At 71.6% G+C, this 57,671-nt stretch carries 39 protein-coding genes (1 of these 39 running past the window's edge); 15 read left to right on the top strand and 24 right to left on the bottom strand.

Annotated elements, in window-relative coordinates; all coding sequences use genetic code 11:
- Positions 1-390, bottom strand: partial view of a hypothetical protein gene (locus tag AB0M76_RS37815; RefSeq protein WP_365957266.1) — the 5' portion only. The gene continues 24 nt to the left of window position 1, outside the view; the window shows 390 of its 414 coding nt (coding positions 1-390); it begins with the start codon at positions 388-390; the stop codon falls past the left edge of the window.
- Positions 387-1,532: a molybdopterin-dependent oxidoreductase gene (locus AB0M76_RS37810; protein ID WP_365957265.1), complete on the bottom strand. Its 1,146-nt coding sequence runs from the start codon at positions 1,530-1,532 to the stop codon at positions 387-389. Before AB0M76_RS37810 ends, AB0M76_RS37815 begins: the two co-directional genes overlap by 4 nt.
- Positions 1,533-1,646: 114 nt before the next feature.
- Between AB0M76_RS37810 and AB0M76_RS37805 the strand changes: the two genes are divergently transcribed.
- Positions 1,647-3,086 carry a glycosyltransferase family 87 protein gene (locus AB0M76_RS37805; RefSeq protein ID WP_365957264.1) on the top strand — a complete coding sequence of 480 codons (1,440 nt, stop codon included), beginning with the start codon at positions 1,647-1,649 and terminating at the stop codon, positions 3,084-3,086.
- Between the two features lie 77 nt (positions 3,087-3,163).
- Here AB0M76_RS37805 and AB0M76_RS37800 read toward each other — a convergent pair whose 3' ends face one another.
- The 12 genes from AB0M76_RS37800 to eccD form a co-directional block, all read right to left on the bottom strand.
- The gene (locus AB0M76_RS37800; RefSeq protein WP_365957263.1) at positions 3,164-3,343 is read right to left on the bottom strand and encodes a hypothetical protein; all 180 of its coding nucleotides are present in this window, start codon (positions 3,341-3,343) and stop codon (positions 3,164-3,166) included.
- 156 nt (positions 3,344-3,499) lie between these two features.
- A complete protein-coding gene (locus tag AB0M76_RS37795) occupies positions 3,500-4,954 on the bottom strand; it encodes a hypothetical protein (protein ID WP_365957262.1) in 1,455 nt (484 codons plus the stop codon).
- Positions 4,951-7,938, bottom strand: coding sequence for a hypothetical protein (locus AB0M76_RS37790; protein WP_365957261.1), 2,988 nt, complete (start codon positions 7,936-7,938; stop codon positions 4,951-4,953). Before AB0M76_RS37790 ends, AB0M76_RS37795 begins: the two co-directional genes overlap by 4 nt.
- Positions 7,935-16,331 carry a toxin glutamine deamidase domain-containing protein gene (locus AB0M76_RS37785; RefSeq protein WP_365957260.1) on the bottom strand — a complete coding sequence of 2,799 codons (8,397 nt, stop codon included), beginning with the start codon at positions 16,329-16,331 and terminating at the stop codon, positions 7,935-7,937. The genes AB0M76_RS37790 and AB0M76_RS37785 overlap by 4 nt, the downstream gene beginning before the upstream one ends.
- Before the next feature lie 6 nt (positions 16,332-16,337).
- Complete coding sequence (locus AB0M76_RS37780) at positions 16,338-16,658, bottom strand: hypothetical protein (RefSeq protein ID WP_365957259.1); 321 nt, start codon at positions 16,656-16,658, stop codon at positions 16,338-16,340.
- On the bottom strand, positions 16,655-17,119 hold the full coding sequence (locus AB0M76_RS37775; RefSeq protein WP_365957258.1) for a YbaB/EbfC family nucleoid-associated protein: 465 nt from the start codon (positions 17,117-17,119) through the stop codon (positions 16,655-16,657). Before AB0M76_RS37775 ends, AB0M76_RS37780 begins: the two co-directional genes overlap by 4 nt.
- A gap of 72 nt (positions 17,120-17,191) precedes the next feature.
- The gene (locus AB0M76_RS37770; protein ID WP_365957257.1) at positions 17,192-20,101 is read right to left on the bottom strand and encodes an AAWKG family protein; all 2,910 of its coding nucleotides are present in this window, start codon (positions 20,099-20,101) and stop codon (positions 17,192-17,194) included.
- A gap of 51 nt (positions 20,102-20,152) precedes the next feature.
- Positions 20,153-20,641: a type VII secretion system-associated protein gene (locus AB0M76_RS37765; protein WP_365957256.1), complete on the bottom strand. Its 489-nt coding sequence runs from the start codon at positions 20,639-20,641 to the stop codon at positions 20,153-20,155.
- A gap of 104 nt (positions 20,642-20,745) precedes the next feature.
- Entirely contained in the window at positions 20,746-21,066 is a 321-nt protein-coding gene (locus AB0M76_RS37760; RefSeq protein WP_365957255.1) for a WXG100 family type VII secretion target, read from the bottom strand.
- A gap of 55 nt (positions 21,067-21,121) precedes the next feature.
- Positions 21,122-21,472: a hypothetical protein gene (locus AB0M76_RS37755; protein ID WP_365957254.1), complete on the bottom strand. Its 351-nt coding sequence runs from the start codon at positions 21,470-21,472 to the stop codon at positions 21,122-21,124.
- Between the two features lie 136 nt (positions 21,473-21,608).
- Entirely contained in the window at positions 21,609-23,099 is a 1,491-nt protein-coding gene (eccB, locus tag AB0M76_RS37750; protein ID WP_365957253.1) for a type VII secretion protein EccB, read from the bottom strand.
- 26 nt (positions 23,100-23,125) lie between these two features.
- Positions 23,126-24,529 carry a type VII secretion integral membrane protein EccD gene (eccD, locus tag AB0M76_RS37745; RefSeq protein WP_365957252.1) on the bottom strand — a complete coding sequence of 468 codons (1,404 nt, stop codon included), beginning with the start codon at positions 24,527-24,529 and terminating at the stop codon, positions 23,126-23,128.
- A 282-nt stretch (positions 24,530-24,811) separates the two neighbouring features.
- Between eccD and eccCa the strand changes: the two genes are divergently transcribed.
- Complete coding sequence (eccCa, locus tag AB0M76_RS37740) at positions 24,812-28,774, top strand: type VII secretion protein EccCa (protein WP_365957251.1); 3,963 nt, start codon at positions 24,812-24,814, stop codon at positions 28,772-28,774.
- A 41-nt stretch (positions 28,775-28,815) separates the two neighbouring features.
- Here the strand turns inward: eccCa and AB0M76_RS37735 are convergent, their stop codons facing one another.
- From AB0M76_RS37735 to AB0M76_RS37725, 3 genes are all read right to left on the bottom strand, one after another.
- Complete coding sequence (locus tag AB0M76_RS37735; protein ID WP_365957250.1) at positions 28,816-29,970, bottom strand: S8 family serine peptidase; 1,155 nt, start codon at positions 29,968-29,970, stop codon at positions 28,816-28,818.
- Positions 29,971-30,062: 92 nt separating this feature from the next.
- Entirely contained in the window at positions 30,063-33,386 is a 3,324-nt protein-coding gene (locus AB0M76_RS37730; RefSeq protein ID WP_365957249.1) for an AAA family ATPase, read from the bottom strand.
- Positions 33,387-33,768: 382 nt separating this feature from the next.
- The gene (locus AB0M76_RS37725) at positions 33,769-34,413 is read right to left on the bottom strand and encodes a LysE family translocator (protein WP_365957248.1); all 645 of its coding nucleotides are present in this window, start codon (positions 34,411-34,413) and stop codon (positions 33,769-33,771) included.
- A 301-nt stretch (positions 34,414-34,714) separates the two neighbouring features.
- On the opposite strand from AB0M76_RS37725, the gene AB0M76_RS37720 reads away from it, so the two are divergent.
- From AB0M76_RS37720 to AB0M76_RS37710, 3 genes are all read left to right on the top strand, one after another.
- Positions 34,715-35,008, top strand: coding sequence for a hypothetical protein (locus AB0M76_RS37720; protein WP_365957247.1), 294 nt, complete (start codon positions 34,715-34,717; stop codon positions 35,006-35,008).
- 317 nt (positions 35,009-35,325) lie between these two features.
- Entirely contained in the window at positions 35,326-35,700 is a 375-nt protein-coding gene (locus AB0M76_RS37715; RefSeq protein ID WP_365957246.1) for a DUF3592 domain-containing protein, read from the top strand.
- Between the two features lie 501 nt (positions 35,701-36,201).
- Positions 36,202-38,184 carry an amino acid transporter gene (locus AB0M76_RS37710; protein WP_365957245.1) on the top strand — a complete coding sequence of 661 codons (1,983 nt, stop codon included), beginning with the start codon at positions 36,202-36,204 and terminating at the stop codon, positions 38,182-38,184.
- A gap of 251 nt (positions 38,185-38,435) precedes the next feature.
- On the opposite strand, the gene AB0M76_RS37705 is transcribed toward AB0M76_RS37710, so the two are convergent.
- A complete protein-coding gene (locus AB0M76_RS37705) occupies positions 38,436-39,401 on the bottom strand; it encodes a pirin family protein (protein WP_365957244.1) in 966 nt (321 codons plus the stop codon).
- 106 nt (positions 39,402-39,507) lie between these two features.
- Between AB0M76_RS37705 and AB0M76_RS37700 the strand changes: the two genes are divergently transcribed.
- From AB0M76_RS37700 to AB0M76_RS37675, 6 genes are all read left to right on the top strand, one after another.
- Entirely contained in the window at positions 39,508-39,858 is a 351-nt protein-coding gene (locus tag AB0M76_RS37700; RefSeq protein WP_365957243.1) for a tetratricopeptide repeat protein, read from the top strand.
- A 73-nt stretch (positions 39,859-39,931) separates the two neighbouring features.
- Positions 39,932-41,128, top strand: coding sequence for a methyltransferase (locus AB0M76_RS37695; RefSeq protein WP_365957242.1), 1,197 nt, complete (start codon positions 39,932-39,934; stop codon positions 41,126-41,128).
- A gap of 52 nt (positions 41,129-41,180) precedes the next feature.
- Positions 41,181-42,029, top strand: coding sequence for a MerR family transcriptional regulator (locus AB0M76_RS37690; protein WP_365957241.1), 849 nt, complete (start codon positions 41,181-41,183; stop codon positions 42,027-42,029).
- A 200-nt stretch (positions 42,030-42,229) separates the two neighbouring features.
- Complete coding sequence (locus tag AB0M76_RS37685) at positions 42,230-42,787, top strand: DUF6230 family protein (protein ID WP_266999760.1); 558 nt, start codon at positions 42,230-42,232, stop codon at positions 42,785-42,787.
- The gene (locus tag AB0M76_RS37680) at positions 42,778-43,236 is read left to right on the top strand and encodes a DUF6114 domain-containing protein (RefSeq protein WP_365957240.1); all 459 of its coding nucleotides are present in this window, start codon (positions 42,778-42,780) and stop codon (positions 43,234-43,236) included. The genes AB0M76_RS37685 and AB0M76_RS37680 overlap by 10 nt, the downstream gene beginning before the upstream one ends.
- Positions 43,233-43,883, top strand: a complete 651-nt coding sequence (locus tag AB0M76_RS37675) for a hypothetical protein (protein WP_365957239.1) — start codon at positions 43,233-43,235, stop codon at positions 43,881-43,883. The genes AB0M76_RS37680 and AB0M76_RS37675 overlap by 4 nt, the downstream gene beginning before the upstream one ends.
- Before the next feature lie 91 nt (positions 43,884-43,974).
- Here AB0M76_RS37675 and AB0M76_RS37670 read toward each other — a convergent pair whose 3' ends face one another.
- Positions 43,975-46,731 (bottom strand): penicillin acylase family protein, encoded by a 2,757-nt coding sequence (locus AB0M76_RS37670; RefSeq protein ID WP_365957238.1) that lies wholly within the window; start codon positions 46,729-46,731, stop codon positions 43,975-43,977.
- Between the two features lie 188 nt (positions 46,732-46,919).
- On the opposite strand from AB0M76_RS37670, the gene AB0M76_RS37665 reads away from it, so the two are divergent.
- On the top strand, positions 46,920-47,237 hold the full coding sequence (locus tag AB0M76_RS37665) for a DUF2087 domain-containing protein (RefSeq protein WP_365957237.1): 318 nt from the start codon (positions 46,920-46,922) through the stop codon (positions 47,235-47,237).
- Here AB0M76_RS37665 and AB0M76_RS37660 read toward each other — a convergent pair.
- The 5 genes from AB0M76_RS37660 to AB0M76_RS37640 all read right to left on the bottom strand — a co-directional run bounded on the left by AB0M76_RS37660 (position 47,209) and on the right by AB0M76_RS37640 (position 53,366).
- On the bottom strand, positions 47,209-48,639 hold the full coding sequence (locus tag AB0M76_RS37660) for an NAD(P)/FAD-dependent oxidoreductase (protein ID WP_365957236.1): 1,431 nt from the start codon (positions 48,637-48,639) through the stop codon (positions 47,209-47,211). The two genes, AB0M76_RS37665 and AB0M76_RS37660, sit on opposite strands and share 29 nt — an antisense overlap.
- Before the next feature lie 146 nt (positions 48,640-48,785).
- Entirely contained in the window at positions 48,786-49,211 is a 426-nt protein-coding gene (locus AB0M76_RS37655; protein WP_365957235.1) for a thioredoxin domain-containing protein, read from the bottom strand.
- A gap of 113 nt (positions 49,212-49,324) precedes the next feature.
- Positions 49,325-50,764 (bottom strand): aldehyde dehydrogenase family protein, encoded by a 1,440-nt coding sequence (locus tag AB0M76_RS37650; protein WP_365957234.1) that lies wholly within the window; start codon positions 50,762-50,764, stop codon positions 49,325-49,327.
- 163 nt (positions 50,765-50,927) lie between these two features.
- Positions 50,928-52,145, bottom strand: a complete 1,218-nt coding sequence (locus tag AB0M76_RS37645; RefSeq protein WP_365957233.1) for a thiolase family protein — start codon at positions 52,143-52,145, stop codon at positions 50,928-50,930.
- A 207-nt stretch (positions 52,146-52,352) separates the two neighbouring features.
- On the bottom strand, positions 52,353-53,366 hold the full coding sequence (locus AB0M76_RS37640) for a LacI family DNA-binding transcriptional regulator (RefSeq protein ID WP_365957232.1): 1,014 nt from the start codon (positions 53,364-53,366) through the stop codon (positions 52,353-52,355).
- Between the two features lie 362 nt (positions 53,367-53,728).
- Here AB0M76_RS37640 and AB0M76_RS37635 point away from each other — a divergent pair, with 362 nt between their 5' ends.
- The 3 genes from AB0M76_RS37635 to AB0M76_RS37625 all read left to right on the top strand — a co-directional run bounded on the left by AB0M76_RS37635 (position 53,729) and on the right by AB0M76_RS37625 (position 57,343).
- Positions 53,729-55,003: an MFS transporter gene (locus AB0M76_RS37635; protein WP_365957231.1), complete on the top strand. Its 1,275-nt coding sequence runs from the start codon at positions 53,729-53,731 to the stop codon at positions 55,001-55,003.
- Between the two features lie 134 nt (positions 55,004-55,137).
- Positions 55,138-55,842 (top strand): alpha/beta hydrolase, encoded by a 705-nt coding sequence (locus AB0M76_RS37630; protein WP_365957230.1) that lies wholly within the window; start codon positions 55,138-55,140, stop codon positions 55,840-55,842.
- Positions 55,843-55,900: 58 nt separating this feature from the next.
- Positions 55,901-57,343: an amidase gene (locus AB0M76_RS37625; protein WP_365957229.1), complete on the top strand. Its 1,443-nt coding sequence runs from the start codon at positions 55,901-55,903 to the stop codon at positions 57,341-57,343.
- Positions 57,344-57,671: the final 328 nt, after the last annotated feature.

Below are 57,671 nucleotides of genomic sequence, written 5' to 3'. Positions count from 1 at the left end.
CACCCGGCGCAGCACGGTACGCACACCGACGTGCGCGAGGGTGAACAGCGCGATGGCGGCCATGGCGAGCAGCCAGTTGCGCAGGTAGTCGAGCGGCAGGACGGTGGGGTTGGCCACGCCCCCCGGACGCAGGAGCGGGGGAAGGGCGATCGCGGTCAGGGAGCCCGCGACGATCAGGGCTCCACGCACCACCCCGTGCAGGCGCAAGCCCGCCACCGCGACGAGGGCGGCGATCGCCATCACGATGGGCGCGACAAACCCGTCGTGCACCACGACCGCTCCCCCGAGCCACACGGCGATCGGCCACGGCTCGGGCTGCTGGAGCAGCAGCCACCCGCCCCAGGCCGCGCACACCAGCCCGAATCCGCCCATCACGTATCGGAAGTTCATGACGCGACCTCCAGTCGGCCGACCCACTTGGTCTGGAGGACACCGGGCCGGTTCGGGGCGATGATCCGCGCCGGGTAGCCGTGGTCCAGGGACAACACCTCGCCGTTCAGACGCAGTGCGAGCAGCGTGAGCGGATCCTGCGCGTAGAGACGACCCATCTCCATCACCCGGTAGGCGCCCGCCACTTCGAGGGACACCACTCGGGCCCGCGCACCCGGGCCGCCGCCCGCCCGCTCCAGGAGGTCCCTTACCCGTACCCCTGTCCAGTGCGCGGACTTGCTCCAGCCCTCCACGCAGGCGATGGGCAGGGTGACCTCGTACTGCGGCATGGCGCGCAGCTCCTCCAACGTGAGGGCGTACGGGCGCGGCCCGTCCACTGTCAACCGCCAGTCGGCCAGCGAGGCCTCGGTGACACGCGCCGCGGCGGCCGTCCGGTTCACTGGTAGCCCTTGGGCCCCGTGGGCGGGGCTGCGCGGGCCGAACAGTTCCAGCGAGCCGAGCGTGGTGACGGACTGTCCGACTGTGGTGAGCGTGACTGCTCCGACCGCGGCTGTGACGCCGAGGAGGAGCTGCCGGCGGTCGGGCCCGTCGGCCTCGGGCAGCGCCAGGGTGCCGGGGGAACGGCGCGTGAAGTGGTCCCGGATCTTCGGCCATTGCACTGCGACGTGCAGGATCAGCGAGCCCAGCAGGAGCCAGGCGACCGCGTAGTGCACGGGAACGAAGTTGAAGGGCCAGGGATACCACTGGAAGGTGTTCAGCAGCCCGGTGAACAGCTCGAACAGTCCGGCCGCGACCAGGACCGCCACCGAGATCCGCTCCAGGGCGTGGAGGACCGATCGCACCGGAGGCCAGGCGAACAGCCGCGGGTAGACCGCCCACACCTTCGCCAGCAGCAGCGGGATCGCGGCGATCCCGGATGCCACGTGCAGCCCCTGGGTGAGCCGGTAGCCCCAAGAGGGGCGGCTCGGGAGCCAGTCGGCCAGCCACCCCGGCGGGTGCTGGAGGCAGTGGCTCAGGACACCGGTCGCGAAGCAGACGGCCATGGCCAGGCCGAGCCAGCGGCCGATCGCGGTCGCGGTACGGGCATCGTGCAGGCGCGCCTTGAAGGTGAGGGGCGGCCCGGAGGGCAAGGTGAAACGCATGCCCCCATCACACCCCCGACGAGGCCTGCGCAGGCTGCCGGAACACCTTACGGAACACGGACATCCGAGACGGCACGGCCCACGGGAGAGCCGATCCCTGGAACGATTCCGCAGGTGAAACCCCCTACCGCTTTCACTCCTCGCACCGCGCTTCTGACCACCGCCCTCGCCCTTGCCGCACTCACGGCGCTCCTCGCCCACACCATCTTGTACGGGGGCTACTTCAGCGACCCCGTCCGGCTGTTCTGGTGGTACGCGGCCTGCTGGGTGCTCTTCACCGCCGCGCTGCTCGCGCTGCGCCGCGTCCCGGCCCGCCGCGTCGCGTGGCTGATCGTGGCGGGGGCCGTCGCGGTCACGGTGACCGGGCTGATGGGGCCGCCGCGGACCAGCACCGACTCCTACCGCTACGCCTGGGACGGCCGGGTCCAGTCCGCCGGCACCTCCCCGTACGACCACGCCCCACAGGACCCGGCACTCGCCCGGCTCCGCGACCCCTGGCTCTTCCCCACCGGCGCCGCCTGCACGGGCCCCGGCCTCGCCCCGATCCCCCACACCGGCAGCACGCCCCACTGCACCCGCCTCAACAGGCCCGCCGTCCACACCATCTACCCGCCCGTCGCCGAGGCGTACTTCCTGGCCGTCGACCAGCTCTCCCCTGCCAACGCCCGGCACAAGCCGCTCCAGATCGGCGCCGCCCTGCTCTCCCTCGGCGTCACCGGCGCGCTCCTCCTGACACTGCGACGGCGCGGCGGCGACCTCCGCAAGGCCGCGTACTGGGCCTGGTGCCCGGCCATCCCCATCGAAGCGGTCAACAACGCCCACGCCGACGTCCTGGGCGTCCTCCTCGCGGTCACCGGCCTCGGACTCGTCGCCTCACGGGCACTGACCCGGCGGGCAGCGGGCGGAGTGCTGATCGGCGCCGCCATCGCCACGAAGCTGATGCCGGCCGTCGTCCTCCCCGGCGCGCTGTCCGGGGTCCGGCGCGTCCGCGACGCGGCAGTGATCCTGCTGCCCGCCGCTGCCTTCGTCGCACTCGCCTACCTCCCGTACGTCCTCCTTTCGCACGGCTCGGTCTTCGGCTACCTCGGCGGCTACGTCGAGGAGGAGGGCTACGACGACGCCTCGGCCGGGTCCCGCTACTCGCTCCTGCGCCTGGTCCTGCCAGACACCTGGGCATTCCCCGTACTGCTCGTCATCGTCGCGGCCGTGTCCCTGTACGTGATGTGGCGCGGAGACCCGCGACGCCCCTGGAGCGGCGCCCTCCTGGTCACCGGCTGGTCATTCGTACTGCTCACCCCCGGCTACTCCTGGTACGCCCTGCTCCTGATCGCCCTCGTCGCCCTGGACGGACGCTGGGAATGGCTCGGCATCCCGCTCGCGGGCGCCGCCGTCTACGTCCTCGCCCCGACGCTCGACTTCCAGCCGTCGCTGAGCAACATCGCGTACGGGGCCGCGGCTGCCCTCGTCCTCGTGATGACCTGGGTCCGGCGACGAGCCAGGGTGAGGGGAGCCGAGGCCCCGGCCACGGCGTCACGGCATCCGCACCCGGCTTGAATCCCCCGCCCGGCCTGGGAACCCGGGAACGGTTCAACGCAGCGCGGATGCTGCGCATGGCCGCGGTCGGCGTTGGGTCACCACTCGGTGATGAGCGGCGCCTCCGGTTCGTGCTGCCGCCAGGCGTCGCTGAGGCGGACGACGCGGGCGGGGGCGGCGATGCCGCGCACGGTTGCGATCTTGCCGTCCGTGATGTCGAACGTCACCGCGCCGACGACCTTGCCGCCGGGCACGAAGAGGAGGGCGGGGCGCCGCAAACGCGCCGCCGGTGCCTGGCTGCCCGAACCGCTCCTCCGCGAGCTGGTGCAGCCGCAGCCGCTGTGCCTCCCCGGGCCGGGGGCCGGGCCCGGGGCCCCCGCCGTGCCCGTTCGGGGCGGGGCGGGGCGGGGCGGGGTGCGCCGCTATGGCCGACGTCAGTTGCCCTTGCAGTCGACCTTCATCTGGGCGGCGGCCACGTGACGGTTCTCGTTGCCGCTGCCCCAGTCGATGCCGCGGTTGTCCACCGAGACCGTGATCTCGGGGGACGAGATGGCGAAGGAGCCGCCGTTGACCCACCTTCCCGTGTTCGATGCCTGGTCGATCGAGAAGTCGCCGAGCCTGCCGTTCGCGCCGCGGACCGTGTAGCGGGCAGGGTTCCCACCGACCATGGTCTTGTCCCCGGAGGACGGGATGTACGTGTAGACGGTGCAACTCCCCGATTTCACCGCGCCGGTGGAGAACTCCCACTTCGCGTCAATGCCGCTGTTCGCCTTGGTTGAGGAACCGCTCATGGGCATGGCGAGGAAGTCACCGTCACAACCATCGCTCTTCCAGCCGCTGGTGCCATAACGCCAGCCCTTGGCACCGTCCTTGTACTGGCCGCTGACGCTGAATCCGCCGCTGCCGCAACCGGGGCCGACCAGCTTGCTGAAGACGGGGACGCTGGCGGCCGGGGCCGGTTTCGCGGGGGCGACGGGGGCGACGGGCTTGGTGCCGGTGCCGATGCCGGCGGGATTGGAGGTGCCCGCGTTGCCGCCCGGCTGCCCGGGGGCGTCTTGCGGGGACTGCTGGCCGACGTTGCCCTGGCCCGCGGGCGTGTTGCCCTCCGGCGCGCCGTTCGGCGGGGCACCGAACGGCAGGGTACCGGCGCCCGGGTCCGTCGACGGCGCCGCCGCCTGCGTACCGGGGCCGGCGCCCGGGTCCTGGCCGGGCGAGGACTGTGTACCGGGCACCAGGCCCGGCAGCGTGCCGTCCGGGCCGATGGGACTGCCGTCGGCTCGGACGGTGGCGGCCTTGGCGGGACCGTCGTCGGATCCGGATATGAGGAACGGTACGGCGATCAGCAGGAGACCGGCCACCGCTGCCGCCGCCAGCATGGGCTTGCCCGGGCGGCCGGGCACCGACGCCAGCAGCCCGCGGGGCCCGGAACCGGAACCGCCCGCGCTCGCCGCGGTGGTGGCGACGGCTTCGGCGGCGACGGCTTCCGCGGCGACGGCTTCGGTCTCTGCCGCGGGCGTCGTCCCGGTCGCGGGTGTCGCCGTGGTCTCGGTCTCGGTCTCGGTCTCGGTCTCGGTCTCGGTCTCGGTCTCGGTGGCGGTCTCGGTGGCGGTGGCGGCTTCCGGCTCGGCCGTGGTCGTCGGCTCCGCCTCGGGCGCCGCCGCCACTGCGGCGGAGGTCCGTGCGGTCGTGACCGGTGCCGCGACGGCCTCCTCGGAGGCACGGGCGGTGGCGACGGCGGTCGCCACCGCCGTCGCCACCGCCGCCGCTGGTTTGGCCGCGCCGGGGAGGGCCCCCGCTCCCGGATCGCCGCTCACGACGGGGAGCGCGGCTGCGTGCAGCACCGGGTCTCCCCCGGTCGTCCCGGGTCGGCCGGCTGCGGATGTCGTCATTGCGATGACCTGCTTTCCAGGGTGTTCGTGGTCACCGGCGCGGTGGCCGGTGATGCTGGGAGGTACGAGCCGAGGTGGCCGGTGCAGTACCGCGGCCAGGTCCCGGCGGACGACGGCGCGACGGTTCCTCGGCATGCCGCATCCTCCAGCCGCGAAAGGGCTTCGGCGGCGGGAAGGCTCCGCCCGGAACCGGTGGCGCCGGACGGAGTCTCGTTGAGCAGCAGACGAGCGGGCAGTTCGCCGGTGGCGGGGTACGCGGCGCACACGTACAGCCGGGTGCCCGGCAGGATGACGATCCGCTCGGGCACGCCGGCGGCGTCCGTGCCGCCGAACAACGCGCCCGTACGGCGTCCCGAGGTGGTGCGGACGGCGTACCGCCCGAGCGCGGCCGGCAGCAACTGTTCGGCGACGGCCACGGGAAGCGCGGCGACGGGTTCCTCGACGAGGATCCAGCCGCCCGGTTCCTGCCGGGCCACCGGGTCGGTGTCCGGCTCCCAGGCTCGCAGCACCGGGCCCCGGTACGCGGGCAGGCGGCGCAGACCCGCGTTCAGGCAAGCCCAGTACGCCGCCGTGGCCGGGTCGCCCTGCCGCATTCCCTCCCGGAGCGCCGTCGCCCCGAAGGTGTCCTCGTCCCCGGACGACAGGAACAGGTGCGCAGCGACCAACTCGGCCTTGGCCGCGTTCTCGTCCCTGGTCCGCAGCGCGGGCATGTGGATCATCGCCCGCGACACCGCGCCGGTGTGGCGCTCCCATCGGCTGCCGGCCGACTCGCGGAACGTATGGCGGTGGTCGGCCGTGCACGCAGGAACGGGCCAGGAGATCGTCGCGGCCGGTCGCACAGACTCCCCGCCCGTACCCGCCGGGTCGGGCGCGGGCACGGGCACGGGCACGGGCACGGGCACGGGACCGTCGCTCGTCACGGCCACCGCGCCGGCGGCGCCTGATTGCGGACGCAGATGCGGGGTCGCCAGCACCTCCGTCAGCGGGACGCCGCCGCGCGGCACACCGGGAACGATCAGTGGCCCGACGGCCATGGGCTCGGCGGCAGCCGGAAACGGGGAAACCGGGGCCTCGGCCGTCGTGGCGGGGAGCGGGGCCGACATCAATGACGAGGTCGTGATCGGAGTCGGGGCCGTTGACCGGACGGGCTCCGCGCAAGGGGCCGGGCCGGGGGTCACCCCCGACGCCGAGGCGGGGGCCGGCGGCTGGTCAGGGCTGCCGCCATCGGCCATGGCCGATGGCGATTCCGAGGCCGCAGCCGACACCGATGCCGAAGCGGAAGTGAGGTTGGAAGCCTGCGCCGAAGCCGCCGCCGGAGCCATAGCCGGCGCCGCGACCAGTGGTGCGGCCGAGGCAGAATCCGAGACCGATGGCGCAGCGAGAGCCAAAGCCGGTGCCGAGCGCCGGCCGGGGTCTCGGCCCGCGTCCGTGCCGACGCCCGCCTCCGCAGGCAGAACCAGGCCCGGGCCGACGCCCGCCTCCGTCAATGGGCCCCGGTCCGGTGCGGGCGTTTCTCCGGGGCCGGTCGGGGCGGCCGGGGACAGGGTGACCTGACGGGCCGCGGCCAGGCGGCGCAGGGCGTGGTGGTCCCGGGCGTGGAACGGGCCTTCGACGGTCAGTACCGCCAGCTCGCGGAAGTCCGGTTCCAGCGCGTCCAGTACGTCGGTCAGGGCCGGCCAGAAGGTCGCGTCCTGGGCAGACTCCGCGCCCGCGCCTGAGACGGCCAGCACCGGCGCCGCGGCGTTCACCGGGCGGGTGTCCAGGTCCGGGGGCGGCGGGGAGTCGCTCGCGGCGAACCACAGGCCCCAGCGAGTGAGCCGTACCTGCCACCCGTCACCCAGGTCGAGGCTGCCGTCTCCGGTCGGGCGGGACGCGCGCACGGGCGGTGTGCGCCACGACATCGGTTCGTCCGCCGGGCGCGTGCCGTTCTCCCGTACGGGCCGGCAGGACACCGATTCCACGAACGGACGCCACGTGCCGGTGCCTTCGGCCGCGCAGACCAGCACCTGGGTGCGCCGCGCGGTGGCGAGCGGCAGGCCGGTGAGGACCTCGACCTCGTCGTCCAGCAGGTCCGCCACCGCTCGCGCGGTCGGGAGCAGGTCGCGGTGGTCGGCAGGGGCCAGTCGCAGGGCGCGTCGGGAGGAGACGGGCAGCGCACTGAGGAGAGCGGCGACGTCCTCGGCGGGTACCGGTTCGTGGTCCGGGCTGCCGACCAGCAGCGTGGGGCGGTCGGCGTCGGCCGGTACGGCGAAGGCCAGGTCGCCCGGCGCCGGGGCGGGTGCCCGCCCGGGCCGCAACAGCAGCCCCGCCGGTATCTGTTCCGCGACGCTGTCGCCGACCTGCCGCGTCCCGATCCGGGCGATGGCGGGTTGCCAGACGGGTGCCGGGTGGCGCTGCCCGAGCGCGGTGGGCGGCCGGCCGGGGTCGCACTGCCACCAGCCGCCGCCGGGGGTGGCCGGTGCCGTGACGAACAGCGCACCGCCAGGGGTGACGACGGCGGGGGCGTCCGGCGCCACCACGGTGATCTGCCAGGCGTCGGCGAGCTGTTGGGCGAGAGGGGCCTGTTCCGGGTTCTCCGGGACGGCTGCCGCTCCGGACATGACGAGCCGTACGGCGTCGCCGCCCTCGCCGTCCGCGGCCTCGTCGCCGCCCTCGTCCGTCAGTCGGCGCAACTCCGCACCCAGCGCCGGCCAGAGGGCGTCAGCCGCCGAGTCGGGTACCGCGATCAGCAGCGTGGGCATGTGGGGCACCGGCTCCACGCGGGCGGCCAGCGCGCGCAGCGTCCCGGCCTCCTCGGGGGAGGCCGCGGGGTCGTAGAGCAGCACGGTGCCGCCGAGCCGGTAGGTGCCGGGCGGGTCGGCGTCGGGGGCGTCGCTGTCGGGCGCGTCGGGCTGCGCCGGTCGCCCGGCCGCCGCCGGCGGGACCGGTTCGGGGCGGCCTACGGAGCCGAACCAGCGGGGCAGCACGGGGCGTCGTCTGCTCACTCCTCCACCACCGTGATCACTTCATACCTCTTCATCACGGGCGGATTTCCGTTCTCGGAGACCATCTTGTCGGTCCATACCCGCGATACCACACGGAACGTGGCGCCGGGCATGTACAGGACCTCCTCCTCCCCGTCCATCTGGGAGAAGGGTGCGATGGACCGCCCGTTGTTGCCGTTGGGGGTGATTTCCAGGAGCACGCGGTGTGCCAGCGGCTTGTCCGGTGCGAAGCCGAGGGCGACGTCTTCGTCGAAGCTGGTGCTCGCGAGCGACTTGGTGGTGATGGTGTCCCCGGAATAGGTGAGGGGCAGCATGCGCAACGGCCCTGCCGGCGTCAACTCGTTGCCGAGCGCCCAGTCGCCCCGGTACAAGGTACCCGTCGAGGTACCGGGCAGGACGCGCAGGGCCTCGGCCGCCATGTCGGCATGCAGCTTGGCCTCCTTGACGATGTCCGGCATGCGCTCGTCCAGCAGCCTGTTGATCTCGGCCTTGGCGGCGTCGGCGGCACCGGTGTCGGCCGCCGCCGTCGCGTTGTCGTACGCGAGCAACTGGGCTTCCACCACGGCGTCGAAGAAGAGCGTCGGAGACTCGAGCGCCTCGTTCGCGAGCGCCTTCTCCACCAGTCCGTCGAGCACGTGGCGCGCCGCGAGGGCGAAGGTGTCGACGACCGGCAGCCTGCCGTCGGCACTCAGATTCCGTTCGATGGCGAGGTTGATCAGCTGGTGGTTGGGGCCGGTGTAGGCGACCAGTGCCAGGACGTGGGCCTCGGTGAAGTCCGTCGCCAACTGGGCGAACCGGTCCGGTGTGGTGATGCCGTGAGCCGTCAGCCAGCCGCGGAGCACGTCGTTCCCGGAGGTGCCGGGGGCGTTCTTCTCGACCTCCATGGCCTCCATGACGTCCTTCGCCAGCTTCCGCTCGGGAGCCTCGAGGGCCTTGAATCCGTCGTCCAGCGCGTGCTCGTAGTAGACGCGTTCGTGCGGCAGCATCCTCAGCTGACCGCCCGCGATGTCACGCAGGGCGGCCATGTCGAACTCCGGGCCGAGCGCGGTCAGGCTGCGGTACATGGACGCGGCGTCGGTGAGGTCGAAGGTGCGGCCACCGGTGCCTTCGAAACCGGCCATGTCCGCGCCGCGCAGGATCTCGTAGAGCGAATGGTCGTTGTGCAGGCGCATCCAGCCGATCAGGCCGACGACGAAGTCCGCCTGGGCGGTGCCGTCGACGTTGAGCCAGCTGAAGGCGCTGAGCATGCGCGTCGTGGTGCCCGACAGCCCGGCGATCACCGGGTGGCCGCGGCCGGCCATGTCCCGGGTCCACTGCGAGTCGGGGTCCAGGGAGTAGTACGCCTCGCCGCCGGTGGACCGCAGCGGGAACTCGGGGCCCTCGGCGCCCGGAGAGAGGTCGGCGGATCGCGATGTCGTCTGTACCGTCTCCTCGAAGAGGAGTTGCACCTCGTGGACGGTGTAGTGGGAGTCGAGGGTGCCCGGCATTTCCGGATCCTTTTCGGCACGGTACTTCACGTCGATCACCGGGCGATCGGCAGTGCTGTTCTCGGCGCGGATCCTCTCGACGTCGGGCAGTCCGTCCGGAAGGAGGTGCACGTTCGCGAGGTCCAGGGCCACCATCGTGACCCCGAGGCCACGGGTCAGCTCCTGGTGCTCGGACAGGAATTGCAACTCGCGTGCGCTGAGCTCGGCCTCACGTGCCCGCAGATGCGCCGGAGTGAGTTTTCCGGCTCCCCAGTGCTGGTCGAGCTCCGGCCGCGCCTTGCGGTAGATCTGGCTGAGGGTCATTTCCACCAGATCGCCGAACAGGCCGTTCTTGAAGCTGATCAGATTGCCCAGCGCGAAGGGGTCCTGGGCGAAGAGGTGCGCCTGCCCGGGGGATGCCGTGCTCACGGCGGCGTGGAGGCCCTTCTGAGTGGACGAGAAGAGGTGCTCGCTGTAGCTCTTCAACGCCACGTCGTCGAGTCCCAGGTCCCGGGCCTTCGCCCAGTCCTTCGACTGCATGATCCCGAGCAGCACCTTCTTGAAGTCCCGGACCTCCGGCGTGTTCGAGTTGCCGGCCGCGTAGTAGGCGGCGTTGTAGAAGGCGGTGAATTTCTCCCGGGGATTTCCCTGGGTGAGCATGGTCAGGGTCTCGATGGGGACGAGATCGGAATGTGCAATCTGGCCGGCGCTTCCGGCGTCGTTCTTCAGGAACGGCTTCAGCGCGGTCTCGGTGTCGGGCGCGGGGCCGTGGAAGGCGTCGAGGACGGTACTCAGCTTCGCCAGGGCCCGGGTGACGGGCGACCCGACGTCGAGGTCGGGGCCCGTGCCCCGGCTGAGCTTGTACGCGTGGGCCGCCACGTCCGTCTCGAAACGCGAGGCGACCTCACCCCACCCCGGGAGGCCGACGACGGGCCGCCGGTCGAAGATCCGCTGAAGGCCCTCGCCCTCCCCTCCGGGCAGCATTCCGAACTCGTGGGCCGGGCCGCCGGTGTCGCGGTCGTGGTAGAGCGACTCGTCGTACCGGCCGTCGCCCCTGAGCAACTCGCCGTCGCCGTCGCGGACGTGTGCCCATACGCTCTGCTGCGACCCGTCGCCGCCGGGCAGGAGGCGGACATCGGGGCCGGAGTCCGGGATGTCCCGCACGGTGTGCTGCTGGGGGTCGACGAGCTGGAGGCGGCCGTCGCTGCCGTGCAGGACCGTGACGGCGTGGCCGATCCGGCCGTCCTCGGCCACCAGCAGGACGCCGCGGGAACCGGGGCCGCCCGCGCGGACGAGCGAGATGACCTGTTCGACGGCCTGTGGTCCGCGCCCGTAGTGCCAGGCGGGACCCTCGCTCTTGGCCAGCTCCCAGACGGCCCGCCGCTCGGTCTGGGCCTCGGGAAGCGTGCCCGCGGCGCGGGGGTGCCCGTCGAGGGTGTCCCAGAGCGCCAGGTTGGATTCGAGGCAGTTGGTACGGCTGCCGCTGGGGTCGATGTACCGCAGCAGTTCCGGGGTGACGTCGGGCGGCCGGTTCCCCTGCGCGTCCAGGGAGGCCACGTGGTCGATGACCGCCTGATGCTGCTCCAGGGTGGGCGGGAGGAGGCCCCGGCCGGTCAGTCCCCGGTCGCCCTGGGGCGCGTCGGTATAGGGGCGCTTGGCCGGGTTCGGCTCGTCGATGTCGGGGCTGTGGGGACGCCGGACCCCACCCCCGGGCTGGTCGGAGCCGGTGGCCGGGTCGCTGTCCCCCGTGATGGCGCGGAAGGCGTCGTCGGCGAGAGACGAGTGCAGCTCCGAGGAGAGCGTGCTCATGCTCCAGGCGGTGCCGAGCAGCGTGTCCGGGGCGGCGGTGGTCCGGGCCTCGGGCAGCGGGTAGACGCCCATGCCGAGGGTGTTGATCTCGCTCTGGGTCTTGAGCTTCGCCCGTAGCGTCGCCGCTCCGAACCTCGTGGTGTCGGTCATGACATGGACCTCGCGCAGGGCACCGTCCGCGCCGGGGAGCTCGTTCCCGTCGTTGAACACGGCGATCCCGCCCTCGGTCAGCACCGAGTTCTTGAGGGCCATCCCGTGGGCGACGACGATCTGGATGTCGGCCTTCGGCCTGCCCTCCTCCCATTCCGTGAGGGCACGCTTGTGATGGTGGTCGAGGCAGATCTCAAGGGCGATCGTACGGTTCCCCACGGTGAACGACGCCTTGTCGGTCACCGATCTGCCCGCCGTGACGAAGTCGTTGCGGCGTGCATCGTTCAGCTGCTCGGCAGCCGCTCTGTGCGACTCGCTCAGTGTGGCGCGGACGTCCTTGTTCGGGCCGTAGCCGACGACATCCGATCCCTCGCCCATTTTGGTCGTCTCGTGCACCAGCCGGCCGTTGAGCACCACGGAGGTGCCGGCCTTGAGGACCGTCCCTGTCCCGTGGGGCTCGGACCATACCGTCGAGCCCGGCACGATCAGCAGCCCCGGGTGCCGGGCGCTCAGCTCGACCATCGCGGTGTTGATCATTTCCTTCTCGCCCCGGGTGAAGGGAATCTCGGGCCGCTTGAAGAACCACTCGGGGGCGGTGACGACTCCCAGCAGACCCTCCTGGTTCTCCTGCCCCTTGCGATGGGCGTCGAATTCGGCGTACGCCTGCTCGACCCGTCCGCTCAGCATCTCGATGCGGATGTCGACCTCGGTGGGCCTGGTCGGCATCGTGTCCGACAGCCGCTGCCGCACGGCCTCGTGGAGGGCGGCCGAATCACCGGTGAAACTGCCGTCGACCTCGGTCATGGCCCCCGCAGAGTAGACCGCGACCCGGTCGTACGCCGCGAAGGGAAGGGGCGTGCCGTACCCCTCGACCCGGCCGCGCGAGGCTTCCGTGAGGCGCAGGCGCTCCTCGTCGACCGACCGCATCAGGTCGGCGACCGCGCCCGCACGGGGGTTGTCCACGTCGGCGCCGACGAACGCGCGCTTCGACATCTGCCAGCCCTCGATGGCCTGCTGCAAGGTGCCCAGCGTGTTCAGGTGCTGTGCAGGGTCGGCGGCATGGTGTTCGGTGAGGGCCTTGTCGATGGCGACCAGGTCCGGCGAGCGCCCGGACATGCGCCGGCTCGAGGTTTCCACCCACTGTCCGGGGTCGGGCAGCCTCTCCGTCCAGGAGCCCGTCCCGTTCTTGCCGCCGAGTGGACCGGTCTCCCCCGACGGGCCCGCTTCCGGCCCGAACTCCCCGTGCGTGGGCAGGAACTCCAGCCGGTCGGGCCCGGGCGAGAGGTCGGCGAGGCGGCCCGTCTGACCGTCGAGGAAGACGATGCCGTTGGCGTCGTGGACCACGTTGAAGACGTGAGCCACGCGCTCACCGCCGCTGCCGACGACGACCATGCCGCGCGCGCCCGGCCCGGCCGCCTGGAGCGTCGCCATCAGGTCTTCGTACGACCGTACGGTCACGGGCGGGCGGTCCCGGTAGTTGGCCAGGTGCTCGGCGGGGCTGAGTTCGCTCGGCGGGGCCTGGTGGCCCTCGCCCTCGGCCAGCGAGAGGTCGGTGGCGATCGCGGTCAGCAGACAGTTGGTGCGGGCCTCTTCGAGGCTGTCGCGGTACGGATTGACGTCCCCGAGCCACGGATAGTCGCGCGCCAGCATCTGCGCCTGCGCCTGTTCGTGCGCGGGATCGTTGAAGACCATGCGCGGGTCGCCGGGCCGGACGGGCGGCGTCGCGGCGCCGAGCAGGCCGTCGCCGGAGCTGGTGGTGGGGGTGCGGGTCGGGCCGGTGGTGGTGCTGGTGGTATCGGTCTCGGTGGCCACGAGGGTCTTGTCGATCGCACGCTTCAGCACTTCGTGGTAACCGTCGGACGACTCACCGTCCGCGCGCCGCGGCCGCTCGGCCTCGAACCTCTCGGGGTCGGCCGACAGCAGCTTGTAGGAGTCGAATTCGGCGATTCCGTCGAACGCCTCGTTCTTGAACGCGTCCCCGACGAGCAACTCCTTGTTCCGTTCCAGCCCTACCGGTGGCAGGGAGAACAGCTCGACGTTCTTGGCCCACTCCTTCCGGGCGGCGGTGTTGACGTAGGCGTCGAATTCGAAGATGCCGCGAGGCCGGGCGATCTTGTCGTAGGTGCCCTTGATGTTCCTGCTGTCGATGTCCTGGTGGATGGCGAAGGCCTTGACGGTGACGTCGTCGCGTCCGATGGACGTGAAGTACTCGCCGAGCAGCCCCTCGGCGGCGAACAGCGAACGGCCGCTCTGGGTGTAGTCGATCAGCACCAGGTCCTTGCCCGGGGGAAGGTCCGGGACGAACTCCTTGAAGTGCTCGAACAGCATCTCCCGCTGCCTGATGGTCGGCGGCGGCGACGGATCGCCGACTGCCGGGATGGACGCCGCGTAGTGGATCGACGTGAAGTCGGACGGCCCCGGGCGGAAGTCGGAGAGCGGCATCGACGACGCGGTCACGCCCGCGACCTGGAGCGCCGCGATCACGGCGGCCGGGCTGCGGCCGAGGCCGAGATAGACGTTGTCCTCGGGCGGATACTTCTCCTTGATCTTCCCCGCGAGCTCGGAGACCGCCTCGAGCACCATGCCCTGCTCATGGGTGTGCGTCGTGGTGGACCACTCGGCCAGGTCCCTGCGGAAGCGCGCCGCGTCGCCCTGGGCGTAGACGTGCTGGGTGGAGTCGGCCCGGTAGAGGAAGCCGTCGAGCGCGTTGACGATTCCGCCGCTCTTCACCTCGATCCCGGAGTCGACCAGCCATTGCTCCGCCGAGCGCGGCGTCAGACCGACGACGTCGCCCTGGGGGGTGATGAGACGGACGTTCTCCGACTCCGTGTGCGGGACGAACGACTGCTGCCCGTCCGCGATCTGCCAACGCCCGGTGTTGGTGAGCGGGATCCGGGCCGGAGGGGGTGGCGCCGTAGTGGTGTCGGCCGTGAACTCGGGGGCGGCTCCGAGCAGTCTCCCCGCCGAGGAGGAGTCGGTGGCCACGGGAGAGGGGTCCGGGTCGGCGACGAGGTTCCGCAGACCTTCGCCGTCCGATGCGGGGTCGGAGTGCGCGTCGGAGCCGGGCTCGGGGCCCAGCTCCGATTCGGTCGCCGGACGGACCGGCGCGGTTCCGTCGCCGTCCGGTCCGGTGTCGGAGTGCGCGGCGGAGCCGGGCTCGGAGCCCGTCTCCGATACGGTCGCCGTACGCACGGGCGCGCCGGCCTCCGGTGCGGTGGAGGTGTCGGTCGTGGCGACCTTCCTCGGTGATGCCTCCGAGGGCGTGGTGTTCCTGTTCTCCGTCGTGCCGCTGCCGGGCGCGGACGCGGTGGCCGGGCGGGCACCGCCCGCCGAGGCTCCGGCCGCTACCGGCGCCGGGGCTGGGGCTGGGGCGGACGCGGGTGGGGCCGACGCGGTGACGACGGGGGTCGGCGCTTCGGGGGCGTTTTCGGCCGTCGTGGAGTGGTCCTCGGCACTCGGCGTGTTCGAGATCTCCGTCTCCTCGTCCGCCGCGCCCCAGTACGCCTCCCAGTCCGAGTCCGTCACCTCGTCGATGGCCAGCTCGGAGAGGTTCGTTTCGCTCTCCGCCTCGGTACCGGATGCCTCCGTCGTGGTGGAGGTGCCGCCCTCGGCCACCGACTCCGTCGTCGACGCGCCGGCTCCCGAACCAGCCTTCGGAGGAGCACCGTTGGCCTCCGGCGGCGCACCGAACGCCTTCTCGTGGAGCTTGAGGCCCAGGTGCTCGCCGCCCGCGTTCGCCAGGTGCCCGAGCCGCCCGCCCACCACGCCCGACCCGAAGGTCAGCCATGTGCTCTCGAAATTGTGCTGGTCACTGAAGATGGCGTTGTAGGTGCCCTCGGCCAGTACCTGGGTGACACCGTCGGTGACCCCCATGCCCAGGTGATTGCCGAAACTGCGCAGCAGATCACGGGCCAGGTTGTCCGGCAGGCCCTTGGTCAGGGCCTTCATCAGGTCGGCGCTGATGACGCCCTCCAGCGAGTCCAGCGTGCCGCGCAGCGCCTTGGGCAGCCCGGCCTTGCCGAAGTTGTCCAGCAGCTCCTTCGCCCACTTCTCGCCGGCCTCGCGCGCCAGGGCCCTCTCGGCACTGGTGCCCACGTTGTCCGCGAACGCCTTGCCGACGTCCTTGACGAGCGCGTTCCTGGCCGCCTCACTGAGGGGTCCGTTCCCCCTGGTCAACGCGCCGCCCAGGACGTCACCGAGGTCCTTGCCCAGCGCCTTGTTGCCGCCGACGTTGGTGATGATGTTGGTGATGTCCTTCTTGGCGTTCTTGCCGAAGAGATTCCCGAGCCCCTTGCCGAACAGGCCGCCCAGGTGCGCCATGGGCAGCGAGATCAGGCCCTGGATGGCACCGAACTTCACCGCCTGGATGGTCGATTCGGTGTCGAACTTGTCGCGGGTGCCTTCCAGGAGCTGGATCCACTGGACCATGCTGTCCATCGCGGCGCCCATGCCCATGCTGATGACCTCGTGCATGACCAGCATGCCGATCACGCGGGCGATCAGGTTCTGCATGAAGAACGTGGCGACCGCCTCCCCCGCCAGGTATTCGAGGATCGAGGCGCCACCGGTAATGAAGGCCAGCGCCAGCGCGATCGCCATCTCCAGCAGGAGTTCGATGCACTGGGCGATGATCATGTACTTGACGTACTGGATCTGGGTCGCCGCCTCCGAGGTGAACTCGGCGATCATGGCGGCCTGGCCGGACATCGTCTTGATGTAGTCGATGCCCGAACCGTCGATGAAGGGCGCCATGGCGTCCCGGTACTGCTTCGCCGCCGGTCCGGTGAACGAGCTCGCGGTGTATTTCACACAGTCGTTCAGGATCTGGGGCAACGCCTCGAGCCTCTGCCTGAGCTCGTGGTGCACTTGGGCGAGCAGGAACATCTTGTCTTCATTGCCGTCGGGCATCTTCATGCCTGTCAGCACTTCCATGAAGGGGACGATGTCCTTGGGTACGCGGATCGCCATGGGGCGCTACTTCTTCCCGCCGTGATGGCCGATCGTGTCGTTGACGTGGTTCTGCGTGTTCTGGAGCGTGTTCGCGCCGTCGAAGACGGTCCGGGCGCTGGCGTCAACGGCGTTGCCGTAGGCGATGACCCCGTCGTGGAGCAGCACTCCGGCCGACTCGTACTGTTTGCGGAACGCCGCGCCGATCTCTTCGGTCCCGGCGTACTCCGACCAGCCCCGCGTGCCCTCGCGGAAGTCCGCGATCATGTCGTGGACGTAGGTGGAGACGTCACCGGTCGTGACGGCTCCCGTCTTCATGTGGTAGGTCGAGGCTTTGAGCTCGCTCATCGGCTGTCCTTGTCGTCGTCTTCGGTGATCTCGTCGGCGAGCCCCGAGCGGGCGGACGCGCCGGACGAGGGCGGACGCACGGGCGGAGTGGCGATGCCCTCCTCCTTGAGCGGCCCGAACAGGCTCTCCCAGTCCAGGGCTCGCCCGTCTCCCAACTTCCGGCCGCTCAGGGGCTGGAACGCCTCCAGGACCTGCTGGCGTACCTGCGTACGGGCCTCGCCCATCGTCTGCATCAGTACGGCGGCGAGCTCGGCGGGCGGCAGGCTGCGGTATTTGGAGTTGGGGAAGCGCAGCCCGGTGACATTGCCCTGGGCGTCGACCGTCACCTCGACCGACCGGTCCTTGGCGGTGACGGTGACGCTGGCGGTCTGGAACTCGCGTTGCAGATCCATGATCTGGGCCCGGCGTTCCTCGAACTGGGCCATCGACTGGGCGATGCGGTCCTCCATGGGGTTGCCCACGGCGGTTCCTCCTCGGTGCGGTGCGGTGCGGTGCGGTGATGGGGCGTGTGGTCGCTGGGGTCGCTGCGGGGGTCAGCGGCCGATCACGGCGGGGGCGCCGCCTTCGTCCGTACCCCAGACGTCCTCGTCGGCCGACAGCCAGGTGACGCGCTCCCGCTCGTCGCTCTGGGTTCCCATGCCGGGTGCGCCGCCTCCGCCGCCGCCGGGCGGCATCATCGGCATTCCGCCGGCTCCGCTCGACGTGGTCGCGGGGCGGGCGCCGCCTGTCAGCGCGGCCTGTTCGGCGGTGGTGACCGGAACGGACGTGCGCTGCGCCGGTGTTCCCGGCGTCATGGCCCGGCCGGCCGGCAGGCCGGTCGACTCCAGGGGCACGGCCGAGCGGTACGTGGCACCGCTGTTGCCGGTGTTGAGGCCCGCCGCCAGGTTCGTCGTGTACGAGCCTGTGCCGTGCGCAGTGGACACCGGTCCGATCCGGTCCAGGTTCAGGGGATTCGGGGCCAGCCTGCTGATCAGCGCCGCGGTGGTGGTCACCCGGCCGTCCGGGGCGGTGGTGTACGTGCTGCCGTCCCGGTAGGTGGTGGTCACCGTGCCGTCCGGCAGCTTCTTGGTGACGGTGCCGTCCTGGTACGTGGTGGTCGTGGAGCCGTCGCTGCCGTGCTGGACCGTCGGCCCGCCGTTCTGCGATCCGCCGTCCGAGGCCCCGAGGTGGGTGGTGGAGGAACTGCCGGAGGAGTCCTTGGTGGTGAGCGTGCCGTCCGGCTCCAGGACAGTGCTGCTGCCGTCCTTGTAATGGGTGGTGACCTTGCCGTCCGTGCCGACCTCGGCGGTGCTGCCATCGGCGTAGCGGATGGTCGAGGTGCCATCCTTCAGATCGGAGACCGTTCTGGTGCCGCCGGGGTCCGTGGTGGTGACGATGCCCTTGCCGGGGTCGATCGTGGTCTTCGTGCCGTTGATGTGCGTCGAGGTGGTGCTGCCGTCGGCGTTGAAGGTCGTGGTGCCGCCGTCCGGGTTGTGGACCACGGTTCCGGGGGCGGGGCGGGTGACCGTGCTGTGGCCGGAGGCGTCGGTGGTGACGAGCTTCCCGTCCTTGGAGTGGACGGTGCTGCTGCCGTCCTGGAAGTGCGTGGTGGACGTGCCGTCCTTGGTGATGGTGGTGCGGGTGCCGTCCGGGTAGGTGACGGTTTCGCTGCCGTCCTTGTGCAGCACGGTGGTGCTGCCGTCAGGGGTGGCGGTGGTGGTCGTACCGTCCTTGGCGACCGTGGTGGTGGTGCCGTCCGGGAACTTGGTGCTGCGGGAGCCGTCCGACGGGTTGTACGTGGTCAGGCTGCCGTCCGGGTTCTTGACCGTCCTGGGGCCGGGGCCCGGACCGCCGGGGAACAGCGGGTTGGGGTTGTTGGGCAGCAGCGAATGCGGGGGGCCCGTGACGGTCTTGCGGCCGTCCGGGAAGGTCGTCACCACGGTGCCGTCCGGATGGCGCGTGACGATACTGCCGTCTTTGTTGCGGGTGGTCGTGCTGCCGTCCGGATTGCGGGTCGTGACGCTTCCGTCGGGATTCTTCACCGAGTTGGGGCCGAGGGGGTTGGCGTGCAGCCCGTCCCCGAGGTTCTTCGTCTCCTTCTTGAGCCCATTGCCGCCGGAGCCCGAACCGCCACCGCCGCCCAGCAGCTTATTGAACTCGTCCTGCTTCTTGTCGTTGTCCAGTTTCTCCTTCGTCTTGTCGTCGAGCTCCTTCTTGGTCTTGTCGTCGAGCTCCTTCTTCTTGTTGTCCTCTGTCTGGTAAGAGGTCAGTGACCGCAGGGTGGCGGGGGGGAATCCGGCCGCCGTTCCGCCGGTGCCGGCGGCCACCGTCTTCCAGACTTCGTTCATGGTGCTGACAGGAATCCTTATTTTGTCGTCGAGGCTGATCTCAACATTTCTCTCCCAGATCTTCACCGCCTCGGCCAGGATGGTCGACCACGTGGCGGTGTCACCGAGATTCCCCCAGACGGTCTGGGACTTGAAGTCCGCGGAACTGTTGTAGTGGGCGGTGCTGCTATATTTACCGGAATACGTGACCGTCGACTGGACTTTACTGAGGTTATTCTCCTGGATCCACTTGAGGAGGTCTTCCAGAATGTACAGCAGTGTGGTGGTCTGCAAGTAGTGGGCTTTCGCCGGACCCGCGGGGTTGAACGTGCTCCTACGTCCGGGTATTTCCACCTTCTCGGTGTCGATCCAGCTTTTCCAGATCGTACACATTTCAGTCACGCATTTATGCAGCGCATTCTGCGCCTCGATCAGGGAGTCACCATACCGGGTGGTGCTCAGGTAATCGGGAGTGTGAATTCCCTTGTGTGTAGCCGTCCAGCCAGCCGGGTGCAGCTGTTTGCCGTAGCCCTGATAGGCCGTGTCGAGATCCTCCAACAGGTGCCGGAAGAGGCCTGCCGCGTTGCCCTGCCAGGCCGCATCCGGCTTGCCCAGCGCTTCGGTCCACGTAGCGAGCGTGTTCGCGTGACCCTTGAAGAATTCCCCGACCTTGTCGAACGATTTGGCCACCAGTTCAAAACTCTTGAGGTCCACCGCGTCCCCGGTGGCGACCTCGTACGCGCCCGATTTGAAGAACTGGGTGTTGTGGGCATCCCGAAGCGTTTGCAGCGCCAGGCCGTAGCCCCAGTTATAAGACCCCGCATCCCCGCTGTCACCGAAGTGCTTTCCGGTGCCAGCGCCCCAGACGAAATCAATACAGATCTTATAAAGTTTGGGATATGTCTTGTTCCACGCCCCGTCAGGCTCACCGCAGTACGAGAGCACGTAGCTGTGGCCGTCCACGTTGGCCCCCACCGTGGTGGGCTGTCCGCTCTTGATGGTCACCGTGACCCATGGAAGCCCGCCGCTGCCGGTTATCTTCGACATGTCGGCACGAGTGGGGCCGGTAAAGCCGGTGAGCAGCCCGGCCACCACCTCCCAGTGGTTGGGATTGGCTTGGGATGCATCGGCGGCCATGAGTACGGGGCTCCAAGAGGTGAGTGCGAGGTGTCCTGCTGGTGGGTGGAATCAGGTCGTCGTCGTGGGAGGCGCCACCGGCGGGGCCTTTGGGGGTGTGAGGTCCCGGTCGACCAGGTCCATCTCCGTGATGAAGTCCGAGCTCGCGATGGAATCCAGGCTGTCGCCCTGCGTCTTCAGGTACTTCTCGATGGTCTGCTTGAGGTCCGTATCGATGTCGCCGAAGAGCGTCTTCTGATCCGAAAGAACCTTCGCGATGGCCGCCGCCGCCTTCTGCGTATTCGTGATCATCTCCTTGCCGGAGGTGCTGATCGCCGACCGGCCCATCGGACCGATCTTCAACTGCGCATCAGGCTTGGTCTCCTTCGACTCCACATTCAGGGACAACGCCAGCTGTCCCATCGAATACCAGTCGGCGGGCGGCGTGGGATCAGCGGCTATGGCCGTCAGTTCCTTGAGGAAGGGTTCCAGATCATTCGTGATGAACAGTTTGAGGTGCTGTCCGTCGAGGTGTGTGAGGTTCTGGTTCGCAGTCGCCATGACGTAGCTCCTGGGGGCGGCGGAAGGGGAGGGAGGACGGGCGGCGCCGGCTGTCGCGACGGGGGAGCGCGGCAACCGGCGCCGCCGTCCCGGAGAGGTCGGCGTCAGCCGATCTTCACGGAACTCCACATCTGCTGGAGGCTGTTCTCGGTGTACTTGTAGCTGTCCGAGATCTGTCCGAGCAGGCCGGCGTGCGAGGTGAGCATCTGCTCCAGCGCCTTGACCGCGTTGTCCCAGGCCTGCTGCTTGCCCGCGTACGCCGCCGCGTCGGCGCCGGACCAGGTCGTCTTCAGGGTGTTGAGCTCCTGGTCGAGGCTGGCGATCGTGCTCGCGATGGCCTTGGTCTGCTGGACCATGTCGTCGGCGGAGTTGTTCATAGAGCTGTAGTCGACGTGGATGAAGCCGTCGCTGGTGTTTCCGGCCATGGGTGTCTCCGTAGGGTTGTGGCGTATCGATTCAGCGGGAGGGTCAGCCCGTGATTCAGCCCGTGATGGCCTTGAAGGCGGCCTCGGAACGGCTGAACGCCGTGTCGATCTCGGTGTTGCTCGAACCCTGCTGCTCGTTGTGCTTGGCGAGCGTCTGGTTGAGGGTGTCGACCATGCTGTCGAGGTTGCGCAGGATCACGTCGACCTGCTGGTCCCACGCGGTGAGCAGCTTCTGGAAGCCGCCGCCGTCGGAGCCCTGGTAGCCGGAACCCAGGGTGTGCTGGGTGGAGTTGACGTCGGTCCGGATCCGCATGATGCCGCTGAACGCCTGTTCCAGGGCCAGGATGCCATTGCGGGTGGAGGTGACGGACGACTGCTGTCCGTTCATGGGGTTCGCTTCCGTCATGGGGAAGTCCTTCTCAGCTCGCAGTGATCACCTGTGTGGAGGAGAAGACCGCTTCGAAAACCGACAGGTTGCACAGACGGGCAATTTCTTTCCAGAACTTCCGGCGCTCCGTCAACTTCCGGACAGCGGACCGCCGTCAACCGCGGCACTCATCCGGGGCGGGCGGCGCCGTCACCGTCCGGGCCGCGACCGCCGGGTCCAGGAGCGGTCCGGACGGGAGCATCGACAGCAGCCGCGAGGGCACCCCCTGGGGCGGCGTCCCGTCGTAACCCAGCGCCTTGACCGCGGCTTTGGACGCCAGCCGGTACTTCACCCCGGTGTCGGTGACGAGGTACAGGGTGCTGCCGACGGCGCCGCCGCCGGCGCCGAGCGCCTGGACCAGCGCCCCACCGCCGGCCGGTACGGACACCCGGTCCACCGGCAGACAGGCCGGGGCGGTGCCCAGACCCGCCGTGAACGGCTCGGCGTCGGCCGCAGCGCGGTCGAACGGCACGACCGTCAGGCCGACCCGGGGATTGGTTCCGTCCGGCCGTACGCCCACACAGAGGCCCTCACCGGCGGCCGGGGCCAGCAGCCGGGGCGGCACGGCGGGCAGCGCGTCCGCAGAGCCCTGCCCCGTGGGCCCACCGGTTGCCGCACCGGCCGCCAACTGGTCGGCGCCCACCGGCAGGGCGGTGGCAGGGCCGCCCCCGTACGCCTGCCGCACGGTCTGCGGGTCCGCCAGTACCAGGGCCGCCACGGTGGCCGACACGGGCCGCAGCCCCTCGCCGGTCATCAGGTGGTACTGCTCCTGCCCGCCGGGCGGCCGGATGAGGAAGACCTGTCCGATCTTGGTGGCGGTGGCGCCCAGCGTGCGGCCGGGCGTTCCCCGGCCGGGGACCTCGGGGGCCGCCAGATCGGGGCCGGCGGGCACGCTGTCGAGGAAGGCGCCGGAGACCGGGCGCGCGGTGGCCGACGCGTAGCCAAGGGCCTGGGCGGCGCCGCGTCCGGTGTCCAGCCGCAGCCGCCGGTCGTGCCACAGCACGTACGGGGTGCCGTCCGGGCCGGACACCAACAGCCCCTCGTCGCCGGGGGGCCGGCCCGATTCCAGCGGGTCGTGGCCGGTGGCGGGCGGGCCGATCCGCAGGGAGGTGCGCGCCTTCACCGCTCCGGACGGGTCGGTGGACGTCACCGCGCAGACCAGCCAGATCCCCTTGTTGACGTCCGCGGGGGCGGGCAGTGTGCCCGGGCCGCCGGCGATGCCCACCGGCAGGCCGTGCGGGATGCCGCGCAGCGATCGGGCGGCGACCGTCTTCACGGCGGGCTGCTCGCCCAGGATGAGCCGTGCCGAGGCGTAGTCCCCGACCGGTCGCAGCGCGCCTTCCAGCAGCAGGTACCGGTTGCCGGTCTCCTTCTCGACGAGCAGGGCCCGGCCGTCGCGCCAGGTCTGACCGGCGCCGGGCGAGATCAGCCCGTACAGCAGGAACGCCACGGCCAGCAGCAGCGAGACCGCGATGCCGACGCCCATTCCGCGCGTGGTCCGGCCGACCGTGCTGTCCGGGGCGTCCGGGTCGGCCCGGAGCATGCCCGCGGTGAGCCTGCCGACGACGAACATGTGTGCCTGTACCTGGTCACGCCTGGACTGCATGATGCCTCTTCTCCACCGTCACCTGGTCAGCTGCCGATCGCGCGTACGGCGCCGAAGACGCCGAGCACCCACAGCGCCAGCGGCAGCAGCGCCATCGCGGCGATCGAGTGCAGCAGGTCCGCCACGCGGCCCCAGTACGGGACCACCCGCCGGCCGGGCACCGTCCAGGACGCGATCGCCGTCATCGCGGCCGCCGCCAGCAGAACGCCGACCAGCGCGGGCCGCAGCCCCGGCGCCACCCGGGCCGAGGCGACGAACGCCAGCAGCAGCCAACCGCCGACTCCGGGCAGCAGTACCGCGAGCCGCGACCAGGCGCCGCCGATCCCCCGGGCGTGCAGCAGCAGGAGGACGGCCAGCACCCCGGCGGTGATCAGGGCCGGCAGGCGCGGGCTGTCCAGGAGCAGGCCCGCCAGGCATCCGCCGCAGACCAGCCCGGCCGCCGCGAACAGGGCGGTCATCCACTCCTCGGCCAGCGCGGCACGGGCCACGACCAGTTGGTTGTCGTGCGGGTCGATGCCCTGCTGGAGCTCGTCGGCGTTGGTCGGGAGCGCGGGCAGCCGCAGGCCCGCGAGGCGGGCGGACAGCGCGGGCACCACGGAGCCGAACACCACGGCCAGTACCGCCGTCATGCTCGCCGCGTGGGAGGCCGGTATCTCCATCAGCAGCATCAGCGAGCCCCACGCCACTCCGGCGAGGGCCACCACGGCCGAGGACGTCAGCAGTGGTACGTAGGCGGCCACCGCGGCCACCGCCAGTACGGCGCCGCCCGCGCCCGCCGCCGATCCGGCCAGCAGCCGGGCCCCCAGCAGCTCCCCCGAGGCAGCCGAGGCGGCGCCGCCGGTGGGCAGCAGCGCGCCCGCCAGCGCCAGATAGGGCGCCGCCATCACACCGAGGGCGGCGCCCGCGGCCGCGTCGCCGACGGCCCGGCTCGCGGAGGCGGCGCCGGCCAGCACCAGCAGTCCGGCCGCCGCGGCCAGCCCCGCCCGCAACTGGCGGTCGCCGCCGGGCATGGCCAGCGCCAGCAGACCGGCCGCCAGCAGCGCCACCATCACGGCGCGCAGCATCACCCGGCTGTACCGCTCGTTCCAGGAACTTCCGTGGGCGCGCATGGAGGTGGTGACCCCGTCGACCAGGTCGTCGAAGTGCACCTCCGGCAGTTGTTTGGCGCGCGGCCTCAGGTAGAGCACGTCGCCGTCGCGCAGCTCCAGCGACTGGGCGGTGCCCTCCTCGTCGAGCGGCTCGCCGCCCAGTCTCTGCAGGACCCAGCCGCCGTGGTCGAGCCCGCTCTCCTCCAGCCCCTCGCCGCCGTAGCTGACCAGCGTGGGCAGCAGGTCGGCGATCGGTACGGCGGCGGGTACGGCCAGGTCGACGACCCTTTCAGGAGTACGGACCGTGAGCCGGCACAGGCCGGCCGCCGAGGTATCAGTCATGAACGCCACGCTTCGGTGAGGGGGATTGCGATCAGGAGGAGGGGTACGGCGACGAAGAGGTTGCGTCGCGTTCCGTTTGATGATCGGACAACATCATTACAGGGTGGCCAATTGGCACACCAGCTCGCACCCGGCCGATCATCTGACGTACGGTCTCATCCTGTCGTGATCCGGAGGGGAGCTCCCCGCCACGACCCAATCAGCCCGGCACGGTGCCGGATTCGCCCTACGCGTCAGTGTCACGGGCGGGCCGGCCGCGTCTCAGCCCGAGGAGTTCCCCCGTTGAGTACGGTCCTTTTCCGGCGCCCGGCCCGCCGCCGGGGCCCCGACATGCCCCAGGGCGAGATGAGCCTCCAGGAGCCGCCCGGCCTCCCCGAGGCACAGCCGAACTCCTCGGCCATGTGGATGTACCTGCCGATGGGACTCACCTCGGTGGCGATGCTGCTGATGTTCGTCCGCCCCGGCGAGGCGACCGTCATGAGCTACATGGCCATCGGCCTGATGCTGCTCTCCTCGGTGGCCATGGTCGTCGGGCAGTTGGTGCGCACCTCCGGCGACCGCAAGCGCCGCCTGCGCGGTGAGCGCCGCGACTACCTGCGCTATCTCGCTCAGAGCCGGCGCCGTGTCCGCCGCACCATCGGCGACCAGCAGCTCGCCCTGGCCTGGCGGCATCCGGAGCCGACCGGGCTGTGGGCCCTGGCCCGCACTTCCCGGCTGTGGGAACGCCGCCCCACCGACGACGACTTCGCCGAGATCCGGGTCGCGATCGGCGACCAGCGGCTGGCGGTGCGTCTCGCCCCGCTGTCCACCAAGCCCGTCGAGGACCTGGAGCCACTGTCGGCGCACGCGCTGCGCAGTTTCATCCGCGCCTACGGCACCGTCCCCGACCAGCCCATCGCCCTGTACCTGCGGGCCTGGTCCCGGGTACTGCTGCGGGGCGACGAGGAGCGGGCCCGGTCGCTGGTGCGGGCGATGCTCGCGCAGCTCGCCGTCTTCCACTCCCCCGAGGACCTGTGGATCGCGCTGTGCGTCAGCGACGAGCGGCGGGCCGCCTGGGACTGGGTGAAGTGGCTGCCGCACGCCCAGCATCCCGACGAGCACGACGGCGCGGGCCCGGCCCGGCTGGTCGGTTCGGCCCTCGGGGAGCTGGAGGACCGGCTCGGCACGGAGTTCACCGCCCGGGCACCTTTCGACCCGGAGGCGCTGCCGGCCCGTGAGGAGCCGTACACCGTCCTGGTCATCGACGGTGGCAAGGTTCCCGCGGGCCATCGCGCGGACGGGCCCGGGTACCGCAACACCGTCGTCATCGACCTGTCCGGCGCACTGTCCTGGAAGCCCGGCCGCACCACCCTGCGGCTGGACGTCGAGGACGGCAGCGTGGGCCTGGTCCGCACCGACCGGGAACGCAAGGAACAGACCACCGAACTCGGCCGCCCCGACGCCCTCGGCCCGGCCGCCGCCCGTACCCTGGCGACCCTGATCGCGCCGTACCGGATGGGCATCACCGTCGACACCGGCGAACCCATGGCCGCCGACACCGAGCTCACCGCTCTGCTCGGCATCCCCGACCTGCGCCGCCACGAACCGGCCACGCTGTGGCAGCACCGGGTCGACGGCGCCGACAGGCTCAAGGTGCCGATCGCGATCGGTGAGGACGGCAAGCCGGTCGAGCTGGACATCAAGGAGTCGGCGCTCGGGGGCATGGGCCCGCACGGCATGCTCATCGGCGCCACCGGCTCCGGCAAGAGCGAACTGCTGCGCACGCTGGTGCTCGGTCTGGCCCTCACCCATTCGTCCGAGACGCTCAACTTCGTCCTTGTGGACTTCAAGGGCGGTGCCACCTTCCTGGGGCTCGACGGCCTGCCGCACACCTCGGCGGTGATCACCAACCTGGCCGACGAGTCCGCCCTGGTCGGGCGGATGCAGGACGCCCTGCACGGTGAACTCATGCGCCGCCAGGAACTGCTGCGCAGCGCCGGCAACTACACCTCTGTCCTGGAGTACGAGAAGGCCCGCGCTGCCGGGGCCCCGCTCGCCCCGCTGCCCTCGCTGTTCGTCGTGGTCGACGAGTTCAGCGAACTGCTGGCGGCCCACCGCGAGTTCATCGAACTCTTCGTGATGATCGGGCGGCTCGGCCGCAGTCTGGGCGTGCACCTGCTGCTGGCCTCGCAGCGCCTGGACGAAGGCCGGATGCACCAGTTGGAGAGCCACCTGTCCTACCGCATCGGCCTGCGGACCTTCTCCGCGATGGAGAGCCGCGGCGTCCTGGGCGTCCCCGACGCCTACCACCTGCCGCCGCAGCCCGGCAGCGGATACCTCAAGAGCGGGGTGGAGGCGCTGACCCGCTTCCGCGCCGCGTACGTCTCGGGGCCGCACCGGGCCGGCCGGCTCGGCAACATCCCGCAGGCCCGCATAGCCGGGCAGATCGTGCCCTGGTCGACCAACTGGACCGTGCCCCGGGACCTTCCCGCGACTCCCGACCCGGATCCCGTGGGGCCCGAGCCCGACACCGGTGAGACCCTGCTCTCCGTCGCCCTGGAACGGCTGGCCGACGCGGGCCCGCCCGCGCACCAGGTGTGGCTCCCGCCGCTGGACCTGCCGCCCACCCTGGACCAGATCCTGCCGCCGCTGGAGCCGCACCCCGAGCACGGTCTGACCGCCGACACGCAGGCCAGGGGCCGGCTGGTGGTCCCGGTCGGCATCGTCGACAAGCCCTTCGAGCAGCAGCGCGAGCTGTTCACCGTGGACCTGTCGGGCGCGGGCGGCCACGTCGGCATCGCAGGGGGCCCGCAGAGCGGCAAGAGCACGCTGCTGCGCACGCTGATCGCGGCCCTGGCCCTCACGCACAGTCCGCGCGAAGTGCAGTTCTACTGCCTGGACTTCGGCGGCGGCACCCTGTCGGGGCTCACCGGTCTGCCGCACGTCGGCGGCGTCGCGGGCCGGATGGACAGCGAGCGGATCGGCCGCACCCTCGCCGAGGTCACCTCGCTGCTCAACCAGCGCGAGCTGTTCTTCGCCGAGCGCGGGATCGACTCCATGGCCACCTACCGGCGCAGGCGCGCCGCCGGGGAGTTCCCCGAGGAGCCGTTCGGCGACGTCTTCCTGGTCATCGACGGCTGGTCCACCCTGCGCAACGACTTCATGGACCTGGTCACCGTGGTCAACGGCGTGATCGGCCGCGGTCTGAACTACGGCGTGCACGTGGTCATCACCACCGCCCGCTGGGCCGAGCTCTCGCCGGCCGTCCGCGACCAGACCGGCACCCGGCTCGAACTGCGGATGGGCGACTCGATGGAGTCCGGCATCGACGTCCGCAAGGCGGCCACCGTGCCGCGGGTCCCCGGCCGCGGTCTGACCCCCGACAAGCTGCACTTCCTCGGCGCGCTGCCGCGCATCGACGGGATCGAGGACCCGGAGGACCTCTCCGACGGCGTCGCCGCGTTCGTCGAGGCCGTCGCCGAGAGCTGGAACGCGCCGCCCGCGCCGCGGGTCCGTATGCTGCCCACCACCCTGCACGCCGCCGATCTGCCCGCTCCCGAGGGCGATCTGCGCCTGGCCATCGGCATGGACGAGGAGTCGCTCGCCCCGGTGTGGCACGACTTCACCGAAAGCCCGCACCTGATCGTCGTCGGCGACAGCGAGAGCGGCAAGACGGCGATGCTGCGTCTGGTCGCCAAGGCCATCACCGACCGCTACACCCCCGCCGAGGCCAAGGTGCTGGTCGTCGACTACCGGCGCGGGCTGATCGAGGCCGTCCCCGAGGAGTACCGGCTCGGGCACGCGGTCTCCGCCGACCCGCTGCGCGATCTCCTCGACGGGACCGGGCGGGCGATGACGACGCGGCTTCCCGGCGCCGACATCAGCCCCGCGCGGATGCGGCTGCGCGACTGGTGGACCGGACCGCGCATCTTCGTCCTGGTCGATGACTACGACATGGTCAACAGCACCGCCATGCGCAACCCGTTCGACCCGGTCCTGGACCACCTGCCGCTCGGCTTCGAGGTCGGTCTGCACCTGGTGGTGGCGCGCTCGGCGGCGGGCGCGGGCCGCGGCCTCAACGACGCGCTGCTGCGCCGAATGCAGGAGGTCAACACCCCGGCGCTGCTGCTGTCCTGCCCGGCCTCCGAGGGGTACCTCTTCGGGAACGTCAAGCCCCGCACGCTGCCGCCGGGGCGGGCGATCCGCATCGCCCGGCGCAAGACGAGCCTGGTCCAGCTGGCGCTGCCGGACGGCCCCATGTCCTGAAGCGCCGCCTGAAGCGCCGCTTGACGCGCCTCCGTACGCGCCTACGAGCCGCCGCTGCCGCCCGGGCGCCAGCGGCGGGCCCGGCCGCGCGGGACCACGGCCATCAGCAGCAGCGCCACCAGCAGCACGGTCCCGGAGACTCCGGCCACGAGCAGGGCGGTACGGCCCGCACCGGTGGCGGTGGCCGCCACGGGAACCCGTAGCGTCCCGGGCGGGCCGGAGGGGCCGGGGCCCGCGGCGGGCGGCCGGGTCGCGGAGACCGCCGCGTAGACGTCCAGCGCGGGCTGACCGCCCGGGTAGGCGGTGGCGAGGAGACGGGCACGCACCTGGGCGCCGGTCAGGTCCGGGTGGTAGGCGCGGACCAGGGCGGCGGCGCCACCCACCACGGCGGCCGCCTCCGCGCTGCCCGAGGCGGTCCAGTGGCCCTCGCCCTTGGGGCCGATCCCGACCATCACGTCGCCGGGGGCGGACAGGTCGGCGCGCTCGGCCTGCGGCGCGTTCTGCGGGCGCTCGCCGCCGGGGCCGGTGTCGACCACGGCGATCACCTCGGGCAGGGCGGCCGGGTAGACCCTTAGCGGGGTGTCGCGGGAGCCGCTCGCGTTGTTCTCCGGCGCGGCGGTGGCCACCACCACGGCGTCCTTGTCCAGGGCATGGCGTACGGCGGAGCGCAGGGCCGGGGTGTCCGTGGCCACGAAAGTGCCGACCACGATGACCTTGGCGCCCGCGTCGGCCGCCTCCGTGACCGCGGCTGCCAGCCGCTCGGCGTCCGGCTCGCCGCGCGTGCCGGTACCGCGTACGGCCAGGATCCTGGACTGCGGCGCGACCCCGGACAAGCCCTGGCCCGCGCCTGGCCGGGCGGCGACCAGTCCGGCCAGGAACGTTCCGTGGCCGACGCAGTCGCCTCCGGCGTCACCCAACGCGGTGACGCGGCCGGCCAGCGCGGGCGCCGTGGTGGACACCCCGGTGCCGACCACGGCCACGGTCGTCCCGGAGCCCTGGCCCAGCTGCCACACATGGGCGAGGTTGAGGGCCTGCTGGGCCCAGGGCACCGCCGTGACGACGGTGGCGGACTCGGCGGTGCACGGCTTGTCCGGTGCCACCGCCGTCGGGACGGGCGGCAGGTCCACGCCGTCCGCCGCCGTCGCGGCCGGCGCCGGGACGGCGGACAGCGCGAGCACGGCGACGGCCACGGACACGGCCGCGCCTCGACGGTGAGTGTGGGACGGGCGGACTCTCACGGGGGCTTCCTCACTGTCGCGCCGGTACCTGCGGGTGCTCACGCCCCGGATCAGCGGCGGGCGGCGGACGGCGGGATGTCCTGGACCAGGAGCAGACGCAGGTCGTCGACGTCCGCCTCGGCGAGGGCGGCGACCCGGCCCGCCTGCCGCGTCATCATCGCCTCGACGGTCTGGCGCGCCAGCCGGGCGTTGCCGAACGACCTGCCGCGCGGGACCGCTTCGAAGAGGTCGAACAGCGCCTGCTCGGTCCCCGGAGCACATTCGTAGCCGTTGGCCAGGGCATGGTCGCGGACGATGGTGACCAGTTCCCGCGAGCTGTAGTCCTCGAACTCCACATGGCGGGTGAACCGTGACGCCAGACCCGGGTTGGAGGCCAGGAAGCGGTCCATCTCCTCGGTGTAGCCGGCCGCGATCACCACCACCTCGTCACGGTGGTCCTCCATCAGCTTCAGCAGGGTCTCCACCGCTTCCCTGCCGAAGTCGGAGCCGCCCGCCGAGTCGGGGGTGAGGGCGTACGCCTCGTCGATGAACAGCACACCGCCGCGTGCCCGGTCGAAGGCATCCCGGGTCATCTGCGCCGTGTGGCCGATGTAGCGGCCGACCAGGTCGGCCCGGGACACCTCGACGAGCTGGCCGCGCGGCAGGACGCCCAGGGAGGCCAGCAGTTCGCCGTACAGCCGGGCGGTGGTGGTCTTGCCGGTGCCGGGCGGACCCGCGAACACCAGGTGGTTGCTGATCCGGGAGACCGGCAGTCCGGCCTCGGTGCGGCGTCTGGCCGTCGACAGAAGGTTGACCAGGTCGGTGACTTCGCGCTTGACGGCCGCGAGGCCGACCATCGCCTGGAGCCTGGCCAGCGGCCCGGAGTCGCCGTCGGCCTCGTCCTCGGCTTCCTTGAGGTCCTCCACGCCGACGTCCTCGGCCACGAGCCGGGTCAGGGCGTGCTCGTCGGCGTCGGGAAGCTCGGCGAGCCGGAACGCCTGCCGGTCGACCATCTCCTCGAAGACCTTGCGCGCGGTGCGGCCGTTGCCGAACAGCGCGTCGCGGGGGATGCGGTCGAAGCACACCACGAGCGCGTCACGGGCCGGCTCGGTGAGCTCGTAGCTGTGGGCCGTGCACATGCTGTCGACGATGGTGACGAGTTCGTCGGTGGTGTAGTCGGTGAACTCGATGCTGCGGGTGAAGCGTGAGGCCAGACCGGCGTTGGAGGCCAGGAAGGACTCCATGTCCGGCGCGTAGCCCGCCGCGACCACGACCACGTCCTCGCGGTGGTCCTCCATCAGTTTCACCAGGGTGTCGATGGCCTCCTGGCCGAAGTCGGCGCCCGATCCCTTGCCGTCGGACAGCAGGGTGTACGCCTCGTCGATGAACAGCACTCCGCCCAGCGCCCGGGTGAACGCCTCGGTGGTCTTGATCGCGGTGCCGCCGATGACCTGCGCCACCAGGTCGGCCCGCGAGACCTCCACCAGATGTCCGGAGCGCAGGACGCCGAGCTGGGCGAGGATGCTGCCGTAGAGCCGGGCGACGGTGGTCTTGCCGGTGCCGGGCGGGCCCGCGAAGACCAGGTGGCGGCTCATGGGCGGGAGCGGCAGCCCCAGGCTCGCCCGGCGCTGGGCGAGGCGGTTGAGGTTGATGAGGGTGAGGACCTGTTGTTTGACGCCGGCCAGCCCGATCAGCGCCTCCAGTTCACCGATGGGGCCCTCCGACGCACGCCCCGGGACCGGGGCCGGTACCGTCCCGGCGGGCAGCCGTCCTTCCACGCCCCGCGCCTCCTCGGGCGTGCCCCAGATGTCCGCGACGCCGTTGCCGGAGCTGTCGAGCTCCTCGACGCTCATGCGTTCCCCGACGACGGTCTGGCGAAGTCCGCTGTCCTTGTTGTCCCGTACGGCGCACGCGGTCAGCGCGACCGGGCCGGCACTCTCGATCCGGATGCCGTCACCCTCGTTCGCGGACGACTCGCAGGTGTGCAGCGCGGCCCGGCCGCCGGAGGCCACGCGGATGCCGTGGGCGCCGGACTTCTCCACCTGGGTGCGGGTGGCGGTGAGTTCGCCGCCGTCCTCCACCTCGATGCCGCTCTCCGCCGCGTTCTCGACGGAGAAGTCGCGCAGAGTGACGGTGCCGGCCGGGCCGACCGACACTCCGCAGCCACGGGGCTCGCGCAGGACGGTGGCCGCCACCGACAAGGTGCCCCCGTCCGCGACCCGCAGGGCCGGGCCGCCGGGCCGGTCGACGCGGCTGTCCTCCACTCGGCCCCGGCCGCCGGCCAGCACCTCGATCGCAGGTCCGGCGCCTCCGGTCGTACGGACGCGGCGCAGCAGCGGGGCCGCGCCGGAGCGGACGCACACGGCGGCCGCGCCCGCCTCCTCGACCTCCAAGTCGTCGAACTCGGGGCTGGCTTCCTCCTCCAGCAGTACGCCGATGCCCGCGCTGTCGCGGACCCGTACCGAGGTGAGGGTGGGCGCACAGGGGCCCGCGATCCGGATGGCGGCGCTCTCCGCGGTGTGGAAGGAGCTCTCCTCCACGATGCCCCGCGCCCGGTCGAGGATCAACAGACCGTGGCCCCGGGTGCGTTCGCTGTGGCAGCGGGTCAGTCGTGGCGCGGTTCCGGCGGACAGGACGAAGCCGTGACCGGTGGTGCCGGTCACCGAGACGTCCTCCAGGAGGTTGCGTCCGGTGGAGGTGACGTAGACGCCGACGACCGCATCGTGCACCTCGGTGCGGGCCACCCGCAGGGTGCTTGCGCCTTCGAGTGCGATCGCGGGCTTCTCGGTCCCCGATATCTGGCAGTCCTCCACGACTCCCCTCCCCTCGCCGTTGGCGAGGATGCCGTTGCCCCGCGCGTCGCGCACGACGCAGCGGCGGACGGTGGCGCTGCCGCGTTCGGCGATCACCACGGCGGAGGTGCCCAGGTTCTCCATGACGCAGGCTTCGAGGAAGCTCTCCTCCTCGGAGGTGGTCACCACCGCGGCGCCGACCGCGTTGGACATCCGGCAGTCGCGCAGGGCCAGGGAACCGGTGCCGCTGCTGAGTACGGCGGTCCAGGCGGCCCCGCTGATGTCGCAGCCGTCCACGGCGATCTGGCCCCGCGTGGCGACGGCGACGGGCAGTTCGGCGTCGTGGCCCCGCAGCGTGAGGTCGGTGAGCTGGACGGCGTCGGTGAGCAGGGTGAGCGCGGAGCCGTGCCGGGGGGCGATCTCCACGGTTCCGGGGCCGTCGTTGGCGACGAGGGTCACCGAACTGGTGACGGTGAGCCGTTCCTCGTACGTGCCGGGAAGGATGCGCAGAACGGAGCCCGGGCGGGCTCTTCCCAGGGCTTCACCGATGGTGCGGAAGGCATCCGGCCGATCCGGACCGACGACGAGTACCTGACGTGACACGGTGGATCCTCCCCGGCCCCGTGCCTGGAGGCGGCAGGAGGGCAGGCCAGTGAATGTGGTTGCTGAGTATGACCGTCGTACCGGACGTGAGGTTCCCCGAGCCGGGCGGCCCGCCCGTACGCGCCCCGCGCGATGGCCAGCGTAACTGATCTTTGTCGGTCGGCGGCGGGGGCGGAGACGGTCCGGCATCGGGGCAGCGGGTCGGGCCGCCTTGCGGGGCGGCCGATGCGGTGGCCGCCGCCCCGACTTCGTCCGGCTGCCCCACGGAGGCATCGACGCCGGCCGGCCAGGCGGTCCGCGCGTAGGCCGAGTACAGCGGGCCGCACGGCACTATGCGGCGTGGCTGGGCCCTGGTCTGGCGTCCCGGCGACGCGGGCCGGGTTCAGGTCGAGACAGGAGTACGGGACAGCGCGGTGTGCATCGCGAAGGCACCGAGCAGGCCACCCGCCGTGAACCGCTGGACAGTCATGGCACGAGGCCGGGCGATCAGGAATCCCGACACCCGCGCTGCGCCCAACATGATCAGAGCGTTCACCGAGAGCCCCACGATGATCTGCACCCCACCGAGCTGGAGCAGTTGTCCCCAGGCCGGGCCTGCCTGGGGGTCCAAGAACTGGGGCAGTAGGGCGGCATACATAAGAGCGATCTTGGGGTTGAGCAGGTTCGTCAGCAGCCCCATCGAGAACAGGCGGGCGTCAGAGACCGGAGTCAGATCCTGGGCCGGGGCGAAGGGCGAGCTGCCGCCGGGCTTGAGCATGTCCCAAGCGAGGTAGGCCAAGTAGGCGGCTCCAGCGAGTTTGACCGCCATGAACGCCACTGGCACGACAGCGAACAACGCCGACAGGCCTGCAGCCGCAGCCAGCAGATAGCACACGAATCCCACGGCGGTTCCGCCGAGGCTGACCAGGCCCGCCCTGCGGCCTTGGGTGATCGCGCGAGAGGTGAGGTGAATCATGTTCGGACCCGGAGTCAGGGCCATGCCCAGTTCGACCAGGGCCACTCCTGCGACTGCGGTCAGAGTGATCACCGGTCAACCTCCTGGTCGTTCGTCGGGCACATGATGCGAACTGGTCACCGACTTGCAACGGACGGCTACGTCGCATCAGCAGCGCCTGTCTTGCCGTCAGCAGAGTACGGCCCTGCCGCTCGCTGTCTTCATGCACCCCCGGCCCCGTTCCCGGCCCGCCGACGACAGCCCGCAGCTGAAAGCCGGCAGGGATTGACAGGCGGATCCCAAGACGCGCCGAAATGGGCTGCCCTGCTTCCTCACGGCGGCCTCCTCAGAGCGCGACGGCCGGACCATTCAAGCCCGCGCCCGCCCCCGCACCGTGGAGCCCGCCGCCGTACGACTACTCCCAGCCGTCACCTTCGACCAGCCCACCGGGCCGTTGAAGCCGATGGGGTTCCCGCCGGCGGGAACCCCATCAAGATGGCGCCAGGTCGAGATCGACCCGACCGTCGTGATCCGCAACCCGGCGATGTGGCACCGCCTCGACACCGACACCCGCGCATCGATCCGGCGCGGCACTCTGCTGCACGGCGCGACCGCCCTGCGACAACTGACGCAGCGCATCGACCGCGAGACGGCCCACACGGTCTTCAAGGCCTCCGGCTTGCAGTGACCACTCACGCCCTCGTGCCAGTCACTGATCCCGCCTGCGGGCTGCTACGGGAAGCGTGAGCTTCACCGCGAACCCGGGGCCGACGGTGGTGGGTTCCAGGGTGCCGCCCATGGTGGTGAGGACGGCCGCGTCGGCGATCACGTCGGGCAGCGCGCCATTGCCCAGATGAACCGTTGCGACGGTCCCTGCTCCCCTTTGGGTCCTCGGGAGCGTCGCACACCCTCCACGAAGGTAATGCGCCTTGTGTGCCGTTCCCACGTGCGCCATGATCAGGTCTTTCGAGCGGTCGGGGGGCGTCCGTGGTCATGCTGGTCGTAATGTCGTTGCTCATCGGGCTGCTGGTCCTCGGGATCTCCGCGGGTGTGTACATCCACTCCAGCCCGCTGTTGAAGCGTGGCGTGCGGACCTCAGCGGTCTGTGTGAACATCGGGCAGGTCGCGCAGGGCTCGATGCTGCTGCTGGAGTACACCCCTCGGGACGGGCCCGCCCGGCAGCACACGGTGGGCCCGTTCGTCTTTCCCCCGGTGAAGGTCGGAGGCCGGATGGAGGTGGTCTACGACCCGAAGCGCCCACAAGAGGTGAGCCTCCCTGAGCGTCTACCCAAGAGCACGCGCGGTCTGGTCATCGCGATGACGGTCTCCGGGGCGGTGGTTGCAGTCGGTGTCGCGATGGCACTTATGCACAGCTGGTGATCCCGGCTCAGGTACCGCCCGTCGAGAGCGACTTCGCTTCCGACCACTTCGCTGCGTTACCGACTTCGCGCCGAGCCGAGCGCGCCGACTGCGCCCCGGCGCAGAGCCCACTCGCGAGTCCGAGCGCCAGCCAGCGCGTCGTCCACTCAGCCGCCGGCCGAGAAGTCCCCGACCCCCGCTCCCGCAGCCGAGAAGGAAGACGACACCTCCCTTGCTCTGCCGATCGGCATCGGAGTCCTCGTCATCGCGGCGATCGCCGGGGCGTGGTGGTTCCTCAAGCGCCGTCGTTGTGAAAACGGCTGACACTCAACGGCTCACCACCTACGGGTAGTCGGCAGCTCCACGTCGGGCCTGGCCAGCCCGAAGGGACCGGTCAGGGCGGGCGGTCCTGCACAGCAGAACCCCGACGGGAATTGCGAAATCGGAAGACCCCATACTCGGTCATCGCTGCCGGCCCATCGAGCCGGTGGGCTTGGCGGGTTGGAAGGGTTGATGGTTGACATGACAGACGTGAACGATCTGGCCGTGCCGGAAGTAGTGGAGAGTCCCGCTCTGCAGGCACCACCGACTGGCGGTCTTGCCCAGTGGCTGCTGCGCCACCGGGTGCAGCCGGTGGGGCCGGCGGCCGGCGAGGGGCACAGCGAGCCGCACGCCTGGTGGAAGGTGATGTGCCTGACCGGGGTGGACTACTTCTCCAGCCTCGCTTACGTCCCGGCGATCGCCGCGCTCGCGGCGGGCGCGGTGTCACCGTTGGCGACGCTGCTGATCGTGGCGCTGACCCTGCTGGGGATGCTGCCGATGTACCGGCGGGTCGCCCGCGAGAGCCCGCACGGGGCCGGTTCGGTGGCGATGCTCGAGGACCTGCTGCCGTTCTGGCGGGGCAAGCTGTTCGTCCTGGTCCTGCTCGGGTTCGTGGCCACCTCGTGGATCATCACCATCACCCTCTCCGCGGCGGACGCTTCCGTGCACGTGGTGGAGAACCCGTTCTTCCCGCAGGCCCTGCACGGCCATGAGGTCGCCATCACGGTGGCGCTCCTGCTGCTGCTCGGCGGTGTGTTCCTGCTCGGATTCAGCGAAGCGGTCAGCGTCGCGATCCCTCTGGTCGCCGTCTTCCTGCTGCTCAACGCGGTGACCATCGCTGTCGGCGTAGTCGAGGTCGTCACCTCGCCGGGCGCATGGTCGGCGTGGACCGACGCGCTCGTCGACGGCGGAGGTGGACTGGGCGACCTGGTCGGGCCTGCGCTGGTGGCCTTCCCGCTGCTGGTGCTGGGGTTGTCGGGCTTCGAGACCGGGGTGAGCATGATGCCGCTCATCGCCGCGGAAGGCGAGGACGCCGAGCAGCGGCTGCAGTCCCGCATTCGCAACTCCCGGAAGCTGCTGACCACCGCGGCGGCCGTCATGAGCGTCTACTTGCTCGCAGCCAGCTTTGTCACCACGGTCCTGATTCCGCACAAGGAATTCGAAGCAGGTGGCGCGGCCAACGGTCGCGCCCTGGCTTACCTGGCCCACGAACAGGTGGGAGAAGCCTTCGGCACCGTCTACGACATCAGCACCATCCTGATCCTGTGGTTCGCGGGCGCCTCCGCGATGGCAGGACTGGTCAACATCGTCCCGCGCTACCTGCCCGACTACGGCATGGCCCCCGAATGGGGCCGCGCTGTTCGCCCGGTCGTGCTGGTGTACACGGCTCTCTGCGTCATCATCACCATCGCCTTCGACGCCGATGTCAACGCCCAGGCCGGCGCCTACGCCACCGGCATCCTCGCCATGATGGTCTCCGGCGCCTTCGCCGTCACCGTGTCGGCGCTGCGCCGCCGCCAACGCGCGACCACCGCCGGCTTCACCATGCTGACCGCGATGCTGCTCTACGCACTGGTGGCCAACATCATCGACAAGCCCGACGGCATTACCATCTCCGGCCTGTTCATCGCCGGAATCGTCCTCGTCTCCCTGATCTCCCGCGTATCCCGCACCACCGAACTACGCGCCGACCACATCGTGTTCGACCCCGCGGCCCGCCAGTTCATCACCGACACCATCGCCTACGACAACGCGATCAACATCATCGCCAACCGCCGCCAGGCAGGCGACGGCGCCGAGTACGCCGACAAGGAACGCGAACAGCGCGGCAACAACCCGGTACCCGGTCCGGCCGATGTGATGTTCGTGGAGATCGACGTCGTCGACCCCTCGGACTTCAGCGACACCCTCACCGTCCACGGGGTCGAGGTAGACGGATACCGGATCCTGCGCGCCGAAGCCCCCGCTGCCCCGAACGCCATCGCCGCGATTCTCCTCGCCCTTCGCGACACGACCGGCGTGCAACCGCACTGCTACTTCGCCTGGGCCGAAGGCAGTCCCCTGACCCACATGTTCCGCTACTTCCTCCTCGGCCGCGGCGACACCGCCCCCGTGACCCGAGAGATCATCCGCAAACACGAACCCGACCCGGCCCGCCGCCCCGGCATCCACGTCGGAGGCTGACCCCTCCGCTCGGTACAACACGTTGTACCGAGCGGCTGCCGACGCCGATCGGCGCCACGTCGCAGGTCTCGGGACACCACCAGACCTGATGGACTGTCACCAAAGTCGGCATTGGGTCAGCATTGGCCCTGGCAAAGCTGACCCCAGCTGGTCACACATGGGAAACGTCGAGCGTCCGAAGAGGGCCTCGAGGAGTGGCGGCCTCTCTTCGAACGATCTCGGCTGAGCTGCCTGCTTCAGAAAGGTGCAGGTCAGCGCACTCGTCCACGCGCCTTCAGCGGAACCGGCGGGAGTTGCGGCGCAGGGATCGGAGGGCCGTCGTAGCCCTTTACCTCGCCGAAGCGAGTGCCCTCCATCCAGTCCTTCCGGGCCTGTACGATCTCCTCGTTGCTCCGGCCGATCCAGTTCCAGAACATCACGATCTCCTCCTCGAACGGCTCGCCGCCCAGCAGCATCAGGCCCGCGTCCGTGGCCGCGCGCAGGGGGAGTTCCGTGCGGCCGCAGCCGAGGTAGAGCATCGAGCCCGGGAGGACCGGGACGCCGTCCACGTGGGCCTCGCCCGACATCGACAGGACCGCGTACTCAAAGTCCGGGTTCAGCGGGAGCCGGGTCTCCGTGCCCGCCGCGAGGGCGAGGTCCGCGCCGACGATCGGGCTGTACGCCGTGCCCGGCGAGGTCGCCGTGTCCAGGGTGCCCAGGATGACCGTGGCGGTCAGGCCCGGGGCGGTCACGTGCGGGAGCTCCGCGTGGTGCTGGAAATGGGGTTCCACATGACGGTGGGCCTCCGGGAGGGCCACCCACAGCTGGGCGCCGTGCAGGAGGCGGCCGTGCGAGCGGGGGCTCTCCTCGGAGTGGCTGATGCCGCGGCCCGAGGTCATCAGGCCGAGCTCGCGCGGGCGGATCGTCTCGAGGCTGCCCACGCTGTCCCGGTGCAGCACCTCGCCGTCGTGCAGCCAGCTCACGGTCTGGAGCCCGGAGTGCGGGTGCGGGGCGACCTGCATGCCGGGCTCGCCGGCGATGTCGTCCGGGCCGTAGTGGTCGACGAAGCACCAGGCGCCCACCATGCGGCGTCCCAGGTTGGGCAGGAGTCGGCGGACCTCGGTGGATTCCCCGAGCTTGACCGTGCGCGGGCTGAGAAGCTCGCGGACGGGTTCGGCCACGACGAAGCCGCGGCCGCCGCAGGCGGAGAGAGCGGGCTGGCGATCGAGATTGCTCATACCGCACAACTTAGTACCGCCACCAGCACCGCGTTCGGTGGAATGTCCGGCTGCTGTCACGTGTTGGAGGGGACGGACGCACCACCTGAACGGCGGAAGGGACGCGATGAACGCGCCGACGACGTATTTCGAGCACGGGACGGCAGCCGAGCGCTGGGACCGGGCCCGGCTCTTCTTCGACGCGAAGGAGTACGCGACGGCCGCAAACATCCTGGTCGCACTGGCCGACGAGGCCCCCGAGCAGCTGGCGCCCCGGCTGCTGCTGGCCCGCGCCTACTACCACTCCGCCCAGCTCTCGCGCGCCGAGCACGAGCTCCGCGCCATCCTGGAACGCTGGCCCGTGGAGGACTACGCGCAGCTGATGCTCGGCCGGACGCTGGAGCGCCAGGGCCGGGCCACCGAAGCCCGCCCCTACCTGCGGATGGCCGCCGCCATGGCCGGCGACTTCCCCGAGTAGCGAACCCACTGGCGCACCCACCGGCCCCGTGCATGCGGGGCCGGGCCGCCGCCTCGGTTAGCCTGGGGGCACGATGAACCGTCTGACCACGCCCTTCGGCTCCTACGAGCTCACCCGCTTCCCCGAAGACCCGCGCGACCAGCTCCGCGCCTGGGACGCCGCCGACGAGTACCTGCTGCGCCACCTCGAGTCCGGTACGGGGGACCACGGCCCGGTCGACCTCGCCGGCGCCGGGCAGATCACCATCCTCGGGGACCGCTGGGGGGCGCTGACGACGGCGCTGGCCGCGTACCACCCGACGCAGATCACCGACTCCTACCTCGCCCGGGCCGGCACCGCGGCGAACCTGGACCGCGCCGGGATCGGCACCGCCAAGACCACGGTGCGGCTGCTGACCACGCAGGACGCGCCGCCCGAGCGGATCGACGTACTCCTCGTCCGGGTGCCGAAGAGCCTGGCGCTGCTCGAGGACCAGCTGTACCGGCTGGCCCCGCACGTGCACGCGGGCACCGTCATCGTGGGCACGGGCATGGTCAAGGAGATCCACACCTCCACGCTGAAGCTCTTCGAACGGATCCTCGGCCCGACGAAGACCTCGCTCGCCGACAAGAAGGCCCGCCTGATCTTCTGCACGCCCGGCGCCACGCCGACGCGGGCCGTCGACCCGTGGCCGGTGACGTACACGCTGGACGCGGAATCGGGCTCGGGCTCCGGCCTGACCGCCGTCAACCACGCGGGGATCTTCTGCGCGGACCGGCTCGACGTCGGCACCCGCTTCTTCCTCCAGAGCATCCCGAACAACACCAACGGCGCCCGGGTCGTGGACCTCGGCTGCGGCAACGGCATCGTCGGCACGGCGGTCGCGGTCACGGACCCCGCCGCGGAGATCGTGTTCACCGACGAGTCGTACCAGGCGGTCGCCTCGGCGAAGGCCACGTTCCGCGCCAACGTCCAGCGCGAGCGCGAGCGGGCCGACTTCCTCGTCGGCGACGGCGTGTCCATGCTGGACCCGGCCTCGGTCGATCTCGTGCTGTGCAACCCGCCGTTCCACTCCCACCAGGCGACGACGGACGCGACGGCGCTGCGCATGTTCGCGCAGTCGCGCAAGGTGCTGCGCCCGGGCGGTGAGCTGTGGGTGATCGCCAATCGCCACATGGGCTACCACACGCATCTGCGCCGCCTCTTCGGCAACAGTGAAGTCGTCGCGAGCGAGCCGAAGTTCGTCGTACTGCGGGCGGTCAAGCAGGAGATGCGGCCCCGCCCCATGTGACCTGCCGCTATACCCGTCGGTACGGCGCGCGGTACGTCCTACACTCTGCCGCGTGAGCAGCCTGGTGCGACAAGACGACACGGACGACGGTACGGACGACCGTGCGGGCGGCGGCGCGGGCGACCGTGCAGGCGACCGTGCAGGCGGCGGTCCCAGCGGCGAGCGCTATCGCCGGGAGGACCTGGCCCGCGCGGCCGGCGTCAAGGTGCGCAACCTGCGCTACTACCAGGAGCGCGGACTGCTGCCGGCGCCGCGCCGCGAGGGCCGCATCGCCTGGTACTCCGCGGACCACCTGACCCGGCTGCGGCTGATCAGCGATCTGCTGGGGCGCGGGTACACCGTCAACGGGATCGCCGAGCTGCTGCACGCCTGGGAGGCGGGCGGCGGCCTGTCCCAACTCCTGGGCCTGGAGCGGGCGATGACCCGGGACTGGGTCCAGGAGGAGCCGGTCACCATGACCCTGGCCGAACTGCGCGAGCTGTTCGGCCCGTCCGCGACGGCCGAGGACACCAGGCGTGCCTCCGAGCTGGGTTACGTACGGATCGAGGGCGACCGGGTCACGCACCGGAGCCGGCGGCTGCTGGAGGCGACGCTCACGCTCGTACGGCAGGGCGTGCCCCTGGCGGAGATCCTCGATGCGGGGGACTTCGTACAGACACAGGCGGCCGCGCTCGCCGACCGGTTCGTCGGACTGTTCCGGCGGCATGTGATCGGCCCGGACGGGCTGGAGCAGCTTTCGGCCAGCCAACTGGATCACATCTCGGACGCGGCGGCAGCGCTGCGTCCGGTGGCGGGCGAGGTCGTGGCCGCGGAATTCGCCAGGGCGATGGCCCGGCGGATGGAGGCGGAGGTCGCCGAACTGCTGCGCAAGGATGCGGAAGAAGCGGTAACCGATCAGTAGGAGTCGGCCGAAAAGGCACGGTCGAACAACCTTGCCAACCCCCATTGGCACTCTTACATTCAACTCGTCGGTAACAACGGTGCACAGCCGAAATAAGGGACGATCTCATGGCAGATTCCCCCAACTTATCGGATTCCTCCGCCCCGCCCGGCAGAAACGACGAGGGAGGCGGCCGCGTCCGCTGGCGCCGCTTCGCCGTCCTGACCGTCCCCGCCATCGCCGTGACCGCGGGCCTCGGCATCGCCCTCGCGCAGGGCGCGCTCGCCGCCTCCTTCGCCGTGTCGGGCCAGCAGTTCAAGGTGTCGGCGACGAGCCTGGAGGGCGAGGGCTTCGCCCAGTACGGCAGCATCGACGTCAACGCCCGTGAGGAGCTCATCCCGGTGGCGGTCACCGCCATCAAGGAGGCCAAGCTCCACAGCCTCTGCCAGTCGGTGGTGACCACGCTCCCGGTCGTCGGCGACATCTCGCTCAACCTCACCGCGGGCAAGAAGACCCCCGTCGAGGCCAGCAACCTGTTCGTCGACGCCACCCAGCTCTCCGGCAACGCCGTCTTCACCAACATCGAGATCGGCCGCGACGCCTCGACCCTCGACAAGGGACCGACGGAAGCCGTGGGCATGCAGGACCTGTTCGCCCAGCAGGCGGACACCGTCAGCATCACCGATCTGCAGCAGACGGCCTGGGCCACGAACGCGGGCACCTTCAAGCTCTCCGGGCTCAGCATGAACATCAGCAAGGGCAAGAAGGAATGCTTCTGAGCCGCTGGCGGCGGTGGCGGCGGGGCAGGCCGTTCTGGGGAGGGCTCTTCGCCATCCTCGCCGGGGCCGAGATCTGCGCCCTGCCGCTGGCACCGCTGAAGGTGATGCTCCAGCAGGGCACCGCGGGCATCCCGTCCGTCCTGATGGGCATCGTCATGATCGTGCTCGGCCTCGCCGCCTGGTTCTCGCCCGCACAGCGGAGCCTCGCCGGTGTGCTCACCACGCTCATCGCGACCGCCTCGCTCGTCCTGTCGAACCTCGGCGGGTTCCTGATCGGCACCCTGCTCGGGATCCTCGGCGGCGGGCTGATGTTCGCCTGGCAGCCGCACGCCGCGGCGCGCCACTCGCCCGAAGGACAGTCCCCCGAACCGCAGTCCCCCGTACCCCCGCAGTCCCCCACCCCAACCGGCACCACTGCGCACCCTGATCCCCAAGGAGCACAGCCATGAGCCGCACGCGTACCGCGCTCGCCCTCGGGTTGGCCGCCGCCGGAGCGCTGTCGGTGGCCTCGGTCACCGCCACAGCTGCGCCCTCACCCCTGGCCGGATCGACCACCGTCACCCCGGCCGGACACTCCTTCAAGGCCACCCTCAGCGGGAAGGCCACCCTCAAGGCCGGTTCGGTCACGGTGACTTGTACGGTCTCCGTCTCCACCGGCACGGTCCCGGCCGCCCCCGGGAACCAGAACGCCGCCGGGCCCGTCTCGTCGCCGATCTCGCCGCCGACGTACAGCTCCTGCACGTCCAGCATCTGGGGTGTGACTCCGACGGTCACCACCAGCGGCTCCTGGTCGGTGTCGATGCAGGACGGCTCCCCGATCACCGCCAGCATGACCGTCCCGGTGGGCGGACTCGTCGTGCAGACGTCCGGCCTGGCCACCTGTACGGTCACCGCGGCCCCGACCGCCCCGGCGAACGTCGCCGGGACCTGGACGAACGGCGCCCCGCCGAGCCTGACCTTCACCAACGCCTCCGTGCCGGTCACGGTCACCGGCGGGTTCGGCTGCCCGACCAGCGCGACCTCGTCCGTCTTCAACGCCGTGTACAAGGTCACCGACACGACCGACCCGGCGCAGCAGATCACCGTCGGCCCCTGACGCACGACGGCAGCCCGCGCACGAGGAGGCCCGCCGGCCCGGAGCGATCCGGGGCCGACGGGCCTTTCGCACGCAACGGGCCCACGGGGCCTCAGCGGTGGGCCGGGAACTCCACCACCTGCTGGTACGTGGGCCGGTTCTGCCAGTTGATCTGCGGATGGCTCAGCCCGCCCACCGGACGCTGCACGATCGAGTCCGCGCACCACTGGTTCCCGGCCGCGCAGGTCCCGTCGGCCGGGTACACCGACGCCGGGGTGGCGGCGGCTGCCTGCTTGAGGGTGGCCGCCACGGCGTCACGGCACGCGGACAGCGAACCACCGCCGCAGTACGCCTTGGCCAGCGGACCGGCGACCGGGCGCCCGAGCACCGTACGCAGGTCCTTGTCCACGTAGCTCCACCAGCCGTACTGGAACGCCGACCCGGCGTGCGAACCGGTGGGCCCGTGGCCCGCGTTGGGCGCCTCGTCGACGGTGAGGGAGGCGCGCAGGGCGTCGTAGAGCGGCGCGCCGAGCCCCGGTTCGAACTCGGCCTCGATCAGCAGCGGCCACCAGGCGTCCATGATCCGGATGGCGTCGGCGTGCGCGTACGCCTTCGAGCCCTGCGCGGTCTCCTTGCGCTCGGTCCCCGCCGCCTGCCACGCGGCCAGCTTGTCCATGGCGGCGGCCACCGCCGGATCGGTGACCGGCTGGCTGCGCAGCACCGCGAGCAGCTCGGGCAGCAGGTTCTCGGCCCGCAGGTCGGTGACGGACGCGTCCGCCATGGCCTGGGTGAGCTTGGCTCGCGTGACCCCGCCCGCGGCGGCCAGCGGCTTGACCCGCTGGTCGAGGAGGTCGCCGCGGTGCACCGAGCCCATCCCGAAGCCGGCCGCCGTGTAGCCGTCGGCCTGCCTGTTGTTCCAACTGATGTAGTAGTCCTGCCCGATGGACTGCGGGTGTTCGGCGGGCGGCGTGTAGGCAGCGGTGTTGGCCGCCGGGTCGAAGCCCTGCCACTCGTACTGCTGCCGGGCGTGCACGGGGAGGGCAGCGTCGACCCCTGCCGGGCGGAGCGGGTTCAACCCGCTGTTGTAGTACGCCGCTTCGCGCGCGTCGGCGTAGAACCAGTTGAAGGCGTAGCCGATGTGCTGGGCGGCCTGCTGGAACGTACGGGCGTCCTTGACGTACGAGGGGTCGTTCAGCATCTGGAAGCCGATGATCGAGTCGGCCTCGTGGCGGTACGTGGAGCGCAGCGCGGTGTAGGCCACGGGCTTGCCCGCGACGGTGGCGCGGTGGGTGACGATGCCGTAGTTCGTCCGCCAGACCTGCATCCGGTACGAGCCGTTCGGCGTCGGGTCGGCCACCGAGCTCTTCCAGGCGTTGGTGCGCTCCAGCTTCTCCATGGGGGTGCAGGTGCCGCGGTAGAGGTACGAGGCGCCGGCCGTGGTCGGGGCGCCGCCGCCGGGCTCGCACAGCTCGACGGCGAAGGTGTCGGTGATGTCCTGCCCGGCGGAGGTCGCGCTCCAGGCGTAGTCCTGGCCGCGGCCGAGCTGGACGTACATGCTCACGCCGGCGAAGGACGCGCCGCGGGCGCTGATGCCGGGGCCCTGGAGCTCCTGGAGCATGAGGAGTTGGGGTGCGAGGTAGCCGGTCTGCGGCCCGAAGACGGCGACGGGATGGCCGCTCGCGGTCTTCGCCCCCGAGACGAGAAGGGCGTTGGACATGCTCTGCTTGACCGGCTTCGGCGGGTCGGCGGCAGCTGCCGTGGCGGCCGCGCCCGTACGGTCGTGGACCAGCTGCTCGGCGGTGACCGAGCCGGGATCCGGGAGCGCGGTGCCCTGCGGGTTCGCGGGTTTCTGGGCGTACGGGAAGCTCGTGCCGTCGTGGACGGTGAGCACGGCCTCGGGGTCGTTGCGCTCGCGGAAGGACTCCCAGACCCGGGTGCCCTCCTCGATGCCGTACTTCTGCTGCGCGGAGAGCAGGGAGAGCGCGGCCTGCACCTCGCCGCCGCCACCGCCGCCGAACAGGCCGCCGACGACGGAGGCGAGGGCGATCAGGTCGGTGACCTTGAAGGGCTGTATCTCACCGGCGTTGGTGATCGAGTCGATGTGGCCGGTAAGGACGTACTCGCCGGGGAAGTAGCGGCCGTTCTTGGACTGGACGCGGTAGGCGTTGATCCCGTCGACGTACGCCTGCGCGTCCTCCATCGCGAGGCGGCCGCGGTCGCCCTCGGTGGTGCGGATCCGGTCCACCTGGGCCTGGAGATCGGCCTCGGTGTACGGGGCCTGCGGCCAGAACTGCTGCTCCAGGCCCTGGTTGGCGAGGGCGCCGCCGGCGAACGGGGTCAGGTCGCCGCGGCCGACGTGGCGGAAGAGGTCCATCTGCCAGAGCCGGTCCTGGGCGGCGGCGAAGCCCGCCCCGAACGAAGTGCCGTAGCGGGTGGTGCCCTTGATGTGGGGGACGCCGGTCTTCTTGTCGCGGGTGATGGTGACGTCGGAGCGCGGGCTGGAGGTCGACTCGACCTGGTCGGCGGGGACGCCGAAGGAGGCGTCGTTGAAGAAGTCGTTGACCTTGGCGTCGGTGAGACCGGGGTATCGGGCCACCAGCGAGTCGTAGCGGGCCAGTTGGTCGGAGGCGTGGGCGGGCATCGTGCCGAACGCCTTGTGCAGGAGGATCTGGGCGAGGGTCGCGTTGCCGTTCTGGCCGGGCGGCAGGATGTCCGCACACTGGCCGCCGCAGTGGTCGGCGACGGGGAGCGGCACGGGCACGTCGGCGCCGGCGGCGGCCGCGGGTGCGAGCGGGGAGAGCAGGGCGGCGCCGAGGGCGATCACCCCGGCGGCGACGGCAGTTCTCAGGCGAGCGGTGGGACGTCGCATACGTGCTCCTCCGTGGGGGGCAGGAACCGGTCACGGAGGAGGGTACTGGCGGGCACTACCGCTCAGTAAGATGAATGACCGTCACTTTTCAGTTGGCGTCGGCGTCGGCGTCGGCGTCGGCGTCGGCGTCGGCGTCGAGGGTATAAATCCGTTGCCGGAACTGCGGGGTGTCGGACAGGCTCGCTGCCATGTCTCAGACTGCGATGTCCCAGAACACGCGCCATATCGCCGACCTCTTCTCCGGCGGCCGGCTCACCGCGATCCCGCGCAAGGCCGCCCGCCGCGAGCAGTTGCTCGCCCACCTCGCCGAAACCCTCTTCGCGGAGGACCGGGAGTACACCGAACCCGAGGTGAACGACGCCTTGCGCACCGTGCACGAGGACTGCTCGGCGCTGCGGCGCTACCTGATCACCTCGGGCCTGCTGACCCGCACCCGGGACGGCAGCAGCTACCGCCGGGCCGGCGTCGTGGACTCGGCTATCCCCGGTACGTCTCCAGCAGCCTGAGCCAGATCTCGCTGATCGTCGGGAACGCCGGGACCGCGTGCCACAGCCGGTCGATCGGGACCTCCCCCGCGACCGCGACCGTGGCCGCGTGCACGAGCTCGGCCGCGCCCGGGCCGACGAAGGTGACCCCGAGGAGCACCTCCCGGTCCAGGTCGACGACCATCCGGGCCCGTCCGCGGTACCCGTCGGCGTACAGGCCCGCGCCCGAGACCTTGCCCAGGTCGTAGTCGACGGCGCGCACCCGGTGGCCGGCCCGCTCGGCCTCGGCGAGGGTGAGGCCCACCGCCGACGCCTCCGGGTCGGTGAACACCGCCTGCGGCAGGGCCTGCGTATCGGCGGTCGCCGCATGCGCGCCCCAGCGGCCGGTGTCGAGCTCGGTACTGCCCGCCGCGCGGGCCGCGATCGCGGCGCCCGCGATCCGGGCCTGGTACTTGCCCTGGTGGGTCAGCAGCGCGCGGTGGTTCACATCGCCGACGGCGTACAGCCAGTCGTGGCCCTGGACCCGGCAGCTGTCGTCGACCGGAATCCAGTCGCCGGGCGTCAGCCCGACGGTCTCCAGCCCGATGTCCTCGGTGCGCGGCGAGCGGCCGGTCGCCATCAGCAGCTCGTCGCCCTCCAGGATCTCCCCGCCCTCCAGTACGACCTGGACCGGCCCGGTCGACCCGTTCCGTACGACCGCCTCGACGGAGACGCCCGTACGGACCACCGCGCCGGCCTCGCGCAGCGCCTCGGCGACCAGCTCTCCGGCGAAGGGCTCCATCCGCGGCAGCAGCCCGGAGCCGCGTACGAGGACCGTGACCTGTGAGCCGAGGGCCTGCCAGGCCGTGGCCATCTCGGCGGCCACCACCGAGCCGCCCACGATCAGCAGCCGGACCGGCGCCTGCTGGGCGGAGGTGGCCTCGCGGCTGGTCCACGGCCGCGCCCCGGCGAGCCCGGGCACGTCCGGGACCATGGCGCGGGTACCGGTGGCGACGACCACCGCGTGCCGGGCGGCGAGCACGTGGTGCTCCCCCTCGGGGCTGGTGACGGCGACCTTGCGGACGCCGTACAGGCGGCCGTGGCCCCGGTAGAGGTGGACGCCGATCGAGTCGATCCACTTGACCTGGCCGTCGTCCTTCCAGCTGCCGGTCCAGTAGTCGCGGTGCGCGAGCACGGCCGCCGTATCGAGCGGCCCGCCCACGGAGCCCGCGAGGCCGGGCACCCGGCGGGCGTCGGCCCTCGCCAGCGCCGGGCGCAGCAGCGCCTTGCTCGGGACGCAGGCCCAGTACGAGCACTCCCCGCCGACGAGTTCGGCCTCCACGAGGGCCGTGGTCAGCCCGGCGGCGCGGGTCCGGTCCACGATGTTCTCGCCGGCCGGTCCCCCGCCGAGCACCACGACGTCGTACTCCACCGCTTCCGACACAGTCACCTTCCGGGGCGCCAGGGGCTCATGTCCCTGTCACCTTACGTGGGGACCGCGGGAGACGCGGGAGACGCGCGGCGACGCGCCCCCGCGAACGGTCGGCGGCTGCGATTCGGCCGGTCGGTGGCCGGTCGGTGGGCCGGAGCTCAGGCCTCCGCCGTGCCGCCGTTGCCGCCCTGGCCGTCCTGGCCGTCCTGGCCGTCCTGGCCGTCCTGCTGTGACGCGGCGATCTTCGCGCGCACCTCGTCCATGTCCAGCGCCCGCGCCTGCCCGATGAGGTCCGTCAGTGCGGTCTCGGGCAGTGCGCCGGGCTGCGCGAAGATGGCCACCTGGTCCCGGACGATCATCAGCGTCGGAATCGAGGTGATCTGGAAGGCGGCGGCCAGCTCCTGCTGCGCCTCCGTGTCCACCTTGGCGAAGACCAGGTCGGGGTGGGCCTCGGAGGCCTTCTCGTAGACCGGGGCGAACTGCAGGCACGGCCGGCACCAGCCCGCCCAGAAGTCGATCAGCACGAACGGGTTCTCGCTGACCGTCTGGTCGAAGTTGTCCTTGGTGAGCTCGACAGTAGCCACGGCTTCCAGACCTCCTGAGTGGTTCGTATGCACCTTGAACGATCGGCCCGCCCCGAGCATTCCGCCCGTGGGGCCCGGGCCCCACGGGCGGCGGGTCCCGGGCCCGCGGCGCCTCAGAAGGGGTGCCCCGCCGGGGTCGAGCGGACCGTGGTCCAGCGCAGCTCCGTGAACGCGTCCAGGTTCGCCTCGCCGCCGAACCGGGCTCCGGTGCCGCTGGCGCCGACCCCGCCGAAGGGGGCCACCGCCTCGTCGTTCACCGTCTGGTCGTTGACGTGCGCGATCCCGGTCGGGATCCGCCCCGCCAGCTCGAGCCCGCGCGCCGCGTCCCGGGTCACGATCCCGAGGGAGAGGCCGTACGGGCCGGCCGAAGCCAGGGCGACCGCCTCCTCCTCCGTCCCGAAGGGCCGTACGGGCGCCACCGGGCCGAAGATCTCTTCCGCGTAGGCGGGGGTGTCGTCGGCGACGCCGGCCAGCACGGTCGGCCGGTAGAACAGCCCCTCGTGCGTTCCCCCGGCCACGAGCTTGGCGCCCTGCTCCGTACTGGCCTCGACCAGGCCGTGGACCCGCTCCAGCTGGCCGCGGTCGATCAGCGGGCCCAGGTGCACCCGGTCGCGGTACGGGTCCCCCACCGCCAGCGCCTCGGCCCGCGCGGCGAGCCGCTCGACGTACTCGTCGTACAGCGAGGCGTGGACGAGGTGCCGGCCGGCCGTCATGCAGATCTGGCCCTGGTGGAAGAACGAGCCCCACGAAGCCTGTGCGACGGCGGCCTCGACATCGGCGTCCTCGAGGACGACGAGGGCAGAGTTCCCGCCCAACTCCAGGTGCGCCCGCTTGAGATGACGACCCGCCAGCTCGCCGACGACCCGACCGGCGGCCGTGGACCCGGTGAACGACACCACGCGCACCAGCGGGTCGGCGACCACCGCGGCCCCGGTCTCGGCGCCCCCGGGCAGCACGTGCAGCAGCCCGCCCGGCAGCCCGGCTGCGGCGAAGACGGCGGCGAGCGCGAGGCCGCCGCACACGGCGGTCCGCCGGTCCGGCTTGAGCAACACCGCGTTGCCGAGGGCGAGGGCCGGGGCGACCGAGCGGATCGCCAGGATCAGCGGGGCGTTGAACGGGGCCACCACACCCACCACCCCGGCCGGAACCCGGCGGGTGAAGGAAAGCCGCGGCGCCTCGCTCGGCAGTACCTGCCCGGCCGGGCGGGAGGCCAGCGCGGCGGCCTCGTAGCACTCCTGGGCGGCGACGTGCAGCTCGAAGTCGGCCTTGCCGGGTATGGAGCCGGACTCCCGCACCAGCCAGTCCCGCAGCTCCCCGGCGTGGGCGGCGAACAGGTCGCCGGCCCGGCGCAGGACGGCGGCCCGCTCCATGTGGGTGGCCCGCGCCCAGTCCTCCTGGGCGGCCCGGGCCCGTACGGCGGCCTCCGAAACATCGGCGGGGGCAGCCAGCTCGACGGTGGCGAGGGTAAGGCCGGTGGCGGGTTCGACGACCGGGGCGGCGCCGCCGGTGAGGGTCGGTCCGTCCTGCCAGAACGTCGGTTCGAGGAGCGGCATGGCGCGGGGCCTCCGGTGGGGATGGGCGGGGCGGGGGGCGGCAGCACGCGCCATCGTGCCAGACCGGAGGCACCACATCTGTTCAGTTATTGGGCAGTTGACGGGCCGCCGTGACCGGAAACGATCGACGGCCGGGCCGCGTACGCGAGTTCAGGGCGGGCGTTCAGCGCTCCAGGACCAGCGCGATGCCCTGCCCGACCCCGATGCACAGCGTCGCCATGCCGGTGCCCGAGCCGGCCGCTGCCAGCTGGTGCGCCACCGAGCCGGCCAGCCGCGCCCCGGACGCACCGAGCGGGTGGCCGATCGCAATGGCGCCGCCGCGCGGGTTGAGCACGGCCGGGTCCAGCTCCGGCCAGGCCGCGAGGCAGCCCAACGCCTGTGCCGCGAAAGCCTCGTTGAGCTCCACGGCGGTCAGGTCGGCCAGGCTGCGGCCCGCCTTGGCGAGCGCCCGCTGCACGGCGTCGACCGGGCCCAGGCCGAAGAACTGCGGCTCGATGCCCGTGACCGCGGAGGCGCTGATCCGGGCGAGCGGCTCCCGGCCGGTGGCCGCCAGCCCCTCCTCGTCCGTCAGCAGCAGCGCCGCCGCGCCGTCGTTGAGCGGAGAGGCGTTGGCGGCCGTCACCGTACCCGTGCCGTCCGTCCGGAAGGCCGGCTTCAGGCGGGCCAGCGCCTCGGGCGTGGAGCCCTCGCGGATGCATTCGTCGCGTACCAGGTCCACCCCGGGGTACGGGACGACCTCGTCGTCGTACAGCCCGGCGGCCCAGGCGGCCGCGGCCTTGCGGTGGCTCTCCAGGGCGAAGAGGTCCTGGGCCTCGCGGGTGATGCCGTGCTTCTCCGCGATGAGTTCGGCGCCCTCGCCGAGCGAGCCCGTCCACTCCGCCGGCATGCGCGGGTTCGTCATCCGCCAGCCGAGGGTGGTGGACCACATCTGCTGGTGGCCGGCCGGGAAGCCCCGTTCCGGCTTCTGCACCACCCAGGGGGCGCGGCTCATCGACTCCACGCCGCCCGCGATGGCGACGGAGGCATCGCCCAGCGCGATCGCCCGGGCGGCCTGGATCACCGCTTCGAGACCCGAACCGCAGAGCCGGTTGACGGTGACCCCGGGGACGGACACCGGGAGCCCGGCGAGCAGCACGGCCATCCGGGCCACGTCCCGGTTGTCCTCGCCCGCACCGTTGGCATCGCCGAAGACGACGTCGTCGATCCGCGCGGGGTCGAGGTCGGGCGTACGGTCCACCAGCGCCCGCACGACGTGCGCGGCGAGGTCGTCCGGGCGGACCCCGGCGTAGGCGCCGCCGAACTTGCCGATCGGGGTGCGGACGGCGTCGACGACGTACACGTCGCGGACACTGCGTCCGTCGCGGGCGGTGCGGATGCTCATGGGGGCTCTCCTGGGCGGATCCGTACGGGCGACGCCGGGGCGGTGCCGGGGTCGGCACCCGGTACGGCGCCGGGCGCGCCCGGTGGGGCGCGCCCGCAGTCTCCGTCCGCAGGTCACCGCCTGTCAACGCCCCTCTGCCGGCCATGCGCGGACGGCCTCGGCCGGCCGGGGGCGGACCGCCACGGGCGCGCGGTCACGGGCCTGCCGTCAGGTCGACTCGCGGTGGACGGCCACGGCGGCGATCAGGTCGTGCCGCTGCGTGATCTCGGACGGCTCGCGCACCGCCTGGTCCACCAGCGCGGCCAGGTGGTCCCCGGTGGGCAGCTCGATCTGCACCGTACTCAGCCGGGGCCGCAGCAGCCGGCCGATGAGCAGGTCGTCCGCGCCCATGACCGCGACGTCCTCGGGGACCCGCAGACCCTCGTCGAGCAGGGCGCGCATCAGCAGCATCGCGTACTCGTCGTTGTACGCGAACACCGCGTCCAGACCGAGGGAGCGCCAGCGGGCGGCCAGGGCGGCAGCCGACTCCTCCGAGTAGGCCATCGGGAGGGGCTCGATCGCGGCGGCTCCGATCGAGCGGGCACCCTCCAGCCGGGGCGTGGAGAAGAGCTCCAGCCCCTCCTCCTCGGGGACGACGACGCCGATCCGCCGGTGGCCCCGCTCGACGAGGTGGGCGGCGGCCCGCACGCCGACCTCGCTCTGGTCCATGACCAGGGCGTGGGCCCCGGGGACGCCGACCGGGCCCATCGTTATCACCGCGCGGGCGCCGGCCCGTTTGAGCGTGGCCACGTTGTGCGCGGACAGGGCGATCTCGCCGAGCGAGATCACTGCGACCGGGCGCAGCTCGGCCCAGGCGCGGGCGGCCTCGTCGCCGCTGAGGCCGAGGCTGCCGTACTGGACCACGGTGTAGTCGAGGCGGCGCAGTGACCACTGGAGCTCGTTGAGGAAGGCGCTGTAGAGCGGGCCGATCGGCACGTGCGAGGTGGGCAGCAGCACGATCCGGGTGTGCCCGGCGCGCAGGCTGCGTGCGGCGGCGTGCGGCACGTACCCGAGTTCCTCGGCGGCCTGGCGGACCTTGCGGCGGGTCGGTTCGCTGATGCGTACGGCTTCCGCGTTGTTCAGGACGTACGAGACCGTCGCGCGCGACACACCGGCGAGCCGGGCCACGTCGGCGCTGGTCGGCACGGGGGCCGGCTTCGGCGATTTCGATGACTGTGACATTGCCGTGGCATCTTTCCAGACCGATTGCGCCCGGGGGCTAGCGGATGGCCGGAAACGAATGCTACACAGTGGTTACACGATTCATTGACACGTGTAACCCGGGCGTCACATCCCGTTCCCCGGGGCAGCGCAGCACGTGCCCGACCGTGTCCCGCCGTGCCGTCGCCCTGTCGTGTTCCGTCGCACCCCCGCCGTCACGACAGGGCGGCGCGCACCCTCCCCGCACTCCCTCCGAGTCCTCCTCTACGCCCCCTCCCAGTGCCTCCCTGCACCCCTCCTCCGTACCTCTCACCCCCTCCCGCCCCGCTTCCGCCCCACCCTCACACCCTCATCCGCCCGAAGAACCCGCCCAGGAGGGCACCGTGGCCCTTTCCTCCCCCGGCGCCGGCACCGCCGGAGCCACCCCCGACGACGCGTCCGCCGCACCCGCCGCACCCGCCCCACGCGGTCCCGGACGCGGCCTGTTCCCGTTGCTTCTCGTCGGCAACAGCGCGATGTACGCGCTCTACATCGGCGTCGCCGGTGTCCTGCTCGCCCTGCAGGTCGAAGACATCGACCCGGCGAACAAGGTCTCCAACTTCGGCCTGATCGCGGGGGTCTCGGCGATCTTCGCCACGGTCTTCAACCCGGTCGCCGGCGCACTGTCCGACCGCAGCGGACGGCGCAATCCCTGGATCCTCGGCGGCGGACTCGCCGCCGTACCGGCGATGTTCCTGCTCGGCTTCGCCGACACGATCCTGCTGATCATGATCGCCTGGTGCCTCGGCCAGGCCGTCATGAACGTCTACCAGGCCGCCATCACCTCCGTGGTCCCCGACCGGGTCCCGAAGTCCGCCCGCGGCAAGGCCTCCGCGGCCGTCGGCCTCGGCCTGCCCTTCGGCTCCACCCTGGGCGCACTGCTCGGCGCGGCGTTCTCGGAGGACTACCGCACCGGGTACCTCGTGTTCGGCGCGATCGTGGCGGGCGCCGCGGTCCTGTTCACCGCCTGCACGCGCGAGGAGCGGCTCCCGGCTCGCGCCCCGATGCCCGTCAAGGCGCAGCTCGCCGCCTTCACCGGAGCCCTGCGGGACCACGACTTCCGGTGGGCCTTCATCGGGCGGGCGCTGCTGGTCCTCGGGTACTTCGCGGTCAGCGGCTACCAGCTGTACATCCTCCAGGACCACACGGTGCTGCCCGGCGGCATGGAGCCGGAGGCCGCGGTGGCGGTGCTGATGCCGCTGACCAGCGTGGCGATGGTCGTCTCCACGCTCCTCGGCGGTTACCTCTCCGACCGGTTCGACCGCCGCAAGCTCTTCGTGGGCGCCTCCGCACTGCTGTCGGCCATCGCGCTCGTGATCCCGGCCGTGTCGACCAGCTGGACGGCGATGCTGGCCTTCGCGGCCGTCAACGGGCTCGCCTTCGGCTGCTACATGGCCGTGGACACGGCGCTGGTGACGATGGTGCTCCCGAAGGCGGAGGACGCGGCCCGCGACATGGGCGTGCTCAACATCGCCAACGCGGGACCGCAGATCATCGCCCCATTCATCGCCTCGGTGATCGTCTCGCTGAGCGGCGGCTACACCGCCCTGTTCGTCGTCGCGGCCGTCCTGTCGGTGGCGGGCGCCCTGGCGGTGAAGCCGATCCGCAGCGTGCGGTGAGGGCCTGTGGGGGGGGCCGACCGCCGCTTCGATTCCGGGGATCTCCCCCACTCCTCCCGCTTCCCCCGATACCCCTCCGACTCTTCCCTCCAACGCTTTTGCCGTGCACCCCGTTTCCTGAGAAAGGCCTCACCGTGCAACTGCACACCCACACCTGGGGCGCGGGCGACCGCGTCGCGCTCCTGATCCACGGCATGATGGCCGACCACCGGACCTGGCGCCGGGTGGGTCCCGCACTCGCCGGGCGCGGCTATCGCGTCATCGCCGTGGACCTGCGGGGCCACGGCGCCAGCGGGCGCGGCGAGTACACGCCGGAGCTCTTCGCGGACGACGTGGTCGAGACCCTGCCGACCGGCGCCGACCTCGCCATAGGCCACTCGCTGGGCGGGCTGACCCTCTCCCTGGCCGCGGACCGGCTGAAGCCGAAGCGGGCGGTGTTCTCCGACCCGGCCTGGCATCTGGCCGGCCCGGCCGAGGGCATGGGTCCGGAGGTGTTCGCGCAGTTCAAGTCCGCGCCCAGGGAGCAGATCCGGGCGATGAACCCGCGCTGGGAGGAGGCGGACGTCGACGTCGAACTGGAGACCCTGGCCCTGTGGGACGAGTCGACGGCGCTGAGCCTGGCATCGCTGTTCGGTACGGAGCTGCTGCCGGCGGCGCCGGTGGTCCCCTCGCTCGTACAGCTCGCCGACCCGAGCTTCCTCATCTCCCCGGAGCGGGCCGCGCTCCTCGAGGAGCGCGGTTTCGAGGTGCGCTCGGTCGCCGGCGCCGGACACACCATCCACCGGGACGACTTCGACGGCTTCATGGCCTCGCTGCAAGGCTGGGTCCAACCGCTCTAGCCACCCTCGGCCCCTCCCCGTTACCGTCGGTCCTACCGAGCGGTAACGGGGAGGTCCGATGTCGGTGACGTCAGGTACGAAGGCTTCAACTGTCTCTTCTGCTGACTCTTCTGTCTGTTCCGGTCTGATGGACACGGCGAAGGCACTCGCCGAAGGAGGCGTCTCCGCACGCCGGTTGACCGAGGAGGCCCTCGAGCGGATCGCGGCCGCGCAGCCCGAGCTCAACGCCTTCCGGATCGTACGGACCGAGGCCGCCCTCGCCGAGGCGGACGCGGCCGACCGGCGGCTGGCGGCCGGTGAGCGGCTCCCGCTGCTCGGCGTACCGGTCGCCGTCAAGGACGACATGGACGTGGCCGGGGAGCCGACCGCGTTCGGCTGCCCCGGGGAGTTCCCTCCGAAGACCGCCGACAGCGAGGCCGTACGGAGGCTGCGTGCGGCCGGCGCGATCATCGTCGGCAAGACCCAGACGCCGGAGCTGGGGCAGTGGCCCTTCACCGAGGGCCCGGCGTTCGGCGAGACCCGCAACCCGTGGAACCCGGCCTACACGCCCGGCGGTTCCTCCGGCGGCTCGGCGGCCGCCGTGGCCGCGGGACTGGTCCCGGCGGCGCTCGGGTCCGACGGGGCGGGTTCGGTACGGATCCCCGCGGCCTGGACCCATCTGGTGGGGGTCAAGCCGCAGCGGGGACGCATCTCCACCTGGCCGGAGCCGGAGTCGTTCCACGGGCTGACGGTCAACGGCGTGCTGGCCCGAACCGTCGCCGACGCGGCGCTCCTGCTGGACGCCGCGAGCGGCCAGCACCCCGGGGACCGGCACCACCCGGCACCCGTCTCGGCGGTCGAGGCGACCCGCCGCACGCCGCGCCGGCTGCGCATCGCCCTGTCGTTCGGGATGGCCTTCACGGCGACGCCGAAGTCCCTTGATCCGGAGGTCCGTTCGGCTGTGGAGCGACTGGCCGGGCGGCTCGAGGCACTGGGCCACGAGGTGGTCCCGGAGGACCCGCGCTACGGGCAGATCGGCCTGGCCTTCGTCCCCCGTGCGACCCGGGGCATACGGGACTGGGCGTCCCGGGTGCCGGATCCCGATCTGCTGGACCCGCGCACGCACGAGGCGATGCGCACCGGCGGCATCCTGGGCGGGCTGCCGCTACGGGTGTCCCGCCGGGCGGAAGTGCTGCTGCGGCGGCGGATCGGGGAGATCTTCGGCCGGTTCGACGTGGTCCTGACCCCGACGACAGCCACTCCACCGCTCCGGATCGGGGCCCTGTCCGGACTCGGGGCGATGGCCACGGACCGGGCGATGATCGCGGCCTGCCCGTACGCCTGGACGTGGAACGTCCTGGGCTGGCCGGGGGTCAACATCCCGGCGGGCCTCACGGCCGACGGCCTCCCACTGGGAGCCCAACTCCTGGGCCCGGAGGGAGCGGAACCGGTGTTGCTGGGGCTGGCTGCGCAGGCAGAGGCGGCTGAGGCCTGGACGCAGAGGTGGCCGGGCGGGGGGTGAGGGGCGGGGGGAGGGGCGGGGCCGGGGTACGTGCGCTCAGCGCCGGAAGCGTCGACCGGGACGCCGGGGCGGGGTCCGCCTGTCGGCGTCGGATCAGCTGACCGGGGGCAGGAGCGAGCTTTGTGCACTCGGAGCCGGGAGAGCCGACCGGGACACAGGGGGCGGGGTCTGCCGACTCGGCGTCGGTGTGTGTCCGGGGGCGTCCCGTCAGTCCACTGTCCTTCCGGTGCGGTCCGGGCCGTCAAGGGCGCTCTCTTCGTTCGCGTCGCTTCGCGATGGCCTTCGGCCACCCTTGACTGCCCGGCCCGCCCCGGAATGCCATAAGACT

This window comes from Streptomyces sp. NPDC051364, assembly GCF_040682115.1.
Classification (GTDB): domain Bacteria; phylum Actinomycetota; class Actinomycetes; order Streptomycetales; family Streptomycetaceae; genus Streptomyces.
This window is presented reverse-complemented; position numbering and strand designations above follow the sequence as displayed.

Coding starts and splice junctions, on each gene's coding strand:
- eccD (WP_365957252.1), bottom strand. CDS start 24,529: ATGACTGATACCTCGGCGGCCGGCCTGTGCCGGCTCACGGTCCGTACT.
- AB0M76_RS37765 (WP_365957256.1), bottom strand. CDS start 20,641: ATGGCGACTGCGAACCAGAACCTCACACACCTCGACGGACAGCACCTC.
- AB0M76_RS37770 (WP_365957257.1), bottom strand. CDS start 20,101: ATGGCCGCCGATGCATCCCAAGCCAATCCCAACCACTGGGAGGTGGTG.
- AB0M76_RS37715 (WP_365957246.1), top strand. CDS start 35,326: ATGTCGTTGCTCATCGGGCTGCTGGTCCTCGGGATCTCCGCGGGTGTG.
- AB0M76_RS37650 (WP_365957234.1), bottom strand. CDS start 50,764: ATGCCGCTCCTCGAACCGACGTTCTGGCAGGACGGACCGACCCTCACC.
- eccB (WP_365957253.1), bottom strand. CDS start 23,099: ATGCAGTCCAGGCGTGACCAGGTACAGGCACACATGTTCGTCGTCGGC.
- AB0M76_RS37760 (WP_365957255.1), bottom strand. CDS start 21,066: ATGGCCGGAAACACCAGCGACGGCTTCATCCACGTCGACTACAGCTCT.
- AB0M76_RS37810 (WP_365957265.1), bottom strand. CDS start 1,532: ATGCGTTTCACCTTGCCCTCCGGGCCGCCCCTCACCTTCAAGGCGCGC.
- AB0M76_RS37785 (WP_365957260.1), bottom strand. CDS start 16,331: ATGGCGATCCGCGTACCCAAGGACATCGTCCCCTTCATGGAAGTGCTG.
- AB0M76_RS37680 (WP_365957240.1), top strand. CDS start 42,778: ATGCTTCTGAGCCGCTGGCGGCGGTGGCGGCGGGGCAGGCCGTTCTGG.
- AB0M76_RS37755 (WP_365957254.1), bottom strand. CDS start 21,472: ATGACGGAAGCGAACCCCATGAACGGACAGCAGTCGTCCGTCACCTCC.
- AB0M76_RS37795 (WP_365957262.1), bottom strand. CDS start 4,954: ATGACGACATCCGCAGCCGGCCGACCCGGGACGACCGGGGGAGACCCG.
- AB0M76_RS37700 (WP_365957243.1), top strand. CDS start 39,508: ATGAACGCGCCGACGACGTATTTCGAGCACGGGACGGCAGCCGAGCGC.
- AB0M76_RS37645 (WP_365957233.1), bottom strand. CDS start 52,145: ATGAGCATCCGCACCGCCCGCGACGGACGCAGTGTCCGCGACGTGTAC.
- AB0M76_RS37780 (WP_365957259.1), bottom strand. CDS start 16,658: ATGAGCGAGCTCAAAGCCTCGACCTACCACATGAAGACGGGAGCCGTC.
- AB0M76_RS37665 (WP_365957237.1), top strand. CDS start 46,920: ATGTCTCAGACTGCGATGTCCCAGAACACGCGCCATATCGCCGACCTC.
- AB0M76_RS37710 (WP_365957245.1), top strand. CDS start 36,202: ATGACAGACGTGAACGATCTGGCCGTGCCGGAAGTAGTGGAGAGTCCC.
- AB0M76_RS37640 (WP_365957232.1), bottom strand. CDS start 53,366: ATGTCACAGTCATCGAAATCGCCGAAGCCGGCCCCCGTGCCGACCAGC.
- AB0M76_RS37705 (WP_365957244.1), bottom strand. CDS start 39,401: ATGAGCAATCTCGATCGCCAGCCCGCTCTCTCCGCCTGCGGCGGCCGC.
- AB0M76_RS37625 (WP_365957229.1), top strand. CDS start 55,901: ATGTCGGTGACGTCAGGTACGAAGGCTTCAACTGTCTCTTCTGCTGAC.
- AB0M76_RS37695 (WP_365957242.1), top strand. CDS start 39,932: ATGAACCGTCTGACCACGCCCTTCGGCTCCTACGAGCTCACCCGCTTC.
- AB0M76_RS37670 (WP_365957238.1), bottom strand. CDS start 46,731: ATGCGACGTCCCACCGCTCGCCTGAGAACTGCCGTCGCCGCCGGGGTG.
- AB0M76_RS37675 (WP_365957239.1), top strand. CDS start 43,233: ATGAGCCGCACGCGTACCGCGCTCGCCCTCGGGTTGGCCGCCGCCGGA.